This is a genomic window from Paenibacillus sp. sgz302190 (assembly GCF_059820445.1).
This window is the reverse complement of record NZ_JBZYAO010000012.1, coordinates 115,344-173,014: the sequence shown is the minus strand read 5'-3', so window position 1 is coordinate 173,014 and position 57,671 is coordinate 115,344. Positions and strand designations below refer to the sequence as shown.

The following is a 57,671-nucleotide window of genomic DNA, read 5'->3' as shown; positions in this document are numbered from 1 at the left end:
TCGGGAAGATTTCATGACCATAGCGAATGAGATGCTGGGGGCCGGCTGGGAAGAAACAACTTCGGAAGAATCAACGAACTTATTACTTGGAGGGAAACCATAATGAAAACCGTATTGTATATTACTGCTCACCCGCTCGATCAACATGCTTCGTACAGCCTGGCTGTCGGTAAGGAGTTTATCGATACTTATCGCGAAGCGCACCCCGAGGACGAAGTCATCCATCTCGACTTATTTCAAATGGACATCCCGCCCTTGGACGCCGATATCCTAAATGCAAAAGCGAAATTATTTGAATGGAGAAAGTCCGGCTCCGGCACCCCGTTCGATCAGTTGCTGTCTGATGCTGAACGAACAAAGCTCGCCCGGCTTGATGAACTCTGTGATCAATTCATCGCAGCGGATAAATACGTCTTCGTCTCGCCGATGTGGAACCTTACGATCCCGTATGTGCTGAACCATTATATCAATTGTTTTGTTATTCCCGGAAAGACATACCGTTACACCGAGACCGGCCCTGTCGGACTTATAACCGGCAAGAAGGCGATTCACATCCAGGCCAGCGGCGGAGTCTACTCGGAAGGCCCTGCCACATTCATGGAGTTTGGACATAGTTACTTGCGAACAATCTTGCAGTTCGTCGGAGTCACTGATACTCAAAGCATTTTTGTCGAGGGAATGGCAGAAATGCCGGATCGAGCCGGAGTCATCAAGGAAGAGGCTATCGTGAAAGCCCGGGAAGCTGCGAAGAGCTTCTAATACGTTGCAAGAAGCACCACAAAAATAGCTGCAATCCCGGGTTTCTGGGGATATGCAGCTTTTTTTATTCTAAGCCGCTGTCAGCATTTAAATCCCGAGACTTTCTTTCAAGATCTCCAAGCCTTTTTTCAATTTCTCCAAAGAATTTGTAGACGAAAGCGCTATTCTCAAATAATGATCATGCGTACCGGCCCCACTTAAAAAGCGATCGGATTGAAAAACCTGAATTCCTTTGTTCATAAAGTAACTCTCCGTGTGTGTTGCACGAATATGGTTCGATAAGGGAAGCCACCTATAGAAGCTTAATGGATGGCCGGTGTGAAGAGACTGAGGGAAAAACTCTGTAAATATATCGTTAGCACACTGCGCCAGCTCCTTCTTTTTCGCGACAATTGCATTTGCTTTTCCGGATAAAATAAGTTCGGTTATGATCTCGGCATCTAACGAAGAGGTCTTGACATTAATGTTAAAAATCGCCTTCATTATCTTCTCTTTGTATGCATCGCTAAACACCATATATGCCACTCGGAGGCCGGAACAGATGGACTTGGAGGTACTACAAATATAAACGGTTTGTTCTTGGAGAAGTTGAAACATAGGCTGACCATAATCATCCATAACACCGGCTGTCAAAAAGGCATGAATATCGTCTTCAATTAAAATTAAATTATGCTTTCGAATAATGGCAGCTAATTCTTTTTTACGGTTTTCCGGAATCATTACAGTCGTGGGATTAGAACAAGAAGGCATCAAAAATACGCCGTGGACATTCAGTTGAAGGCATTGATTTTCAAGCTCGTCAGGGAGCATTCCGTGCTCGTCACCGGGAACCGGAACTAGCTTAATACGAAACATTTTCGAAATCTCAATAAAGTTTGAATAGGTATAAATATCGACTGCGATCCGTTTTCCCGGTTCAAATAGAGCTAACAACGTAATTGCCAGCGCATTCTGTGCTCCAGAAACGATGGCCATATTTTCTGTGTCCGCATGGATGCCAAAAGCTTTCATCCAATTTTGAGCCGCTACTTTTTGATGTGGAATTCCTGTAGGATCATTGTAATTAAAGAGCAGCTCCAAATAACGTTTCTCCATCACTTTTTTTGCAGCTTCAGCGACAGTCGTATTCGTTTGCTCAAATGATTCGACAAAGCCAAGATCAATACATTCATTTGAAATTTTACCTTTTGAAATTGTGATGGAGCGTGCCGCGTTGGGCGAAACAAATGTACCGCTCCCTGTAACAGCATAAATTAAGCCTTTAAGTTCGCATAATTTGTAAGCGCGTGTAATGGTCGTAAAATTTACATCTAAAAAATCGGCCAACTCCCTTTGCGGCGGTAATTTTGTACCGGGAGCTAAAAATCCGTTTGTAATGTCATGTTCCAGTAATAAGGCCAGCGAAAGATAGATCGGACGGTTCAATGCGCCTTTGTCGGGTTTCCACGACATTGGGTAATCAGTAAAGGAGTTTATCGGCATACTGTACCTCGCAAAATTGTAATCCATACAATTATACTATTGATTGTGAGCCTGCTTATTTTTGCCGGTTCGATGGAATTTGTTGCTGTCAATCTGCTGCTTGGGGCCTTTCATCCGTTAGGTGCACTGTTCCTCACTTTAGCGGTAAACGCGCGCCATCTTTTTTATGGGATATCCATGCTTGAAAAGTACAGGGGGACCGGGCTGAAAAAGCTCTATCTGATTTTTGGTTTATGCGATGAAACGTTCTCCATCAATTACACAGCAAATATAGCGCAAGAAGTGAATAAAGGATGGTATATGTTCTTCGTCACCGTGCTTAATCATAGCTATTGGGTCCTTGGGGCTACAATTGGCGGGCTGTTTGGTTCGCTAGTGCAAGTAAATATGGAAGGGCTTGAGTTTGTTATGACGGCTCTATTTGTTGTCATCTTTATCGAACAATGGATGAAAGAGACAGCGCATCGCAGCGCGTTATTGGGTCTGGGATTATCGCTTCTATGCCTTTTTATTTTTAATAGCGGCAGCTTCGTCATTCCTTCCATGATCATCATTCTCTTCGTACTTACTTTGATGAGGAAGCAACTGGAGAAGAAACCAGGTGAACGTACATGTCAATGACTTTATTAGAGCAAATGATTACGATTGGAATGGTTGTTTTGGGAACGATGATGACGAGATTTATTCCGTTTATTATTTTTCCTTCAGGCAAGCCTACTCCAAGCTATGTGCAGTATCTCGGCAAAGTATTGCCCTCGGCAGCTTTGGGGCTGCTGGTTGTCTATAGCATTAAAGATGTCAAATTTTTATCCGGCAATTATGGAGCGCCCGAATTGATTTCAATTGCTGTCGTTGTTTTTCTCCATATTTGGAAAAAGAATATGTTTTTATCCATTGCAAGCGGCACTCTATTCTATATGATTTTGGTTCAATTTTTATTTTAGCTGGCTGCTATAGTTAAAAGAGACAAGGAGCAGTTTGCCGCGGCAAGCTGCTTTTTATTTTGTATGCGAAAAATCAGACGGAATTGTGCAAAAGGGGCTGGAATAGGCCGTCTCATGCCAATTGAATTCATAAAATGTACACATTTTGTTCATGATTTGGAATAATATGTTTGAAATAAGTGATTTTATTTTTTTGAAACGTGTCTACATATAGGAGGGGGGAATTTATGAAGGAGAGTGTTTTATGAAAGACGAGGAAGAAATATTTAAAACAATCCAACCTTTTTTCGTCGAGAGATCCATATTCCCGAACCTGTCGAAAAGAGAAAAAGAAATTTTGCTTTACTGGATTTCCGACTATAACTACAAACAAATTAGCAAAATGCTTTATATCAGCGAAAGTACGGTACGCACTCATATTCAAAATATCAATAACAAGCTAAATGCAAACTCCAAGGCTTCAATTACGATCAGTATACTGCTGGAAATAATAAATAATTTCCTTTAGCGATAGTGCCGCAGCTCGATAATACTGCATGTGTAGTATACCGAATTGGCTTTGAAACAGTTATTCTTTAGATAGTCCTTTTCAAATAGACGAAGTTAGGATCGGATACAGAGAGGAATTGATTCCCTGGTTGCCCAGGCGCTTAATTCCTATTTTTCTTATGCACTTTTAAGAGTATTTTCGTCCATCTCTTGATTGATAACAGTATATTTTATGTTAAAAAACATTACATTGAATTCATTCGGGAGCATGAATTCAAAAGCATTCATGTCAGGATTTCTTGAAAAAATCCAGGGGAATTGCTCTGAAAAACGAATATTAAAAGCCGGATGTCATTGAAATATCCGCTTATTTAACGAGTTTTGTTGTAAACACCAACGAGATCGTTATTTTTTTGTTGAAAAATACAGCCCTATGGGTTACATTATTTATATGTTAGATTAATTTACGTAATTTCGAGATCGGAAGTGTTTTTGCTAAATATAAAGAAAAACATAACATCATAAGTGATGTTATAGTCGGAACAGGAGCGTGAATTTCAATGAAGAAGAAAATTGTCTTGGTAGGAAACGGGATGGCTGGAGTCAGCTGTATCGAGCAATTGCTGAAGCTGGCGCCCAGTCAATATCAAATCACTGTTTTTGGGAAAGAGCCGTATCCGAACTATAACCGCATCCTGCTCTCTTCTGTGCTGGCCGGCGACGCAGGTATGAAAGATATCGTCATCAACGACTGGTTCTGGTACGAAGAAAATAACATTACGCTGCATACAGGCCATACCGTTAGTCATATCGATGCGAACCGCAAGCTCGTCAGCACGGACGGCGGAATCACGGTTCCCTACGATGAACTGATTCTTGCGACCGGATCGCTGCCTTTCATGCTTCCGCTCCCCGGCGCGGATAAAGAAGGCGTTATTGCTTTCCGGGATATTAAAGATTGCGAAGCGATGATTGCAGCCGCCAAGCAATACAAGAAAGCGGTCGTCATCGGTGGCGGTTTGCTCGGTCTGGAGGCGGCTCGCGGTTTGCTGAACCTGGGCATGGAAGTGTCGGTCGTTCATATTAATGAATACCTGATGAATCTCCAGCTTGACCGGACCGCTTCACTCTTGCTGCAGCAGGAGCTGGAACGCCAGGGTATGAAGTTTCTGCTTAAGAAAAACAGCGAATCGATCCTTGGGAAAAAGCGCGCGACAGGCCTTCGTTTTACCGACGGGTCGGAAATCGAAACCGATCTGATCGTGATGGCAGTAGGCATTCGTCCGAATACTGCGCTGGCGAAAAACAGCGGCATCGAGATTAACCGGGGCATCGTCGTCAACGATTTCATGGAGACGAACGTCTCTCATATTTACTCCGTCGGCGAATGCGCTGAACATCGCGGGGTCGCTTACGGGCTGGTCGCTCCGCTTTACGAGCAGGGCGCTGTGCTGGCCAAGCGGCTTGCAGGCGTTGAGACAGCCGGCTATCAAGGCTCCGTCGTATCGACGAAGCTGAAGGTGTCGGGCGTGGACGTATTTTCGGCCGGAGAATATGCCGACAAACCGGGTACGCGCGCCGTTCGCGTTCAGGACGATTTCGAAGGGATATATAAGAAAGCCGTCATTCGGGACGGCAAAGTGATCGGCGCCGTCCTGTTCGGCGACATCAGCGACAGCTCCCGCCTGTTTGCCATGATCCGCAACGGCGAGGATGTAACCGGCAAGGAAAAGACGGTGCTTCTTGGCGAAGGAGGCGGCAAGGCGAAATCCGGCGCGGATTTGATTGCGGGGATGAATGACGAGGAGATCGTATGCGGCTGCAACGGCGTATCCAAAGGCGCCATCGTGAAGGCGATCCGGGAGAAGGGCTGTTCCAGCGTCAATGAGATCAAAGCGTGCACCAAAGCGTCCGCTTCCTGCGGCGGCTGCAAACCGCTTGTGGCCGATGTGCTCACCTATGTGCTCGGAGCGGACGGCGTAAAGACGGTAAAGGAAGGCATTTGCGGCTGTACGCCGCTGGGGCGCGACGAGGTCGTGGAGGCGATTCGCAGCATGAGATTGACAACCTCGAAAGAAGTCATGAACGTGCTGGAATGGTCGAACGCGGAGGGGTGCTCCAAATGCCGTCCGGCGCTTAACTATTACCTCGGCATGGTATGGCCGGAAGATCATGAGGATGAAAGAGAGTCCCGGTTCGTGAATGAACGCAATCATGCGAATATTCAGAAGGACGGCACGTACTCGGTTGTGCCGAGAATGTATGGCGGCGTAACGACGCCGAAGGATTTGAAGAAAATCGCGGAAATCGCGGAAAAATACGAAGTGCCGCTCGTTAAAATGACAGGCGGACAGCGAATCGACTTGCTTGGCGTGAAGAAGGAAGACTTGCCCGCCATGTGGGCCGAGCTGGATATGCCTTCAGGCTACGCTTACGGCAAATCGCTTCGCACTGTGAAAACGTGCGTAGGCTCGACATTTTGCCGGTTCGGCACGCAGGATGCCATCGGCATGGGCATACAGCTTGAGAAAAAATACGAGCGGCTGTACACGCCGGCCAAAGTGAAAATGGCTGTCTCGGGTTGCCCGCGCAACTGTGCGGAAGCGACGATCAAGGACTTCGGCGTTGTCGCGATCGACGGCGGTTGGGAACTGCATGTCGGCGGAAACGGCGGGACGAAGCTTCGCGGAACCGACCTGCTGTGCAAAGTCAAGACCGAAGAGGAAGTGCTGGAATGGTCGGGTGCTTACCTGCAGTACTACCGTGAAACCGGGAAGTACAACGAACGGACTTCCGAGTGGGTGGAACGCGTAGGCCTGGATACGATCAAGGCGGCGTTGGAAACGAAAGAAGACCGCGCCAAGCTTGTGGAGCGAATCGAGAAGACGCTGAAATTGATGAAAGATCCATGGAAAGAAATCATTGAGGAGCAATCGCTGCACAAGACGTTCGTACCGCTGGAGGAGCAATCGGCAGAGTCGATTTTGAAATAGAGGAGATGATGGGGATGAAGCGGATCCATATTGGAAATATATCGGAAATCGTTGAAAAAAGGTCGAGAATTGTCCGCATCGGGACGTTGGAAATCGCCGTGTTCAAGCTTTCGGACGGCACTGTCAAGGCTATTGAAAACCGTTGTCCGCACAAAGCGGGCAAGCTGTCCGAAGGCATAGTGTGCGATCACCACGTATTTTGTCCGCTCCATGACTGGAAAATCGATCTGCACGACGGGCTCGTTCAAGCACCCGACGAAGGCTGCGTAACGACCTTCCGGGTGGAGATCGACGCTGCCGGCGGCGAGTTGTATCTTCACATTGCGGAAGAAAGTATCCTGGCCTCCTAGCCTGGAAAAAGGTGCCGAATCATGCGACGAAACGAATCTGCCCTTGCCTTGGGACTTTCGACGATGGCGATGATGGCCTCGTTCGTCATCTGGAGCGTATTTTCTCCGATTGCCGGACAAATTCAAGAAATGTTTCATCTTAGTACGATTCAAAAAAGCGTATTGATCGCTGCACCGGTGCTGCTCGGGTCGATTCTGCGAATTCCGATGGGGGTTTATACGGATCGCTTTGGAGGCAAACGGGTATTTGCGGCAACGATGCTGTTTCTTGTTATTCCGCTGCTGGCAGCCGGATGGGCGCACTCCTACCTGCTGCTGCTGATCTGCGCGCTGTTTGTCGGGATGGCCGGAACGACGTTCGCCATTTCGCTGACTTATGTTTCGAGGTGGTTTCCCGCCGAGAGGCAAGGTCTAGTGCTCGGATTGGCCGGGCTCGGCAACCTGGGCGGAGCGGCGGCAAGTTATGCGCTGCCTTTTGTGTTTAACAGCTTCGGCTTGCCCTGGGTATTTTGGAGCCTGGCGATCATGATTATAATCGTAACCGCGGTCTTTTGGAGCGGGACGAAGGACTTGCCGGCTCCGGCCCGCGCGAAGACGTTCAAACAATCGATGGCGGTGCTTAAGGAACCATCGACATGGTATTTATCCGTATTTTATTTTCTGACATTCGGCGGTTTTGTAGCTTTCGGGGCGTACTTACCCACGCTGCTTCAAGATTTGTTTCAATTGTCGGCAACAAGCGCCGGTATGAAAACAGCGGGATTCGTCGTCATTGCCACGCTGATCCGCCCGTTGGGCGGATATGCGGCGGACCGCGTCGGGTCGCGTAAAGTTCTGGCGGTTGTGTTTGCGGGAATTATGCTAACATCGCTTGCTATGGCGGCGACCTTGCAGCAATTTGCCGGGTTCAGCGCCAGCTGCCTGATTGCAGCCGCTTTGCTTGGTATAGGGAATGGTGCCGTGTTTAAAATGGTGCCGGAGGCAGCGCCTTTCAATACGGGGGCGGTAACCGGAATCGTCGGCGCAGCGGGAGGTATAGGCGGATTTTTCCCGCCGATCGCCCTCGGTTTCATTAAAGATTGGTCCGGCTCCTACACGCTGGGGTTTGTGCTGCTTATGCTCTTTGCCTTAGGTTGCCTTTGGATGAACCGTGCGACGATTCGCATGAATACGGCCAAACCGGGTGCGGCGGCTTGAGCGGGGCGAAAAGCGGCGATGGGAATGAGTCGTCTTCAGTCTGGGATGTGGAGGTCAAGCAGACATGGGGAAACAAAAGCTTGTTGTAATAGGCAATGGCATGGCCGGCGTGCGCTGCGTGGAAGAAATTCTGGGGCTCGCTCCGGAGCGGTTCGAGATCGTCATCTTCGGCGGCGAGCCGCATCCGAATTATAACCGGATTATGCTGTCCAAGGTGCTTCAAGGCGACACGACCGTGAAGGACATTACCATCAATGACTGGCAGTGGTACCTGGATAACGGCATAACGCTTTATGCGGGCGACCCCGTTGTTAGCATCGATAAAGCGAAACGCGTCGTGATCAGCCGGGAAGGGCGTATGGTTCCGTACGATCAATTGATTCTGGCTACGGGCTCTTCGCCGTTCATGCTTCCGCTGCCTGGAGCCGACAAACCGGGTGTTACCGCTTTTCGGGATATTAACGATTGCAACACGATGATGGAAACCGCCAAGTCGTATAAAAAGGCTGTCGTCATCGGCGGCGGTTTGCTCGGCCTGGAAGCGGCCCGCGGATTGTTGAACCTGGGCATGGACGTTCACGTCGTGCACCTTAACGGTTTTTTGATGGAACGGCAGCTGGACGCTGCGGCGGCGAACATGTTAAAAAAAGATCTGGAAAAGCAGGGGATGCGGTTTCTGCTTGAAAAACAGACGGAGAGAATTATCGGAAAAAAACGGGTGGAAGGTCTCCAATTCAAGGACGGAAGCAAAGTAGAAGCGGATCTGGTCGTTATCGCGGTCGGCGTGCGCCCGAACATCAGGCTGGCGGCAGACAGCGGAATAGAGACGAACCGTGCGATCGTCGTCAACGATTATATGGAAACGAATGTGCCGGGTATTTATGCGGTCGGAGAATGCGCGGAGCATCGCGGGACGGTCTACGGTCTCGTAGCGCCGTTATACGAGCAGGGCAAAGTTCTGGCCAGAACAATCTGCGGCACCGGCGGCGAAGGCTACCACGGTTCGATCCTGTATTCGCAGTTGAAAGTATCCGGCGTAGAGGTATTTTCCGCGGGAGATATCCGTGATTCGGACATCGATACTTCCCTGAAAGTGTATGACGGCATTCGGCATACATACAAAAAGGTTTCAGTCCGCAACAACAAAATTGTCGGCGCTGTATTGTACGGCGACGCCAGCGAGGGCAACAAGCTGCTTGGCTATATCAAGCGGCAGGCGGATGTGTCCGTGCTGGATGAAGAAGAGGCGAAGGGAAGCGGCGCGGATGAGGCATATGCAGCTTCGCTGGCGCTGAACGCGACCGTGTGCTCCTGCAACGGCGTATCGAAGGGCGCGATTCTGGAGGCGGTCCGCGAGCAAGGCTGCGAAAGTGTCGAAGACGTTCGCGCTTGTACACGGGCATCGAGCACATGCGGCGGCTGCAAGCCGCTTGTGTCCGCGATGCTCGGGCTTGCGCTGCAGAGCAAGGCAGCGCCGAAGGAAACGGTGTGCGGCTGCACCGGCTGCACCCATGACGAACTGCGCGAGGCTGTGCGCGCAGGCGGGTTTGCGACAGCGCGGGAAGCGATGTCCGCGCTGGGCTGGAGCAAGCCGGACGGCTGCGCAGTTTGCCGGCCGGCCTTGCGGTATTATGTCGGCCAGGCGCTGGCGGCCGACATCGAAGCCGGAGCGGCTGCGGCGGCTCCGGGGGCNGCGATGTCCGCGCTGGGCTGGAGCAAGCCGGACGGCTGCGCAGTTTGCCGGCCGGCCTTGCGGTATTATGTCGGCCAGGCGCTGGCGGCCGACATCGAAGCCGGAGCGGCTGCGGCGGCTCCGGGGGCGGGCTTGCTCGCCGACGGCACGTACGGCGTGACGCCGCGCATGTACGGCGGCGTCACGACCGCCGCACAGCTAAGGCGGATTGCGGATGTGATCGACAAGTACAACATCCCGTTAGTGAAGCTGAGCGGCGGCGCGCATCTGGACCTGCTGGGCATCGACGCCGGGTATATCGGTTCGGTCGGCATGGAGCTCGGTCAGCCGCTTGAGGCAGCTCTTGTCTACGGCAAAACGATCGCCTCTGTGGCCACATGCGCCGGTATCGGCTACGATCCCGGCGCGCTGCAGGACTCCGTCCGGCTGGGGGCCCGTCTCGAACGCCGGTTGGAGCATCTGCAAATGCCGGCGCAAGCAGCTGTGGCCGTCTCGGCAAGCCCATTGCACCGGGCGGGGACGCTTGGCAAAGATCTGGGTATTGTCGGCGTGCCGGGAGGCTGGGAGATCTACGTTGGCGGCAGTTCCGGCGCGAAGTTCCGTAAGGGAGAGCTGCTGACGGTGGAATCTTCGGAGGATACGGTGCTGGAAATATCGGCCGCATTTTTGCAGTGGTACCGCGAAGAGGCGAAGTACGGCGAAACGACAGGACAATGGGTGGAACGCCTCGGCATAACGAAGCTGCGGGAAGGTTTGTTTCACCTGCTATTCCGGGCGGAATTGATAGCGAGAATGAACGCAGAGCGGCAACGGACGGAGCAACGGCAAGTAAATCCGCAGCCGACGGCTGCTTTGATAAGGTGAGCTGAGAGCATATGAGTCAGTTGGCAGAGCAAGAACAAGCCGGGAACGGTTTTCTCCATGTGATGGATACACAATGCCCTTTTTGCAGCGTTCAATGCAAGATGCAGGTGATCGAGGAAAGGGGCCGGGCGGAGGGGCGTCCGACCTATACAGTCGTTCCGAAGCCGAATCTAGCTTCGGAAGGACGGCTCTGCATCAAAGGCATGAACGCGTACCAGCACGTGCTGACCGGCGAACGCATCCTGCATCCGCTGATGAAGAAGGATGGCCGGTTCGTCCGCGTATCGTGGGAAGAAGCTTATGAACGGATAGCGGCAACGTTCGAGGAGCTTCGCGGACAATACGGGAACCATGCTGTCGGCCTTTACGGCGGTGGCTCGTTAACGAATGAAACCGCCTATTTGCTGGGCAAGTTCGCACGCGTGGCTCTGCAGACGAAGTACATCGACTATAACGGCAGATTTTGCATGTCGTCGGCTGCTTCCGCGGGCGTTAAGGTGTTCGGGATTGATCGCGGCTTAACGAACCAACTGTCGGATATCGAGCTTGCCGATTGCATCATCCTGGCCGGGACGAATATCGCGGAGTGCCAGCCGACGCTCATGCCCTATTTTACAAGGGCTAAAGAGAAGAAAGCCTATATCATTGCGATCGATCCAAGGGAAACCGGCACGACCCGTATCGCCGATCTGCATTTGCGGGTGAAGCCGGGGATGGATGCGGCGTTGGCTAACGGTATGCTGAAGGTTGTAATGGAAGAGGGGTTGGTCGATACGGCATTCGTCCGGCAGCGCACGAAAGGATTTGCCGAGCTGCAAGCGCATCTGGATTCGCTCGATATGGCGGAGATTGCCGGGTTAACCGGAGTTCCGGCCGAACTGATCCGCAAAGCGGCGCTGGCTTACGGCAAGGCGGCGACAGGCATGGTTTTCACGGCAAGAGGGGTGGAACAGCAGACGGACGGGCATATGGCGGTTCGCAACTTTCTTAATCTCGTTCTGATGACCGGCAAAATCGGCAAGCCGGGCTGCGGCTACGGCGCCGTCACCGGCCAAGGGAACGGGCAGGGCGGCAGGGAGCACGGGCAAAAGGCCGACCAGCTTCCGGGCTACCGGCTGATCGAAAACCCCGAAGATCGCGCCTATGTCGCGGGCGTATGGGGGATTGACCCGGACGAACTTCCAGGCAAGGGTGTCTCCGCTTACGAAATGATGGAGAAGGTGTACGAGCAGGAGATTCGCGCTTTGTTCGTGATGGGCTCCAATCCGATCGTATCCAGCCCAAATGCCAATTTCGTAGAAGAAGGACTGAAGAAACTCGATTTCCTTGTCGTTGCCGACTTCCTCATGTCCGAGACGGCACAGTTGGCCGATCTGGTCTTGCCGGTATCCGTGTATTTGGAAAATGCGGGAACGTTGACCAACCTCGAAGGACGCGTACTGCTCAGGGAAGCCGGCCGTGAGACGCCGGGCGAAGTCAAGCATGACTGGCAGGTCCTTTGCGATTTGGCGGAAAGGTTCGGGCGAGGCCGGTATTTCGGCTTTGCCGGGGTTGAGGATATTTTTAACGAGCTTCGTTTGGCCAGCCGTGGCGGTACGGCGGACTACTACGGCATCACGTACGAACGCTTGCGGAAGGAAGAGGGTGTGTACTGGCCTTGTCCGGAGCCGGGACATCCGGGGGCAAGACGGTTGTTTGAAGCGTCGTTCCCGCTGCCGGACGGCAGGGCGCTGCTTACTCCTGTGGACAATCATTTGCCGAAGGAGCAGGTCAACGAAGAGTTCCCGCTGTATTTGACGACCGGCCGCGTCGTTGCTCACTATTTGACAGGCGTGCAAACGAGAAAAAGCCATTCCCTGGCTGCGCAGGATGTGGAATCTTTCGTGGCAATTCATCCGAAAACCGCGAAGAAACACCGGATCGAAGACGCATCGCTTGTGAAGCTGGAGTCCAAACGCGGAGCTATCTATGTGCGAAGCCGGTACAGCAGCGATATCCGCGAAGACACGGTATTCGTGCCGATGCATTGGAGCGGTACGCAGAACGTCAACAAAATTACGCATGATGAGCTCGATCCGACCTGCAAAATGCCGGGATTTAAGGTATGTGCGGTAAAGGTGAGCCCGTTGGTTGCGGAATACGGGTAATCATATTGAAACCTGCGGCCTCTCTCAAGGATTGGTAATCAGTCAAGTTATCTTGACGATTTCCGATCCTTTTTTGCATGGCCGGCAAGTATCGGTTTACAGGAAGGCCATGATAGTTTATTTTTGGGCATATACGCGAAAGAATCTCATTTGCTACGATAATTATGATAAGTGAAGCAGAATGAGAGAGAGGGGAAGTATATGAAGAGACACAAGTTGGCTTCGATGATGACGAGTCTTATCCTGGCAAGCGCGGTTGCAGCGGGCTGCGGCTCAAATACGGGAAGTCAGCTATCACCGACTCCGCAAGGACAAGAAACTGCCCCAAGAACGGCGAACGGCAAGTTTGAACCGCCTGTTACGATCACAACGGCCCGTGTCGTTGGGTCGGACTACGTATTTATCAATGGCGAGACAATCGCGAATAATGTTCATAACAAGTGGGCTAAAGAGAAATTAGGCATTGAGATCAAGGACCTGTGGGATACGCCGGATAATGCGGCTTACCATACGAAAATCAGGCTTTCGCTGACTTCGCAAAATCAGCTTCCCGACGTGTTCATCGTGCAGGATCCGAATCTGATTGCCGATCTTATGCAATCCGGAAAAGTGATGGATATCCAGCAGGCTTTTGATCAATATGCATCGGAGCGGGTTAAGAAGCTTTATTCGGATAACAAAACTGCGCTAAATCAGGTGAAAGAAAAAGGCAAGCTGCTCGGATTGCCGATTTTCTCCGCAGGCGACGGAACGAATCCCGTGATGTGGGTCCGGCAGGATTGGCTGGATCGCCTGAATTTGAAAGCGCCTACGACGATCGAAGAGTTTGAAAAGGTGATGGACGCTTTTACGAACCAAGACCCTGACGGTAACGGCAAGAAGGATACCTTCGGGTTCAGTTTTTCGTCCAAGAACGCATTCGCGAACTGGATGTCGGATGCCAGCTTCGTTTTCGGCGCCTACACAGGGAAATTCCTTCCTGGAGCCTGGCAGAAAGCGAGCGACGGGACGCTCAAATACGGCTCGGTTCAACCGGGCATCAAAGACGCTTTGGGGAAACTGCGTTCGTGGTATGAAAAAGGATATCTCGATCCGGAATTAGCTGCTCTTGATGAAATGAAAGCGACCGAAAGCTTTATTCAAGGTAAATCGGGGATCATCGCAGCGCCGTTTTGGGCGAATGGCTGGCCGCTCGGCGATGTCGCCAAGAGCAATCCGGGCGCGGTTGTCAGAGCCTATCCTCTGCCTGTCGGACCGAACGGCCTGACGGCCCGCTTCACCGGTGCGATCAACGAAAATAAAGTCATGATGTTCAACAAAGACTTTAAGCACATGGACGCCTTTTTCCTGTATATGGACAAAATTTATGACAGCCAATTTGGAACCGGCGACTTTAAAAACGGTTTCTTTGAGGGATACGACTATGCGATCGTAAACGGGGAACCTGTGTATGATCCGAAAAAGTTTCCAAAGCCGCTCGAAAAAGCCGCAACTTCAAGCAAGTATAACTTGTTCTGGAACGTGCCGAGGATTCCTTTCATGGAATCGAAGGATTGGGACTATATTTTCCAGGGGAACAAGCCGGAGACCGCAGCACAAAAGGGAATTGCCGTGGCGGACAAGGAGCAGATTCGCGCCGGATCGCTCAACTACCAGATGAGAAACAGCAATGCGCCGGGAGAATTCCTGGGAGCTCCGACGGAAACGCAGCGAAGCAAAGGCGAGAACTTGAAAACGATGGAGCTGGAGACTTTCGCCAAAATCATTTACGGCAAAGAGCCGCTGGATAAATTCGATACGTTCGTCGCGGATTGGAAAAGTAAAGGCGGGACTCAAATCGAAAAAGAAGTCAACGATTGGTACAAAAGCGTGAATCAATGAGAACGAGGGGCCTCGGGTATGAGGCTCTCTTCTTTTTTAGCGAATATGTTACTGATTCCGATATCCTTGCGGGGTGTGATGGTAGTACTCTTTAAACAAGCGGATGAAGTACTGCGTTTTCAGGTATCCGACTTCCTGGGCGATATCCGACACTTTTTTATTCGTTTGGGTCAGCAATCGGGCTGCTTTCTCCATTCTGACACGGGTAATATAGGCGGAAATGCTTTCGCCGGTTTCCTTTTTGTACAAACGAGACAAATATACCGGATGCAGATAAACGTGCTCGCCTATTTTGGTCAGGCTGACATCCTCATGCAGATACGTTTGAATAAATTCCTGAATTTGACGGATGATATGGCTTCGGCCGGTTATGGAATCGTTGAGCGTTCGTCTGAACTGTTCGATTAACGGGAGCGCCCAATCCCTGATCTGTTCGACAGAGTGAAAATAATAGGGGTTGGAAATCAAGGAGAGGCTGCCGATCATGTCGGTCAAAGGGTCCCCTTGCTTATTTGCCATGTAAGTGAAGCAGGCGTACAAGTAGTTAACGGCCTCGACGATGTGATATTGTGTCCGAAAAGGCGGTTCGTTCAGTTCTTGCAGAATGCTGTGGAACTTCTCCATCACTTCATCCCACCGGTTCGTTTCCATCCCTAGCAGGAGAGTCGGTGCTTCATAAAGCTTCGTTAACGGTTTATACTCCGGTTTGCCGCTTAACGCGCCATTATGTAAAATAACGCCTTCCTGAAATCCGATCCGCCACCCAAAATCGTTCACAGCTTGCAAATACGAACTGTTTATGTGAGTCCTGAGGGGAAACGGCTCCGTGAACAGCACGGAAATATGTCTCTTTAAAAAAGTCCGGACAGCTTGATGCAGCTCGGCGATCCGCTCCTCCCGCATGTCCCGTTCGCCCAAGGCAGCCGCGGAAAGGACAATGGAAATAAACTGATACGAGTCTTTGCACCACCAGAGGGAGGAGCCCGCTTGAATGTCCCGGAACAAAATTTCCTCCGCTATGTTCAGCAGCGCGTAAGAAAAAAGCTCGATATCCTCCCGCGATTCGTTAGGATACGTTTGCAGACGAATGAGGAGCAGCGTACAGTCATCGTTTGGATGCAAGGGCAAATCCAAGGCTTTCATTTGCTGTCTCAGCTCTTCTTCTGCATATTGTTTGCCAAGCAGCAGGTCAAGCAGTAGATGCTCCTTCATCCGGGTGTTCCCCAGTCTGATGACCGCTTCGGCTTTGTTCACCTCCTGTGTCCGCTTGTTTTCCGCCTGGATTTGCGCCATCACTTTGCGAACGGCTGCGGCAACCTCGTCGCCTGTGACCGGTTTTAGCAAATAGTCGGCGGCACCGTTTTGCAGCGCTCTTTTGGCATAATCAAACTCCGAATATCCGGACAGCAGAATGACTTTCGTATCGGGGTGCCGGTTGTGAATCGTTTCCAGCAAATCCAGGCCGCTTTTTTCGGGCATCCGGATATCGGTAACGAGCAGCGGGATCTGATATTTCATGACAATGTCGAGCGCTTCATCCGTCGAGCTTGCCCGGTATACATCCGCAATCCCGCACTGTGCCCATTCCACACTTTCCTGCAAGTAATCAAGCACATATTCCTCATCATCCACCAACAATACGTTCATAAGGGATAACCTCCTGTCTCATCGAGGGGATCTTAATGGTAACGCTGAAGCCTCCCCATGAATTGTTAGCAAAATGCAAGCCCGATTTCGGACCGAACTTGTTCGTAAGCCGATGATGAATGTTCCATAAACCGCAGCCGATCTCTTCCGAATTGCGCTGATGATATACCTGTACCGCCAGCTCGCGAATGGCTTGTTCCGACATGCCTGCACCGTCGTCTTCGACGGTAATGGTGTAGTCGTCATGACTCCAGGAGCCGCGAATGCGAATGATTCCGGATTCTCTTTTGCTCTCCAGTCCATGTACGACGGCATTCTCGACCAACGGTTGAAGCAGAAGGGTCGGAACGGACAACTCCAGCATCGACGGCAAAATGTCGATTTCGTAAGTCAGCCGCTTGTTTCTGAGCGATTGGACTTGCAGATAGCTATCGACAAGGCTTATTTCGTCTGCCAGCGTAGAATCCGTTCCGGCTTTGCGGGTAATGAAGCGATAAAACTGGGCCAGGTTTTTGGCCATGGAAGTGACGGCTTCCGGAGATTTATGCGCCATACTCACAATATAAAACATGCAGTTGTAAAGAAAATGAGGATTGATTTGCGACTGCAAATGCTTGTATTCCGCTTCGCGCGTTCGAACCCGCTCCTCATACACATTTTCGATCAGAGCTTGAATCCGCGATGCCATTTCGTTAAATTTGGCAAATAAATAATCAAATTCGTTGTTTGTTTTGACGGCCGCTCTGCTGTTATAATCGCCTGAACCAAGGCTCTCGATTTTGCGGACCATGTAGCCGAACGGAATCCGAAAGTGCCGGTAAAGCAAATAGGACATGACTACGCCGGAAACAAAGAGAAGGAGCAGGCTAGTATTCACGAGCTGCTTTACCTTCTTGAGAGGATTCAAAAATTCGTTCAACTGAATGCAGCTGACAAGCATACCGTCCAAAGAAGGAATACGGATCGTTTGCACCATGTATTCCGTACCGTCTATCTTGAGAATGGAGAACTGCGGCCTTGCGGCGGAAGCATCGTCATGGAGCGCATCTACCTGATTCAACAGCGATAAGAACTTCCCGTTAATCGTCTGATTGGCAATTGTCGTGGAATCGGACAAATAGATGAAAGACGTTCCGTTACCCGACGCATCAAGACCCTTAAGAACCGACTTCAAATAGTCGCCTGGAATGGAAGTTTCAACAATGGAGGTTACATGGCTCAAATCCGAATTTGAAGTATACGGATTCGTGAAGAGCAAATGGAACGAAGCCGTTCCTTGCTCATCTTTGCGGATGAACCACTTGTTTTTCGGCGCGGAGACCAGTTGGGCGTCATCGTAGGCAAACTTCCCTTGGGTGGAAAGCGCTTCCTTAATATGCGGCCAGTAAACGCTTATATCGTGATTGAGCGAACCCGCCTGGCTTTGGAGAATCAGCTTTTCCTCGACATACTTCCGCATCAGCAAATGGTCGACATACTCGGGGAAATCCCACGAGCTCGAATATGCCTTGATGCTGGAATCGTTCACGAGCAGCTGCGTCTGCGTTTCGAGCTGTCTTATGGACTGCTCGAGCTGAAGCATCGTGAACTCCAGCTGTTTGGCGGCTGAATTTTCAAGCGTTTCCCGGACCAAGTCCTCGCCGGCTTTGTTGGAATAATAGAAAAGCAAGGTAGCCGGAAGGAGCAGGACGACCAGCATGATCAGCATGTTGCGGAATATTTTATATTTTACCATGTGTTCACCGCCTGGAGAATAATCGTGGGCAAGAGGTTATGGCAAGGGACATAGAAGTTAAGAACGTGCCATAGGTAGCGAAAGATCGCGTTGATATAATAGTAGCAGAAGCAGTCGAAAGTGCAATGACTTGGTTGCGGGAAGGGGAAAACATATGAAAAGCACTCAGGATGCTATTGTTCTAGGCAAAATATCCTCAAGTACAACGAAGAGCAAATGGATCCGCGGATTGAAAAAAACATGGCCGCTTCACCTGTTGATATTTCCGGCGTTAGTGATTGCCGTCATCTTTCACTACATTCCAATCGGCGGGCTTGTGATGGCATTTCAGAACTATAAGCCTTGGCTCGGTTTTTTTAAATCCGAATGGGTCGGCTTTAAGCATTTTCATTCTTTGTTTATGTTTGAAGAATCTGCTCAAGTCATATGGAATACGTTAATTATTTCCGTATTGAAAATTGGTTTCGGAACGCTCGTGCCGATCGTATTTGCTTTACTGCTGAATGAGGTGCGAAAAAGCGGGCTCAAACGGAGTATTCAAACTTTGGTCTATTTGCCCCATTTTTTGTCGTGGGTCATTCTCGGAGGGATTTTGCTCGACCTGCTGTCGGTCAAAGGCGGGCTTGTGAACCGGATGCTGTCGGCCGTATTCGGCACGAAGCCTGTTTTCTTTCTGGGTGACGGGGATTGGTTCCGCTTTGTCGTGGTTGTAAGCGATATTTGGAAAGAATTCGGGTTCGGCATGATCATTTACTTGGCTGCTATAACGGCAGTGAATCCCTCTTTGTATGAAGCTGCTGAAGTGGACGGTGCGACGAGGCTGCAGCAGACCTTGCATGTGACACTGCCTGCCATGATGCCGATTATTGTCGTTGTCGCTACGCTGCAGCTCGGGAACGTGTTGAATGCGGGGTTTGATCAAATTTTCAACTTGTACAACCCGCTCGTGTATAACAAAGGGGACGTGATCGACACCTTCGTTTACAGGTCGGCTATGCTCAAGGGGGATTTCAGTTTCGCGACGGCAGTCGGGTTGTTCAAATCGGCAACCAGTCTCGTTCTGATTGTCATCTCGTACAGGCTGGCCTATAAATTTGCCAATTATCGGATTTTTTAGTTGAAAAAGGGGGTGTCGCGACAGATGTACCATAAAACGACAGCTTATCGATGGTTTAATGCCGTGAACCAACTGTTTCTCATCGGTATATCGCTGCTGTGCATACTGCCGCTTATACATGTACTGGCTGTTTCTTTTAGCGGCAAAGCTGCGGCAACCGCCAATATGATCAACCTATGGCCGGTCGACTTTACGCTGGAGTCCTATATGAAGACGTTGAACAACCCGAATTTTGTCCAATCGCTGCTTTATTCGGTGTACCGGGCCGTCCTGGGTACCGGGATCGGCATGGCCGTTACTGTATTGGCAGGCTACGCATTATCGAAAACGTATACGGAATTTAAAAGCCGGAATGCTTATATGTGGTTTTTCGTATTTACGATGCTGTTTTCCGGCGGGCTGGTTCCCAGCTACATTCTTATAACGAATCTTGGCTTGATCAATACGATATGGGCGCTTGTCTTGCCTTCGGCGCTAAGCGTTTATAATATGATTCTGCTGATGAATTTTTTTCGGACGATACCTGCCGAACTGGAGGAAGCCGCGCTCATGGACGGGGCGGGGATCATCCGAATTTTGTTCAAGATCCATTTGCCGATCTCGACACCGGTGCTTGCGACGATTACGCTGTTCACGCTGGTGTTTCATTGGAACTCCTGGTTCGACGGGTTAATTTATATGATGGACACGGATAAATATCCGCTGGCGACCTTCCTTCAAACGATCGTCGTGCAGCAGGATTTCAGCAAGATAAGCATTGATCCCAAGGATTTGGAAAATTTATCCCAGCGCACCGTGAAATCGGCGCAAATCTTTATCGGGGCGCTGCCCATTCTGCTTATTTATCCGTTTTTGCAAAAGTTTTTTATAAAAGGCATCGTGGTCGGAGCTGTGAAAGAGTGACGTTAGCATAATAAAACAAGCGGCAGTCCGGGATTTGTATCTTACGTCCCTCTCTGCCGCTATTTTTTGCAACCGGGAAATATTCCGGCTATGGGGTATCGTTTCAAGCCCGCGGTTTAACCTTCTTGCGATCAAGCAGGGGGCCGGGGGCTCTGACTGAGCAGATTAAGCTCCTTGGCTTGTGCGATTGCTTTTGTGCGCCGATTAACCTTTAATTTGGCGAAAATATTTTTGACATGAACTTTCACTGTACCTATGGCAATAATCAGGTGATCGGCAATTTCCTTATTGGACAGCCCTGCCGATAATAACGCAAGCACCTCCAGCTCACGTTCGGTGAGCGGTTCCTCTATCATGCCGGGCGACGGCTGCACCTCTTCTTCCATGCCTGGTTCTGCATATGATGGTTCTGTCGAGCTTTGCAGCACGCACATCAATATGCCATGCGACGCCATAGCGAGAAGAACAGCCATGCGATCGTGCGCGAACACGCCGCTTGCAAGCTTGTTTTCAAGGTAAAGTACGCCCAGCAGAGCGCCATGGACAGTTACGGGGATGCACAGGGCCGATTGAGGCCGGTGCTTCGCTATATACGGGTTATGGATCAGCCAGCTTTCCTCTCCCCCGGTATAATGAACCTCCTCCTGTGTACGAAAGACATATCTGACGATCCCTTCCGGCAAGAGGGCGCTGTCATTCATTTCTAAAGGAGAAGGGATAGCTTGCGCCTCCGAATCCGCATATACCTGAATAAAAAGCGCGTCATTGCTGCCCGTCAGCAGAGCGCCTTTGCTTGCGCCCGCATATTTCATGATGGTATTCATGATTTCCGCAAGCATGGCATCCATGTCCATCTGATTCGATATCGCCTGAGTTGTTTTAAGGATCGCCGCGAGATCGACGCTGTCCAAGGAATTGTGCTCATTCCGAAAGCCGGATGTTCCGGCCGCTTGCTCCGCATCGTTCCGGCGTATCGGGCTCTGTGCGCTTTCAGACGTTGGACCGGTTTCCTCTTGCCGCTGCCAATGCGCCAGCAGCTCCTCCAATTGTATTACCTTCACATGCACTTCCCATTGCTTGTACCCCTCAATAGCCAATTGCAAATAAAATATAGCTGACTTTCTTTTGTCCTGCCGCCAATAGTGGCCGGCTGCGAGCTCGCCTGCAAGGCTCGTCACGTGCACATCGCCTTGTTCCCTTGCCTCGCGGATGGCTTTGTCGTACAGTTCCTCAGCCATCGTGAATTCGCCGGAGACACGCGCATATTCAGCTTGAAGGAGATACTGCCTGGATTGGAAATTAGCCGGGCTGTATTCCGCCCATTTGCTGAAACGGCGAAGACTGCGAGTCAGGTTTTTTTTCAGATTGGGCCATTTCGGTGACTGTGTACAAGCCAATGCGGCCAGCGTTTCATAAAATAGACATTCCGGCAAATGAGGCAAATGAGTGGCATATGCCTCATAAGATCCCGCTTGCCGGGCCCAGCGGACGGCTTCCTCATAATTGCCCAACAAATAGTAAATCTGAGTCTTATACGTGCTGTATTGAAATAAGGTGGTGGCCGAAGTCTCCCCCTTGCGAATCAGGTTTAAAAATTCCTCTTCGTCAAAGCCGGCGCCGCTGAACGAGTCCGGCGCCGCCGTCCCGCCCTGCAGGGCGAGAATATATTGCTGATACAGATAACAGTTCTGTTTCACGAATTCATCGTTTGTCGTATCGAGCACCGTCATATATTCCGCTATCGTTCTTGCCAATTCGCTTAACGACGCCCTTGTGTACAATGAATTGATATGCGCGCCGATGGCATAACTGGCAAATACATAGTCCCCCGAATCCATGCCGAAACGAAGCGCCTTTGTCAAGTAAGCGTCCCCTTCGCGGGCATTTCCGGCAAATAGGCACAATACCCCGCCGAATACGGTATAAGTTATACTTTTAATGGAAGTGACGTTGTAGCGCTCGGAAAGCTCCAGTCCTACTTTGCAAATGGCGTAACCCTTATCGATTTTGCCTGATGCAATCCCCAGCAGCATCCCGTATGAGGAGTAGATCGCCGCGGAAACGGGGGTGTTGCCATATTGAAGCGAAAGTTGAATGGCTCTGCACGTCAGCATAAAAAAGACCTTTTTATTCGTGAAAAAGGTGGAAGGAATAATCGCGGCAATCAGGTTCATTGCGGCAATCCGATCTTTATCCGACATTTCCTCCAATTGAGCGAGTCTGTCATACCGATTGCGCAGCAGCGCCTCAATGCGTTTCCCTTCAATCAGCAGCGTGAAGCTTCCCGGGTTGGGCGAAATGATAATCTGATACTCTCTCAGGCTTTCGAGACCGAGGGCAGTGCCTTCCAAATATTTGCCTTGGTTGATGTATTGCATGATTCTGATCATTTGTACTCTGCTTCGCTCAACCCGGTTGCGCGCACGGCCGAGCAAGAAATCGATGTCCTGATCGGACTTCCGGTAGTGGCCGCATAAATATTCGCATTCCGCTTTTTGCGCATGCAATTCGAAGCAAAGTTCGAACTTATTGCCCCAATCCTCCTCCGACAGCATCTCCACTCCTTTGCCGAAATAACCTAATGCGACATCGTAGGCGGAAGAGGCTTTGGCGCGGTTTCCCGCATCCAGGTTCAGCTTGATGAGCTGCAGCATGTCCTGCTCGTCCGTTATTTGTTTGGAGCCCCGATTAAGATGGTTGACAACGTCAAACGAGTTCTCTCCATGTCCGCTGTCTTCCCCATTCAGGCATCTGCCTATTCGGATATGGACGGCCTGTTTCGATTCGTCATCGATCCGACTGTAAATCAGCCTCTGGATGTTGTCGTGAGCAAAGCGGAATTCATCGGTTTCGAACGGCACAATCATTCCTTCGGCTTCAATTGCGGACCATTCTGCAAGCATGTCTTCCATCGCCCGGTTCGCAACGCAAGCTATCAAATGCGGGTGAAACGTGCTTCCTACGCAGGCCGCAATCCGAAGAAGCTCCTGAGCGTCGCTCGAAAGGCGAAGCAGCTTGTGCTCCATCAAATCATGGATGGCATAGCTTGGCTCCTGCTCGATAATTTGCCCCAAATTCCACTGCCAGCACCGCTTCCCGTGGTTGTACAGCAGAGTGCCGTCGTCCTGCAGCCGGAGTAAGATTTGATTGAAATGAAACGGATTGCCGCCTGATCTATGATACAGCAGTTCCGTCAAGGACATCGTAGTGTCCGCGGGGCTGTTAAGCGTCTCCATAACGATGCGGTTCATTTGCGAAAGGTTCAGCGGCGGCAGATGAATATGGCGGACAACCGCTTGCTCTGCGACGCTTCCATCCGTTTCGTACCCCGGCAGCTTGCTTCGGTCCGTTTCCGTATGGCGATAAGCGCAGACAAACATCAAATACTGGCATTCCGGGTCGCATAGCAGCGCATGAATGAGCTGGAGGGACGATGAGTCCGCCCATTGCAAATCATCGATAAACAGGACGAGAGGATGTTCCTTAGATGCCAATGCTTGTACAAATTTGCGAAAAACATAAATGAACCGTTTTTTCGATTCATTGGCCGGAAGCTCTTCCGCAGCCGGCACAGCGCCCAATATCAGCTCGACTTCAGGAATAATCGCTGTAATGACGTTGGCGCTGGCGCCCAAAGCTGCTTGCAGCTTTTGTTTCCACAGCTCGGACTGATCCTTTCGTTCTCCCAGCAAATGACGCATTAACCCGCGAAATGCCTGAATAATCGGATGATAAGGGCTTTCTTTCGATATTTGTTCGAATTTTCCGGTAATATAGAAAAAATCTCGCGAATGCTCTTGTTTTCGAAACATTTCATTCATCAAGCTTGTTTTACCGATGCCGGCTTCGCCCGAAATATAAACCATTCCCGTTGACCCCAAGCAAGCGGAATAAAAGGCTTGCGTAAGCATGGCAAGCTCATGCTCTCTGCCGTGAAACCCCGCCTCCATGAAGAACGTATCATGAGGGCGTCCTATTTTGTCCAAATCCGCTATGAGAAACCCGGCATTTTGGTAGCGCTTATTCGGATTTTTTTCCAGCAGCTTCATGATGATAGATTCCAGACCTTCGGGCAAATCCGTTCTATGATTCGTCAGCGGCGGAGGGCTTTGCGCCAAATGCATATACACCCATTCGAGCGGATCCCCGGCAAGAAAAGGCAGGCGGCCAGCCAGCATTTCGTAGTAAATGACGCCAATCGAATACAGATCGCTGCGCTCGTCTGCGGAACGCATCATCCTGCCCGTGTTTTCGGGTGAGCAGTAGGGCAGACTTGTTTCGGAAATGCCGCTGCCGGCCGGACGGACATAGCGGTCATCCGAACGCTGCACCGCATAGCCTGAATCGCTCGAATATGCCTCTTGACCATTTGCAAGAACAGTTATCCGTTCAGGCCGCAAATCGAGATGAATGATCTGCTGCTGGTGAAGATTCCCGACAGAGGCCGCAATTGCCCTGGCAAGCGGGAGAAACACATCCGGCTTCATGTCTGTTTGTTCATTCATAAAATCCCTAAGAGTCATGCCTGTTTGACTCTCGATATGATTGTTCGCATTCATTCTGGTACACCTCGGACGTCAACTTACTAGCGGTTACCTTCTATTGTAATGGAAGAAGGGCTCATATTACAGATAAAAATAGGAATCCGGCAAGCAATTCAGCGCTTATTTTCATGTAAATACTCCTTTATAGGTATAGAGAATTTGAAGGTTTTGCTTTATCTTATTATTATCTTATTAACTGCATTAACAAATCCAGAGAGGTTTTGGTGGTTAAATGTTTAACGCCTTTATTGCTTTTATCAGCATTATGCTTCTTGGAGTGGTCATCTTCATTAAGCTATGGTGGGACGGCTCGTCTACGAGCCTTGCATTCACAAAATGGTTTTTTATCATTTTTTTCATAGCGGCGCTGATTGTCGGGGCGTGTACTTTCGCAGGAATGATTCAATTTTAGGGTTCTGCAGTAGAATGGAGGATATGGATGAAAGGCTTGAAGCAAGGAAAACGATGGATTTCCATGATGCTTATCGTCTTGGTTATTTTTGGGGTGTCATCCGGCGGGTATGCCATTGCTGCGGATCCGGCTGTCCTGGATCAAGAGCAGGCAAGTGGGAGCGGGAATAGTTGGGTCAACCATGACTATCAGCGTTATCAAACATTTACTCCGGCAATTAGCGGCAATCTCAGCAAAATCGATCTCAACACAGCCGGCTCATACGGCTCGACCGGGGCCCTTCAGTTGAGCATTTATAAAGAAGGCGATCTTGCGACTCCGCTTGCAACAGCGCAAACGGCGGCTGGATCAGGCTGGGTATCGTTCGATTTCTCCGGGGCGGCGCCATATTTGAAGAGGGAAACGATGTATAGAATGATTGCCTCAACGGAAAACGGAGGATCTGCCGGGTTTGGATGGTACATGATCGGCGGCGATGTTTATACAAGAGGGTTCTCTCCGGCTCTTGGTTACGACTACTCCTTCAGAACGTACATGATCGCGGATCATTCGATATCCCCGGCAGAGAGCGGGATCTCAAGCGCGCAATCCAGCCTTGCAGCGGACGGGACAAGCCAGACGGCCATTACCGTGAAGCTGAAAGACGCGCAGGGCAATGCTTGGACGACTGGAGGCTCGACGGTCGTTGTTGCGACGACACTGGGTACGGTAGGCCCAGTGACGGATAACGGCGACGGCACCTATACGGCGACATTGACGGCTCCGACGACGACGGGCACCGCGACGGTGAGCGCGAGTGTCGGCGGAAGCGCGCTGACGTCGACGTCGAGCGTGCAGTTCGTGCCCGGAGCGGCATCGGCGGCGAAGAGCACGCTGGCAGTAGGCAGCGCGTCGATGGCTGCCGATGGGACAAGTCAGACGACGGTTACCGTGAAACTGATAGACGCGCAGGGGAATGCTTTGACGACCGGTGGAGCGACGGTCGTGGTTGCGACGACACTGGGCACGGTAGGCCCAGTGACGGATAAAGGCAACGGCAGCTACACGGCGACGCTGACGGCCCCGACGACGGTCGGCGCCGCGACGGTGAGCGCGAGCGTAGGCGGAAGTGCGCTGACGGCGACGGTGAGCGTGCAGTTCGTGCCCGGAGCGGCGTCGACGGCGAAGAGCACGGTCACCGTGGGCAGCGCGACGCTGACAGCCGACGGTGCAAGCCAGACTGCGGTCAGCGTTAGGCTGAAGGACGCGCAGGGCAATGCCTTGACGACCGGCGGAGCGGCGGTCGTAGTTGCGACGACATTGGGCACGGTAGGCCCAGTGACGGATAACGGAGACGGCAGCTACGCGGCGACGCTGACGGCCCCGACGACGGCGGGCACCGCGACGGTGAGTGCGAGCGCAGGCGGAAGTGCGCTGACGTCAACGGCGAGCGTGCAGTTCTTGCCTGGAGCGGCGTCGACGGCGAAGAGCACGGTCACCGTGGGCAGCGCGACGCTGACGGCTGACGGTGCAAGCCAGACTGCTGTCAGCGTGAAGCTGAAGGACGCGCAGGGGAATGCCTTGACGACCGGCGGAGCGGCGGTCGTAGTAGCGACAACACTGGGCACGGTAGGCCCAGTGACGGATAACGGAGACGGCAGCTACGCGGCGACATTGACGGCTCCGACGACGACGGGCACCGCGACGGTGAGCGCGAGCGTAGGCGGAAGTGCGCTGACGTCGACGGCGAGCGTGCAGTTCGTGCCTGGAGCGGTTTCGGCGGCGACAAGCACGGTCACCGTGGGCAGCGCGACGCTGACAGCCGACGGTGCAAGCCAGACTGCGGTCAGTGTGAAGCTGAAGGACGCGCAGGGGAATGCATTGACGACCGGCGGAGCGACGGTTGTAGTTGCGACAACACTGGGCACGGTAGGCCCAGTGACGGATAACGGAGACGGCAGCTACGCGGCGACGCTGACGGCCCCGACGACGGCGGGCACCGCGACGGTGAGCGCGAGTGTCGGCGGAAGTGCGCTGACGGCGACGGCGAGCGTGCAGTTCGTGCCCGGAGCGGTGTCGGCGGCGACAAGCACGGTCACCGTGGGCAGCGCGACGCTGACAGCCGACGGTGCAAGCCAGACTGCGGTCAGTGTGAAGCTGAAGGACGCGCAGGGGAATGCATTGACGACCGGCGGAGCGACGGTTGTAGTTGCGACAACACTGGGCACGGTAGGCCCAGTGACGGATAACGGAGACGGCAGCTACGCGGCGACGCTGACGGCCCCGACGACGGCGGGCACCGCGACGGTGAGCGCGAGTGTCGGCGGAAGTGCGCTGACGGCGACGGCGAGCGTGCAGTTCGTGCCCGGAGCGGTGTCGGCGGCGACAAGCACGGTCACCGTGGGCAGCGCGACGCTGACAGCCGACGGTGCAAGCCAGACTGCGGTTAGCGTTAGGTTGAAGGACGCGCAGGGGAATGCATTGACGACCGGAGGAGCAACGGTCGTGATCTCATCGACACTGGGCATGGTAGGCCCAGTGACGGATAACGGAGACGGCAGCTACGCAGCGACGCTGACGGCCCCGACGACGGCGGGCACCGCGACGGTGAGCGCGAGCGTAGGCGGGAGTGCGCTGACGTCAACGGCGAGCGTGCAGTTCGTGCCTGGAGCGGCGTCGACGGCGAAGAGCACGGTCACAGCGGGCAGCGCGTCGCTGACCGCCGACGGTGCAAGCCAGACTGCGGTTAGCGTTAGGTTGAAGGACGCGCAGGGGAATGCCTTGACGACCGGCGGAGCGACGGTCGTGATCACATCAACACTGGGCACGGTAGGCCCAGTGTCGGATAACGGAGACGGCAGCTACGCGGCGACGCTGACGGCCCCGACGACGGCGGGCACCGCGACGGTGAGCGCGAGCGTAGGCGGAAGCGCGCTGACAGCGACGGCGAGCGTGCAGTTCGTGCCCGGAGCGGTGTCGGCGGCGACAAGCACGGTCACCGTGGGCAGCGCGACGCTGGCAGCCGACGGTGCAAGCCAGACTGCGGTCAGTGTGAAGCTGAAGGACGCGCAGGGCAATGCCTTGACGACCGGTGGAGCGACGATCGTGATCGCCTCGACACTGGGCACGGTAGGCCCAGTGACGGATAACGGAGACGGCAGCTACGTGGCGACGCTGACGGCCCCGACGACGACGGGCACCGCGACGGTGAGCGCGAGCGTAGGCGGAAGTGTGCTGTCGGCGACGGCGAGCGTTCAGTTTCTCCATGGAGAGGTGAGTTCATCTCGCTCAACGGTTGCCGCAAGCGATCTTGTCGTACGGGCGGATGGCAGCAGCAAAGCCTCGATCTTCGTGAAGCTGAAGGACGATTACGACCATCCGATTGCCGGAAAACGGGTACTGCTCGAAGCGAATGGCGGACGATCGGTCATCGATGTCGTTTACGGATTGACCAATGCGGATGGTCTTGCCTTATTTGCGGTAAGCAATACAACGGCAGAGAACGTGACTTATTTTGCAAAGGAAGAAGCAAGCGGTCTATCGTTGGACCAAACCGTGAATATTAGGTTTACATACGATCAGCCTCCGAATATCGTGTTGCAAGCGGCTCCTGCCGGTCCAACCTTCGGAAGCGTGACCGTTACCGTAACGGCGTCGGTTTATGGTCAATTCAATAACGTCTCTTCGATCAAATGGGCAGCAGGAAACCGTCCTGTCTCGTATTTTGGGACGCAGGGCGTAGAAATCACGGACCATTTTACCGTACAAGAGAACGGGGTTTATTCAGTCTATGTGGCCGATGCGGCGGGCAACGCGAACGTTAGCTCGATTGAAGTCCGGAACATCGTTCCTTTGAGCGGCAATGCGAGCTTGAGCAGCTGGCAGCTTATGGGATTGGGCGGGACGGTAAAGTTCGATTTTGACCCGGGGACAGTGAACTATACGGTAGACGTAAGCCATTCGGTTTATGGCTTGAAAATGGTGCTGACAGCCTCGGACGTCTATTCTGCCGTCTACGTGAACGGATTGCAGGTTGCGGGCAGCCCGATGACCGGTGAATATTCGCTTGCAACAGGCAAAAACACGTTCGAAGTCAATGTCAAAGCGCAAGACGGTTCAGTTAAAACATATACGCTGAGCGTGATTCGTTCGGCTGCAAGCTCCGGTTCCGATTCTGGTTCGACTTCAAGCTCGTCAAGCCATTCGTCGCCCGGCAATTCGATCGCGGCTTGGATCAATGATGCAAAGGTGTCCGGGATTGCCACACTTCAAACAGATGCCAATGGAGTGAAGTCCGTTGATGTTCGATTGGATAAGGATACTTTAAAGAAGGTGCTTGACTCTTTATCCTCCTCGCCTGAACGGAATCTCTCGGTATCGATTGAAGATGAGGCGGACCAAACAGCGCTGCGGCTTCCCGATGAAGCTGTCAAGCTCCTTGCCGGGAAAGCGGATAAGATCACTTTAAAAACTCAGCATGGCCAGTATCGCTTGCCTCTGGCGGAAGTCGTAAATCAGGAGTCCGAGTGGACGAACGATGCGGAAGTTCAAATAACGATCGAGCGCGGCAAAATTGAAGCGATACCCGGACTGCAGGATGCGGCGAATAAAGGCGGTTTCCGGTTGGCGGCGGATCCGATTCATTTTAACGTATATGTGACGCATCATGGCGAGAAAAGCGAGATTTCCGGCTTCAACCGCTATGTACAAAGGGTTCTCTATTTGCCGGCGGATGCCGGAACGGCTGCAACGGCCGTGGTATGGGATCCGACATTCGGTGTACGTCCGGTGCCGACGGAATTTGCCAAAGTTGACGGACATCAGGCGGCCGTTATTCGCAGCCTCACGAACAGCGTTTATGCATTGGTATCCAAAACGTCCCAATTTACAGATATTCAAGGACATTGGGCCGCGGCTGAAATTGGCAGGATGAATAGCAGAATGATCGTACTTGGCGTAGATGAAAACCGGTTTGCTCCCGAAGCCGTTATTACGCGGGCTGAACTCGCCGCTTTGCTTGCGAGAGCGTTGGGCTTGCCGGAGGGCGGAGATCGTGCCGGTTTCCGAGACGTGAGCGAGTCGATCTGGTACAGCCGGGCCGTGAAAGCAGTTCAAGCATACGGAATTATGGACGGTTTCGGTGACGGAACGTTTGGGCCCAACCGAGAGGTTTCGCGGCAAGAAGCGATCGTAACGATCGTTCGGGCGCTGCGCATGGCCGATGCCGCTTCGGTGACGAGCAATGCCGGGGCGCAAGTGAACTTGGCCGCCTACACCGACAGCAATCAAATCGGCGGCTGGGCGAGCGATGCGATACGTACAGCCATTCATATAGGCTTGGTGAAGGGGTATGGCAATGAATTGCGTCCGCAGAAGCCGTTAACTCGTGCCGAGACGACCGTACTTCTTTACCGGATGCTGCAAAAAGCGGGATTAATCGATGGATAAGCTTGAATCAGGAGACGGGCCGAGGGGCTCGTCTCTTTACTTTGCGGTTCAATGTCACCGGCAAAAGCATTCCAAAGAAAATGGAACGATAATGATCGAAATTTATATTTGATTACGCTTTCACTTGGGAAAATCATCAAAAAAACAAAATAAAGCCCCGTATTCTTATTTTACATAAACGGTAATTAGGGGTACCATTTGATTCAACAACTTCACATCATAAATCAAATCGCTGAGTCCCTGAAAGGGGAGCGGGGGAACCACCAGAAACCGATCCGAACAGGGGGCGGTTTTGCGGGGTGAATCTAAAGCAGGCGTTTGCTTGCCGCAGTAGGGCACTCTCAAGCCCGAATCCGACAGCTAACCTCGTAAGCGTATTGAGAGAGACCTTCGATCGTGCTTTCAGCAGTTCGTTTCTTTACGTTGAAAAGAAGCCCGAGAGTAGAATTTCTCTGCTCTCAGGCTTCTTTTTGCTTTTTTTCCACACATTGAGGAGAGTGACTGTAAATGTATCCTGAACCCATGACAGCACTGCAAGAAGAACGCACAAAAAATTGTAAAATTGTCAGGATCGAATATTTTCGATTTAATTCCGAGCTAACGGACAAGCTGATGCCCGGACATGGAACTGACTATCATTGCGGTATCCTGGCGATTTCAACAGGCGGTGCAGTGTACGGTATCGGAGAATTCATCATGCCAAGCTGCGCTGTGAAAGGTGATCTCGTACAGTGGGTAAGTGTTTTCCAGAGGATCAAAGGTCTAACTCTCGAAGATGGACTGCATTACATTCAGCGGAATAAGGAGCAGTGGGGTCTTGCCAGAACGCAATTAATCGAATCGGCATTCAACGATTTGGATGAAAAGCTGAGACACTCATCTGCCGGCGGCAATGAATCGGGTTTCTTAGGGGATCATGCTTATTTATTTGACCGTTCAGAGGCATATGTCTCTTTTTAGGGCAGATGTGTGGGGAATTTTAATCATTTTTTACGTTTTTTTAATGCATGGACCCGGATTCTTTTACCTCCTTTTTACAGCGTTCCGTATTAAGATCTCAATGTGACCGTGGGGAAAGCCGAGAAAGGGCAGTACCACGTGTTAAAAATTGGGCTTATGATTAGCCGCAATGACATGGAGGAGTAAGAAATGAATGAATCGGAGTTTATATTGGTTGCAGCTCCTACGAAAGCCGGCGAGCAATTTATTCGTCATTTAAAGTTTAAAGGGCTGCCTTGTGCGGTTGTAACGAACAATAGACAGGACCAGCAGCGCTTTTCCAAGCTTGGTGTGAATCATATCATGATTGTGGATACGGTCGAACATGAGACTTGGGTCGCTCCCGAATATCCGATAGGTAAAATCTTTTTGTTTGAAAATAGTTTGCCTTTATGCTGCCGCTATCTTCAAATCACCCGCAAATGGACTTCAAAAGCGGTCTATGTCATTACCGAACGCGACTATGCCAGGCTTATTTACAAAGGGCTTGGCGCCGATCATGTCATTTATTCAAGGGCAGGCAACGTTACATTTTTACTCGATTAGCACGGTAAAATTTACAATTCGTCGCCTTACTGGATGACGAACAGCGGCAGTGTGACGGGCTCGTCCTCGGGGTCCGCCGACAATTCCCTAAAGTTATTGCTGAATAGTGAACCAGCAGATACAATTTCAGGAGAGGGGGGACATTTGATGAGAATAAAGCCGCATACGTTCAACAGTGTCAAATACAAGATTTTGTTTGTCAACCTGATTTTGATGATTTCATTCAATCTGCTTATCATTTATTTTTGGAATTACCGGACTTCGGAGGATACCCGGGAGTCGGCGGGCAACTACATCAACGACATGTTGAGAGTTTCCGGCAACAATCTGGAAGTGGCTCTCAAAGATATTTATGCGCTGGTGTCGATTACATCGACAGAAAGCGATATTGTCGCCATTTTGTCGAAAAGAGAGGAATCGACAGGACTTTCCTATTTGCAAGAAAACAGGAAAATTGACGATTATTTGGTCAATTTGTTCACATACAAGCATTATTTGAACGATATTATGATTGCCAATTTAAACGGAAGGACGTTTTCGAACGGAAATACAATTTCCTGGGAATTCCTTACCAAGCAGAGCTGGTATCCCCGATTGATCAATGACGAAGGGGCGTCTGTGTTCATTCCTCCCCATTATAATTCGGATAATCCTTATATTACGCCTTACCGGGACGATAGAGTGGCTTCGATCGCCCGTCCCATTAAATATCAAGACAGCGTGATCGGGTTCGTGATCGCCGATATCAAAAGCGATTTGCTGCGCGACATGTTCGCAAGCAACCTGAACAAGGTGAACATTTTGATCGCCGACCGCAGTTCGAACGAGATCGTCTACAATTCGCAGAAGGAGAAGATGCCCGATCCGGATATCAGCGCTATGATCGGCGGCATGCAGGGAAACGAGGGCAGCTTCTACAGTCAGATCGATCATGAGGATAATTTGATCGTATACCGTTATTCGCCTACGACGAATTGGATGCTGATCGGCATCGTTCCGAAAAAGATTTTGCTCGAGGAATTCAGTAAAACGAGAAACAGCTCGCTGCTGCTTTCCATCGCATTTTGCCTGATCGCCCTGCTGGTTTCCACGGTGGCGTCCTCCTATTTGACCAGACCGATTCTGAGATTGAACCGCGCAATCAAACAAATTGACGGCAACCATCTGGATGTACAATTGGAGATCGATTCGAACGATGAGATCGGCCAGTTGTCCCGGCAATTCAACTCCATGGTGCATCGGATCAAAGATTTGATCCAGGATACGAAACAGCGCGAGCAGGATAAGCGCAAAGCGGAGATGCGCGCATTGCAGGCGCAAATCAACCCTCACTTTTTATATAATACGCTGAATACGATCAAATATTTGTCCATTTACCAAGGGGCCGATAACATTCACGATGTGGCCGAGTCTTTATCGAGATTGATGCACATCAACATGCAGGACAAGGTGTTCATCACGATTGAGGAAGAAATCGAGTACCTGAAGAGCTATTTAAATATTCAAGAGTACAAGTACAGCAATAAGTTCACCTACAGCTTTTCCATCAGCGAGAGTGTGAAGCCTTATTTGATCCCCAAATTGCTGCTGCAGCCTTTCATAGAAAATTGCCTGATCCATGGCATTGGACCTAAGAAGGACATGGGAGCCATTCTCATCAAAGGATACGCGGAAGGCAAGAAGCTTGTTTTTAAAATTCAGGATAACGGCGCAGGCATCGGGGAGAACACGATAGAAGACATCGTTGCGAACGGCAATTCCGCAGGCCATGTAGGCATCCGGAACGTCATCTCCAGAATTAAGACCAACTTTGGGGACGATTACGGCGTAAGCATCGTTAGCGAACGTAACCTCTACACCATTGTCGAGGTCACCTTACCTGTCATTACCAACGAGGAGATGGAGCGATATGTTTAACATCCTGATTGTGGACGATGAATTGCTGCCCCGGACCCATTTGAAATTTATGATCAATTGGGAACAGCACGGCTTGACGATTTGCGGCGAAGCGCCTAACGGTGCGGAGGCGGTGGCCTTTATGGAGCGGCAAAAGGCGGATATGATCATTTCGGACATTCGGATGCCGCATATGGACGGTATAGAATTATCGGGCGTCGTTCATAGAAGGTGGCCGGACACGGTGCTGATTATGCTCAGCAGCTACGACGACTTCGACCTTGTGCGGGAGACGCTGCGCAACGGCGCAATGGACTATTTGCTGAAGCATCGTCTGAATAAAGATATCTTGCTGGAGACGCTGGAGCGGGCCAAAGAACGCATTCGCCGGCGCAGTCCGCTGCAATTGGAAAGGCCGCGGGCAGACCAACTGTATGCGCTTCGTGAAAAGTTCATCATCCAACTGCTGAGCGGCTATTATCACGATAACGATGAAATCCGCGATCATATGAAGGCGCTCCAATTGAATCTTGGCACTGCGAACCTGGTGCCGATTGTGATGGAGGTCGACGATTTCCACGGCATCGTGGCCAAGCGGGGGTTAAAAGAAGAATCCATTCTGAGATTCGCCATCGTCAACATAGTGGAAGAAATATTTGGCGACCACGGGAACGGGGTCGTCTCTCATATCGCGGGCGGCAGGTTTATTATGCTGCTCTCTTTCGTTACTGTGCGAAGCCGCCATGCCGTCGACCATGCGTTGACCGAAATTTTGAACCGCACGAGCATCTGCTTGAAAAAATTCGTCAAAGTTTCCGCGAGTTTCAGTATCGGAAGCTTGTGCGCCGATTTAGGGCAAGTGGCCGGCAGCTATGAAGCGGCGGCGCAATCTTTGCAGGGGAAATTTTTTATGGGGAAAAACAGCATCGTCAAAAGCTTTCGTCCCGTAAGCGGCGAGCATGCCATGACGGGCCTGGCGATTGAGGACGAAAAAGAACTGATCGCCAGCTTAAAACGGATCGACGAAGAACAAACGATGCGCGTGTTGGACAACATTTTCACGCAAGTTAAGCGGAATCAAGCGAGTCTTGCCAGTTCCAAAATGATGTTCAACGAACTGCTGGGCATCGTCAGCCGCCAATATAAAGAAAATTCGCTTGATGTCCGGGCGATTTACAAAAATAATGAAGTGCCGCACGAGGTGCTGGCCCAATTGGAAACGTTGCAGGAAATCCGGGAATGGATTACCGGCTTATTCCGCGAACTGCTGCGGCTGCTGCATTTGAGCGCCAAAGAGCAGTACTCTTTTCATATCCAAAAGGCGGTTCGACATATGAACCAGCACTATCACGAAGCTTTATCTCTGGCCGGCGTCGCCGAATCGATCGGCATTAGCAGCAACTATTTAAGCTCGCAGTTTAAAGAGGAAGTCGGCGTCGGGTTCGTCGATTACCTGAACGATTTGCGGGTGGAGAAAGCGAAACAACTGCTGAAGGGCGGCAAAACCGAGCTGAAGGATATCCCGGAACAGTGCGGATTCAGCAATTACAACTACTTCCTGCACGTGTTCAAAAAAAAGCTGGGCATCACGCCCAAAGAGTTCGTGAATGTCAGAGATAGCGAGTAACGATGCCTGAATCGGAAAATATCGTAGCGAATCGGAAGATATCATAATTTTTTCCGCGTGCGGCTGTCGTATAGTTGTTTTTAGAAATAACGTTCTTATACATGAAGGAGGGGCAATATCATGAAAAAGATTGCAGGAAGCCTGATCGTTCTTTCACTGGCTGCATCGCTTTCCGCTTGCGGAAACAATGCGGCTCCCAGCGGCGGCAGCAGCTCGCCGGCCGGCACGGCGGGTCAGAGCAAAGCAACGGCCGAAGCTTCGAAGAAAGTGAAAGAGATTTCGCTGTTGATGTTCACCGACTGGTACAAACCGGGGATACAAGCGATTGAGAAAGATGTGAACGACCATGCCGATCAGCTCGGATTCAAGCTCAATATCGAGAAGGTGGCCGGCGGCAAACAGGGCGAGGATTTATACAAAGCGAGAGCCGCTGCCGGCGAACTGCCTATGTTGATCTCCAATTACGGAGTCAACTGGCTGAATGGAAACATGGGTGGTTTGGACCATTTTCAGGAAATCGGCGGCGATTGGACCAAAAATATCCCCGATTCGATCATGAGCGCGCCGCAGTTCACGTATCAAGGCAAAGTATACGGAATCCCTTTTGACAGCATTAACGTTTCAGGCATTTTCTATAATAAGAAAGTTTTTGAAAAGCTGAACATTGCCGTACCGCAAACGTATCAGGACTTCCTGGCCGCGTGCGAGAAAATTAAAGCTGCCGGCATTACGCCGATTTATTTGCCTGCCAAAGATACGTGGACGGTCAATATTTTCGATCACGAAGGCTGGTTGCGGGAGAATAAGCCGCTGACGGACGTTTTTGCCAAAATCAATGCGAATCAGGCGCATTATGCCGATTTTCCGCTGGTCAAGGATGCATTGGTCAAGCACAAAGAGCTGCTGGATAAAGGCTACATTCAAAAAAATTATTTGGCCGATACGTATGACGGCTCGCAAAAAGCGCTAGTCGATGGAACCGCTGCGATGACGATTAATGCGACCTGGATTATGGATGAAATCAAGAAGAAATTCCCCGACCAGGCCAAAGATATCGGCGCTTTCCGGGTACCTTTCGACGAAGATAAGAAAACGAGTTTGTTCGTTCCTTTTAATTTATCGGTGACCGATCAATTCAAGGATAAAGAGCTGCTGAAAAAGTTCATCGATTACTTCACCTCAGTGCCGACGCAGCAAAAGTTTTTTGACGCGCAAGGCGGGATTACGTATCAGAAGGGTGTTACGGCCAGCATTTTGCCCGCGCAGGAGGATCTTAAGAAAATCATCGACGCCGGCAACGGGGACAGCTTCTGGGGGAATTTGAACTTGTATGATTTTGGCGATCAGAATGCCGACATTTTGGACTATTTCCTCGGCGGCAAAACGCCGGATCAAATTTTGAAAAATATGGACGACGCTACAGCCAAAAGCGCGAAAGCGAAAAACGACCCGAATTGGAAAAAATAAAGAAATAAGGACGGGGAGCCGGTTCTTTCTTGAGACCGGCTCCTTGCAAATAAAGAAGGTGGAGAAATGAGCAGCAGCCTGAAAAAAAGCTACCCGCTCACGATGTTGATTCCGGGATGCCTTATCTTTTTCGTGTTTTTCGTCATTCCCACGCTGCAAGGGGTATATTATTCCTTCACGGACTGGGACGGATTCCACGCGCGCTGGATCGGGTTGGACAATTTTGCATCGTTTTTTTCCAATCCCAGCCTCAAGCATATTGTCGGCAATACGGTCATTTTCACAGCGGTAACAACGGTGAGTAAAGTGGCGCTGGGCCTTTTGTTGGCCGTTTTTCTGAACCGGGAGCTGAAAAGCAGAGGGTTTTTGCGGACTGTTTTTTATTCCCCGGCCATTCTCAGCAACGTTGCCGTCGGCTTGATTTTCGTCGCTATTCTGCATCCCGAAACGGGGATTCTCAACAAATTTTTGAATGAAATCGGGCTAGGGGCGCTCGCGCACGATTGGCTGCACGATCCCAAGATTGCGCTGTACGCTGCTTCGGCGGTGGAGATATGGAAATGGACGGGATTCAATATGGTCATCATTTTGTCCGGCTTGCAGACGATTTCGAAGGATTATTACGAAGCTGCAGAGATCGCAGGGGCTACATCCGGTCAAAAGTTCGTTCACATTACGCTGCCGTTAGTTATGCCGGCCTTCAATAACATTCTCATTTTGAATCTGATAGGCGGTTTGAAAGTGTTCGATATGATTTCAGCGACTACGGGCGGAGGACCGGGAACGACAACCGAAGTCATCAATACGTGGATTTACAAATCCTACGGCGCCTCAAGGCTCGGCGAGTCCAGCGCCGGAAGTGTTGTGCTGGCAGTGTTGGTAGCGCTTGTATCCGTGTCCACGTATTACGTGCTCAGGAAGAGGGAGGTGGAGCTTTAGATGGAGCGGAAACTCGGCAGAAACGTATCCGAATTTGCAGCTTTGATCATCGGGCTGCTGGTTCTAATCCCCTTTTATATGCTGCTCGTCAATTCATTGAAAGATCAGACGCAAGCCTCGCTTATGGGGCTGTCGCTGCCATCGGCGATTCATTTTGATAATTTCGCCACCGTCATTCGGGAAGCCAAGATCGGCAATGCTTTTAAAAACAGCCTGATTATTACTATCGTTTCCGTCACGCTGCTGGTCGTGTTCTCGGCCATGGCCGGGTATGTGATTCAGCGCAAGAAATCGAAAACAACGGAACTGATCAACCTGATTATCGTATTCGGCCTGGTCATTCCGCAGTTTATCGTGCCTACCTACATTCTTGCGAAAAAGCTGCATCTGACGGGCGGATTGGAAGCGATGATCCTGGTTTGCGTCGCTCTTAATTTCCCGGTAGGTGTTTTCTTATACAGCGGTTTTTTCAAAACGATTCCAAGAGAAATCGACGAATCCGCTTTATTGGACGGGTGCGGACCCTACACCTTGTTTTTCCGCATTATTTATCCGCTGCTGACGCCCGTTACCGTGACGAATATCGTCATTCAATTCCTGGCGGTATGGAACGATTTCAGCACTTCCGTCTACTTTCTTAACTCGCAGTCCAAATACAATCTGGTTATGACCACTTTTCTGTTTTTCGGAGCGCATTCGGCGAACTGGAACTTGGTATTTGCCGATCTGGTGCTCGTATCTTTGCCGGTTTTGGTCGTATACGTGTTTTTGCAAAAGTATGTGATTTCCGGTTTAACGAGCGGTGCCGTGAAAAGCTAGACGGTTACAAGCTGGAGATGCAAATGTTATTTCAAGACCGAAAGGGCAGACGAACGAAACATTCGTCCGGCCCTTTTTTTGCTGCGCTAAAATTTACAAGCTCTCAACACCCAGTTGAAACACGACAAACATTTCCGTCTTATAGTTGAATCAGAAAAGAAACAACAGGATCAAACAACAAATAACATGACTATAGGGAGGAAGAAACATGCATAAGATTTGGACAAGAACCGCTTCGCTTCTTGCAATCGTCACTTTGGCGGGCAGTTTGGCCGCTTGCGGGGCGAAAGAGGCGGCAAAAACGGGGGCGGCGCCCGCAGAAAGCAAAGCTCCGGCTGCAAGCCAGGCGCCTGCGAGCAGCAGCCCGAAAGCAAATGAAACGGTATCGCTGGACGACCTGCAAAACAAAGCGAAACAAGAAGGTGCCATCGTCAGTGTAGGCATGCCGGATGATTGGGCGGATTGGAAAGATACGTGGAACGATATCACGAGCAAATACAGCCTGAAACATACCGATACCGACATGTCGAGCGCCGAGGAAATCGCCAAGTTCGAAGCCGAGAAGGACAAGCCTACGGCCGATATCGGCGATGTAGGGATGGCTTTTACATCCGTTGCCGTTGAGAAAAATGTGACGCAGCCTTACAAACCGACAACTTGGGACAAAATCCCCGATTGGGCGAAAGATAAAGACGGACATTGGGTGGTTGGCTACCAAGGTACGATCGCCATCATCACGAATACCAAACTGGTGAAAAACCCTCCGAAAAGCTTTGACGATATTGCCAAAGGAACTTACAAAGTAGCTATCGGCGACGTTGCCAAAGCGTCCCAGGCGCAAAATGCGATTCTGGCGGCAGCGATCGCTTTCGGCGGAGACGAGAAAAACATTCAACCGGGCATCGATTTCTTTGAAAAGCTGTCCAAGCAAAAGCGGATTTCTTTATCCGACGTCAAAGTGGCTAATTTTGAAAAAGGTGAAATCGAAGTCGCTTTGGTGTGGGATTTCAACGCGCTGGGCTACCGTCAACAGTTGAACCCTGCCGATTATGATGTGGCTATTCCCAAAGAAGGCAGCGTCATCGGCGCCTACGCGACGATCATCAACAAATACGCTCCGCATCCGAATGCCGCTAAATTGACAAGAGAATACATTTTGAGCGATGCAGGACAAATCAACCTGGCCAAAGGCTTCGCCAGACCGATCCGCGACGATGTCAAGCTCCCTGCGGACGTAGCCGGCAAGCTGATTCCTACCGAGCAGTACAAGAACGCCAAGCCGATCAAGGATTTCAAAACTTGGGACGCTACTTCGAAAACCCTCCCGCAATTATGGCAGGAAAAAGTTTTGGTTAACCTCAATTAGTACGAAATAGCGGACAGTTACCTTCTTCTCGGGGAAGGTAACTGTTTTACTAAGCGAATGCATGCGCTGCAAGTTTTCCAATGAAAACTCTGAGGGGTAAACGATGAAAAACAGAGTGCCTTCGAAGCTTTTATTACTTACCGTGCTTCTGCCTTTTGTGATCCTGATCGTCGGATTTGAGCTGCTGCCTGCGGCTGTGCTGGTGATCAACAGCTTTTTGTCGGACAACGGCGATCAATTTACACTGCAGCAGTATATCACTTCGCTGACAAATCCTTTCTACTTAAAAGCGATTCGCAACAGCCTGCTGATTTCGCTGTATTCCAGTTTGGCAGGCATCATAGCGTCCCTGCTCCTTGCCTATGCGATTACCCGGACGTCGGAGCGGACGCGAAATTTCGTGCTGATGATTTCCAACATGACCTCGAACTTTGCAGGTTTGCCGCTGGCCTTTGCTTATATTATTTTGCTCGGCAACAACGGCGTTCTCACGATTTTGTTCAAAACGTGGGGCTGGTCCTTGTTTGCCGGCTTCGATCTGTATACGTGGACAGGGCTCGCCTTTGTCTATGTGTATTTTCAGGTGCCGCTCGGCGCGCTGCTGCTGTATCCGACCTTCTACGGCATGCGTGAGCAGTGGTGGGAAGCCGCTTCCTTGCTGGGCGCGGGCATGTGGCAGTTTGCCCGGCGAATTGCGCTGCCCGTGCTGCTCCCCGGCATCGCCGGGACGTTCACGATTCTTTTCGCCAATTCGATGGGGGCTTACGCAACGGCTTATGCGCTGGTCGGCGGGAATTACAATTTGCTCGCGATCCGCATCGGCTCTCTTGTGGCGGGCAATGTCGTGACGCGTCCGCAGCTTGGCTGCGCGCTGGCCGTGCTGCTCGGCGGCACGATGGTGCTGGCGATGTGGATCAACGAGCGCTTGATGCGCAGGGTGAGGAGGGATTTACAGTGAAGCGCAATCGGGCCATTCCCCGCGTCATTATTTTGCTTGCCATGGTTTATTTGCTGATTCCTTTGCTGGCTACCCTGCTTTATTCAATCGCCGGCAACTGGCAGACGACTATTTTGCCGGAATCATGGACGCTGCGCTGGTTCGGAGAGCTGTTTCGCGATGCCCGCTTTGCCGACGCGCTCGGACGAACGCTGTACGTTTGCCTGATCAGCGTGGCGGTTAGCGTGCTCGTCATGCTGCCGACCATTTTCGTAGTGACGATGTACTTTCCCAAATGGGAACGCTGGCTGAATCTGACTGCGCTGATTCCGTACGCGATTCCGGGCGTTGTAGCCGCAGTCGGCTTGATCAAGCTGTACTCGTCCGGGCCTTTGGCGATTTCCGGTACGGTCGGCATTTTGATTGCCGCCTATTTCGTGGCGATTCTGCCCTATATGTACCAGGGCATCCGCAACAGCATCCGGACGGTCAACGCTCCCGAGCTGATGGAGGCTGCAGAGCTGCTGGGCGCAAGCAAAATGACCGCCTTCCGCCGCATCATTGTCCCGAACATTTTGCCGGGTATTCTCGTTTCGACGCTGCTCTCCATCTCCGTGCTGTTCGGGGAGTTCGTGCTGACCAATTTGCTGGTCGGCGGTCATTTTGAAACGATCCAAATTTACTTATACCGGCGGCTCAGCGAAAGCGGCCATTTGGCGAGCGCCATTGTGATTGCTTATTTCGTGTTTATTTTGCTGCTGTCGGGATTGCTGCTCGGCCTCAGCAAGCGGCTGCTCGGCAGAGGAAATCCCGTGGAATGGGAAACAGCCAAGAAAGGAGCCTAGCATGAGCTATTTGCATATTGAGAACGTATCGAAGAGATTCGGAGCCTCTTCTGTGCTTCGGGAGCTGAATCTGCGCGTGGAAAAAGGGGAACTGGTGACGCTATTGGGGCCGAGCGGATGCGGCAAAAGCACGCTGCTACGCTGCATCTCGGGGCTCGCTTCGTTTGAGGAAGGCGAGATTTATCTTGAAGACAAGCCGATCACCAACCGCCTGCCCAAGGACCGCGGGGTCGGTATGGTGTTCCAGTCCTACGGCTTGTTCCCCAATCTGCATGTCGGCGATAATGTCGCTTTCGGGCTGCAAATGCAGCGGCTCGGCAAGGCCGACATCGCGGGCCGGGTGCAGGAGATGCTGCGTCTCGTAGGTCTTGAGGATAAAATGAAATCGTATCCTCACGAATTGTCCGGAGGCCAGCAGCAGCGGGTCGCGCTGGCCCGGTCGCTGGCCGTGCGGCCGAAGCTGATGCTCATGGACGAGCCGCTCAGCGCGCTCGATGCCAAAATCCGCAAATCTCTGCGCATCGAGCTGCGCCGCATTCAAAAAAGTCTGGGCATGACGACGATTTTCGTCACGCACGATCAGGAAGAAGCGCTGATCATTTCGGACCGGGTCTGCGTGATGCATCAAGGGCAGATCGTGCAGATGGGAACGCCGGAGGAAATCTACACGAATCCGCGCAATGAGTTTGTCGCCCGTTTTATCGGCAGCTACAACGTGTTGAGCGCGCAGGAGCTGGAGCGCTTGACGGGCAGCGCGGACAGGCGGGGCGGCTGCTTCGCCATCCGCCCGGAAGCGATCCGCCTGGCGCGCCAAGATGCCGAGCCGGGCTGGCCCGCAGGCGAAGGTTTCGAGGCCGCCGGCCGCATCGAGGAAGTCATTGTGCTCGGCAATGTACTGCGCTTTCATGTACAAGTTAGGGATCTGGCGTTGAACGTCGATCTTTTGAATGGCGGCGAGCGGCCGGAGCTGGAAGCCGGCGGTGAAGTCAAGCTTTGGATTCCCCGCGAAGCCTGCAAAGTACTCGATGATGGTGGTGCATAATATTGTCCGTATTAGCTGAAGAGAGAAAACAGGTCATTATGGAACGGCTGCAAAAGGACGGCAAAGTGATGGTGATTCCGCTCTCCGATCATTTGGAGGTGTCGCCGGAAACCATTCGCCGCGACCTGCTCGTGCTGGAGAAAGAAGGCAAGCTGAAGCGGGTGTACGGCGGCGCCATTAAGCCGACTTTTTTGAACGATGAAGCGCCTTACACGCTCCGCCAAAGCATTCATCCGGAAGAGAAAAAAGCGATTGGCGGGCGTGCGGCCGAGCTGATCCAGGACGGCAGCACGATCGTCATCGACGTTGGGACCACGACGCTGGAGATGGCCCAGGCCATCCAGGGCAAGAAGCGGCTGACGATTTTGACGAATTCGATTCCGGTCGCATCGGCTTTGCTGGAATCGATCAGCCGGGGCGTATTCGGCGGACGGGTGATCATGCTGGGCGGCGAAGCGAATCCGGAGCAATGGTCGATCTTCGGCACGCTGTGCGAGCAAATGATGGCGCAATTCCATGTGGATCAAGCTTTTCTTTCGGTCGGAGGCATTTCGCTCCAGGACGGAATTACCGATTACGATTTCAACGAGGCGGCGGTTTCGCGCGCTTTTGCCGCGGCGGCGCAGGAAGTCATCGTGCTGGCCGATCATTCCAAGCTGGGCATAACGACATTTGCCCATGTCATACCGCTTGAGCAGGCCGATATTATTATTTCGAGCACCGGGGTTCCGGACGAGTGGGAGCGGGAGATCGACCGCTGCGGAGTGCTTTGGATCGATGCCTGTTCGACGAATACTGAGGAGAGAGGTGAAATAAAATGAGCAAAGTGATCATGATCGTATTGGACGGATTGCGCTATGATACGGCCCGCGCTTCCATGGGCTACTTGAACCATCTGGTCGAGGCGTCCAAAGCGGCTTGCCATAAAGTAAAGTCCGAGCTGCCCAGCTTATCGCGGCCGCTGTATGAAGTGCTGCTGACGGGAACTCCCAGCTCTGTGAACGGAATTACCGCCAACCATATCGTGCGTCTGTCCAACAGACGCAGCATTTTTCACCTGGCGGCCGAGCAGGGCCTGACTACAGCAGCGGCGGCTTACTATTGGGTCAGCGAGCTTTACAACCGGTCGCCGTTCGACCGGATTGAAGACCGTCAGCAGCATGATCTCAGTAAGCCGATTCAGCATGGCACGTTTTATTTTGAAGATGCTTACCCGGATTCGCATTTGTTTGCCGATGCCGAAATTTTACGACGCAATCATGACCCTCACTTTTTGTACATCCATCCGATGGGCATCGACGATACCGGGCACAAGCACGGCGGGGAGTCCAAAGCGTACCGCGACAAAGCGATTGAAGTCGACAGTATACTGGCTTCATTGCTGCCATTTTGGATCGAAATGGATTATGAAATCATTGTCACTTCGGACCATGGCATGAATGCGGACGGCAGCCATGGCGGCACGGGCGCAGCGGAGAGGGAAGTTCCTTTTTATCTCATCGGCTCTTCCTTCGCACCGGGCTATTACGAGGAAGTCGTTCCACAGCTGGCTGTAGCTCCGATGGTATGCAGGCTGCTCTCCCTTCCGCTTGGGGAAGGCATGACGGAATCGGAAATCCCGGCTTTTAAACATACGATTATGCTGTAAGATTTGCATGAAATTTCTCAGGAGGTACGTCTGTGAAGGTAGATTTTCATTTTCATCTGGAGGAAGGGCCTTATTCTCTGCAATGGCTGCAGCGTACGGGACGGGCGCTCGTCAACACCGCAAGCGGCGATACAATCGGGGATGCGCATACGCGGGATTGGATGGAGCGCGTTTTTCAAATGCTGCAAACGAGAATGGAGCAGGGCTGCTTTCACGAGGACTGGATTCAGCGTTATTTGCAAAAGGGCCGCGAACGGGGCATTCAGCGCTTCGGCGTGGTCGATCATTTGTACCGCTTTGTTGAATGCAAAAGCTATTACGAGCAGTTCATGCTTTTGGATGACACGCCGCTCGGCCGGATGCAGCGAAAATGGCTGGATCAGGTCAGCGTTTATTCGATCGAGACCTATATGAAGGCGATGCGCAAAGCGGCCGAGCGCGAGGAGGATTTGTCGATCGGCGTGGAGGCCGACTTTTTCATCGGGGGAGAGGACCAGCTCCGGGCGCTGCTGGCTCCTTTAGACCTCGACTACATCATCGGCTCCGTGCACATGCTGGACGGCTGGGGCTTCGACAACCCGGAGGTGCAGGACCGGTTTCAAACCGCCGATTTGGAAAGCTTGTATAAGCGGCACTTTGACACCGTCAAGCTGGCGATTGCCAGCGGAATGTTCGATTTTATCGCCCACTTGGACAATTTAAAAGTGTTCGGCTACCGGCCGGACGAAGCGGGGCTGCTCCCGGCATACAGAGAAATCGCCTCGTCGTTAAGCGCCGCCGGCATCGGTTCCGAGATCAACACAGGCTTGCTGTACCGTTACCCCGTCAAGGAAATGTGTCCCAGCCCGTCGTTTTTGCAAGCGCTGTACGAGCAGCAGGTGCCGATTACACTGTCGTCGGACGCTCATTTTCCCGATGATATCGGCATGCATTTGGACGATGCACTGAAGCTGGCGATAGATACGGGGTACCGGGAGATCGCCGTGTATAGGAAGCGCCGGCGCGTGATGCTGCCGATCTCTTGATCGGAGGGGAAGGGCCATCCCGCGATGGGGGGATTCCTTTGTTTGGCGCGGGCGTTCAGGAAGCGGGCCGGGAAACCTCAATGATGCCGCGAACATCACCCCACAGAATGAAAATAAGCAGCAGGTCTACGGGCTTTTTCCGCGAAAGTAGTTCGTTGCGGCGAAAAATCTGCGATTGTCAGGCTGCCCGAGAAAGTCGTGAGACAGCTGCCTTTTCTGGGTGCGCGCCTCTCCCGGTGTAGGTCGTGGAAACCGCGCGGCTGGGCAGGAGGCAGCTTGGAAGGGGAGAAAACCTGCGAAAGTGCAGGTTTTTTCTATGAAATCGGCTTGTTTTGGCGAAAAGCCTGCAAAAGTGCAGGAATTTTCGCTGAAAGTAGATCTGGACCCATCTGTTCGGCGAAAAGCCTGCACTTTTGCAGGAATTGTTCGTGGCCAGCGGTAGCGTCAAGAAGTTTGTGTAAGTCAGTAGGGTAGCTCGTCGAAATAATGAATGAACTGTTGTTTTTCGAATATTCAGAACAGGTGGCTGGCGGCGGGTGTGGCCCAAGCGAAGGCGCGGGAGCCGGAACTTTTTACCATGCAACCAGAGCTTAAGAGGGATATCGCTGCTCAAACATCTTTTGTAGCTCTTCTTTCACTTGGGGATTTCCGAATCCGGTAACGACCCTGTTCCTCCACCTTTCGACGTAGTCCAGTGTTTCCAGGTACATGATCTTTTCGGCTGTTTCCATGTTCGTTAAGCTGTTCATCGGCTTTAAACGCTTGCGAAACTCCTTATTCATCCGCTCGATGGCGTTGGTGGTGTAGATTTGCTTCCAGATCATCTGTGGATACGTGTAGAAGGCAAGCAGTGTGGGCAGATTGTCTTCCCAGGATTGAATTTCTTTGGGGTACTTTTTGCTCCACTTGGCCTTCACCGTGTCAAAGGCAGCCATGGCAAGGTCACGGTCTAATGCGTTGTAGATGGTTTTGAGATCGCTTATGAATTCGTTCTTGTCTTGTACGCGAATCTTAGGGAAGGTGGTACGCATCTTGTGGACGACGCAGTGCTGCACGTCTGCTTTCGGATAAGCCTCACGAAACGCCTCTTCCAGCCCCTGTAAGCCGTCGAAGACGCCTAACAAGACATCGGTTGCGCCGCGTCGCTGCAGGTCTTTAAGCACGTCACGCCAGCCATTAGAGCTCTCTTGACCACCGATGTAGAAGCCGAGAATGTCCCGGTAGCCATCCTCGCTGATCCCCATGGCAAAATAGACGGCTTCCCCAGCGACTGTACCACGTTTGAGCTTCACATAGAGTCCATCCAGATAAATAACAGCGTAACGCTTGCGCAGTGGACGTTGATGCCATTGCTCAATGTCTTCAAGAACCGTACTAGTGATGTTGCTGACCGTGGTAGGCGAATACTGGGCTCCAAACATACCTTCGATGAAACGAGCAATGTCCCGAGTGCCCATGCCGCCCTTGTACATGTGAATCACAGCCTCTTCCAGCCATCCTTCACGGCGCTGATAGGGGTCAAACAACTGGGTTTGAAAGTCGCCGTTACGGTCACGAGGTACTTGGAGGTCGTCAATCTTTCCGATTCGCGTGCCCAGTGTGCGCGTATAGTAGCCGTTGCGGCTATTGCGGACACCTTCTTGCTCGACTTCTAAAAAGTTACGGATCTCTTCTTTCATAATGAGCTCGAGCTTTTCTTTCACGAGGACGCTAACAACATTTTCTATTAGGTCTGAGAGCATGTTTTCTGTTATAGTTGCCATATGAGTAGGGTTCCTTTCTTGGTGACTTTGACATCCCGAGAATACCCTACTTTTTTACTGTCTGGAAGACTCCAGATCTTGGTACACAAACTATTGTACGCCATCTGGCCAGCGATTTTAGGACGCAAATTCATGTATTTTTGCAGGTTTTTTTCTTTTCGCACCGCGAGCAGCTCCCAGCGCGCGGTGTTGCGCTGCATGACGGCGGTCGGTCGACCACAGTGCAGCCGGGCAGATTGGTGCTATCGGCCTCTGACCCGCGGGGTGGTGGTGGGCAACCTGCGATATGGGGGCCCGGCAAGCGAGCCGGAGCTCCTGTTTCGTCTTTCGCCGCTTCAGCACGAAAATATTGACGAAACGGATTAATTTTGGTAAATTTATACCAAATAATAGATAAAATTATTACTTATTTTAAGTGAATTTTTTCGTTGAGGGAGATGTGCAGTATGTTGGAGCAGCAAGCTTACACGAACGCCTTAAGTTGGGTAGCGGAAGCGGCACAAATCATTAAAGAACTTATGAAAAACGGCTTGACCGTTCAAACAAAATTAAGCCATTCGGATTTGGTGACCGTTGTCGACAGGGAAGTGGAACGATTTTTTGTGGAAAAAATCAAAACGCATTACCCGGACCATATGATTATGGGGGAAGAGAACATCGGCAATACGTCCTCGGAGGGGGAGTACATCTGGATTATAGATCCTATTGACGGCACAACCAATATGGTTAACCGGCAGCAGGATTTCGCCATTTCGGTTGCTTTTTGCAGCGCTTCCGCCGGGGTCTTCGGAATTGTATACGATGTGGCCGGGGATCGTCTGTTTCGTTCGTTTAAAGGCGAGGGCGCATATTTGAATGATACGATGCTACAGCCGCTTTCGCAGGAAACACGGCTCGAAAATGAACTTCTTGCCATCACGCTTCCCTGGAGCCAAGCGGATAAAATCGATCAGTGGGGGCCTTATTTGAAGCTCGTGGCTAAATCGAGAGGGATCCGGGTTTTCGGTGCGACCACGATTGAGCTTTGCGATATTGCCATGGGGAAACTTGGGGCATATTTGCAGTACAAGGTAAACGCCTGGGACTATGCCGCTTCCAGAGTGATCCTGGAGGAACTCGGGTGCAAGTTTTCGGATTTGGAAGGCAATGAGATTGCCTGGACGCATCATGGCGGAGTGATGGCTTCGACCCCGGCAATCCATGCGCAAATGGTTTCCGTTTTAAAATAACGCAAGCGATAACCCGCCTTGATCCTTGATGATCCAGGGCGGGTTTTTTAGTATAAAACAGCCATTCCCAAAAGAAGAAATATGTGATAAAATAAATACGAACAATTGTTCTGTTAGTTGTTTGTTAAGACTCCCGTTCGACTGAAAACCGTACATAAAATAAGTGGAAGGAAGGGTAGAATGGCAATTGTCAGGAACTCAGAAATCGACGAAGTGATCGCCTATATTCACCGGCATATTTATGAACCGCTTCCGCTTTCCCGTCTGGCCGGTCATGTATCCTATAGCCCTTACCATTTCACGCGTATTTTTAAAGAAAGAATGGGTCTTTCGCCTCTCTATTACGTGTCCGCACTCCGGCTGCAGAAGGCCAAAGACTTATTGCTGCATACGAATTTGAGCATTCGCGATATCGGCTTGGAGATCGGTCAGCAGAGCCTGGGGACTTTCACCACCCGGTTTACCGAACGGGTAGGCGTGACGCCTTCGCACTTTCGGAACTCAAGGCTGCAGGCCGACAACCATTTCCGTTCCTTGCAGCAGCTTGGTAGTTGGCTTGCGCCGCTTCCTGTTACCAACCCATACGGCAGGATTGAAGGGACCGTCCGGGCGGAGATCCCTTTTGAGGGCGTCGTTTTGATCGGCTTGTTCGCCAAGCCGATTCCCGAGGGGCTGCCCATACACGGAACGCTGCTGTCTTCTTTGGGAGACTTTTGCTTTAATAATGTGAAGCCAGGCATTTATTATTTGATGGCTACGTCGGTTTGCTGGAAGATGAAGGCTATGGATTTTTTGCTCCCGCACACGACGCTGCGCACCCGTTCCAGGGAACCTGTCATAGTCAGACCCTATTCCACGGTTCCGCATCAACAAGTTACTCTCTATTTGCCTCGCTTGGACGACCCGCCGATTCTGATCTCCCTGCCCCTGTTGATGAATAATTTCCTCAGTCGCACTGCCCAAAGCAGCAATCGATAAGCCTGGGCGGAAATGCGGAACAATAAATTCCGCGGGAAGCTGCCAGATCATTCCGGTGTTGTTCGCAGATGTCCGGAACCGAATCAGCTTATTCGGAGTACGGCTTTTCCGGAGAACTTCCGCTCGATCAGACTGCGGGCGACGGCTCCAATATCGGTCCACGGCGCCTCCACTTCGATCCGGGGGGTTAACCGTCCGGATGGTTCATGATTCCCCTTCCCGGCACAATTGAACGATACAAAAACGGCTCGTATTCGCACTCGTTGCGGAGAAGGCTGTTTTTTTGTCTGAAAACGGGCTCCCGCAGCGCATAAACATCGAGTTGAAAAACCGCTATCTTGCTAACTCACCTGAGTTATAATATAGTTGATATATCAAGTCATGGGAGGCTATATCATGGAAGGCCCGTTATACGAACAAATATATAACTATGTGTTTAATCAAATTCACAATAAAATATTGCGGCCAGGGGATCGCGTCCCTTCGGAAAAGGAGCTGTCCGAGCAGTTTAAAGTCAGCAGAATAACTTCGAAGAAAGCGCTGGAAATGCTGGCGAACGCCGGAGTCGTAGAGAGAGTGCGCGGCAAGGGCTCTTTCGTGAGCCACCGGCAGCCGGCCCAGCCGCCTCAACTTGCGGGTCATGCTAAAGACGCGGTCTCCCCGCAGGACAAGCCCCTGGAAGAAAAATTAATTGGGGTTATTCTTCCCGATATTGGAGAATCCTACGGATTGAAGTTATTTCGGGCTATCGAAGAGCGTTGTTCGGAGTTAGGTTTCGGCTTGATTGTAAGACTGACCAATGACGAGCGGGAAGAGGAGCAAAAAGCCATTCGTTTCCTGACCAAGCTGGGCGTGGACGGGCTGATTGTATTTCCGGTCCATGGCGAGCACTACAACGAAGAATTGGTGCGTCTCGTGCTGGACGGCTTCCCGATCGTATTGATCGACCGCTATCTGAAAGGGATTGCCGCCTGTTCGGTCTGTACGGACAATAAGAAAGCGTCGTTTGAATTGACGAGCTTTTTGCTGGAGCAGGGCCACGAGCATGTTGCTTTTATTTCTACGCCTCCGGAAAATACGACGACGATCGAGGAGCGGATTCAAGGCTTCCAGAACGCGCTGGCGGCGCATGGGCAGACGTTTAAAGCCGAGCTGCTGCTGACCGATTTTTCCAGTACGCTGCCAAGGTCCTTGACCCGGGAAAATATGGCCGCCGATCAAAAGCTGATCCGCCATTTCGCGGAGCGGCATGCGGAAGTTACCGGATTCGTGGCCTGTGAATATAATCTGGCCGTCATTTTGGACCAGGAGCTTCGCTCCGTTCACGCCTCCGCTTCCAACGACAAGCCGTTCGAAATTGTCTGCTTCGACTCCCCGGATTCCGTTATGGCCAAACCGCCGTTCATCCATGTGAAACAAAATGAGGAAGAGATGGGGATCCAGGCCGTGGACCTGCTGGTCGATCAATGGAGTGGTATCCAGCCGCCGCTGCTGAACATGGTTGAATATATTTTTGCAACATGAATTCTCTAATATATTGACATAATGATATGTTGTTGATATATTAAATCCATAAAAGATATATTAACATCATATGTTTTGTGAAGGGAATTCTGAAGTATGTACGAGACATTACAGCGTTATATCGACTCCGTCGCGGCTAATTTGACAGAAGTTTATCCGGTTCTCGCTCCTATGTTCAAGCAGTGTTATCCGAATACTTTGCAAACGACTACAAAGCTGCTTGACGACGGGACTACGTTTGTTTTTACGGGTGATATTCCCGCCATGTGGCTGAGGGATTCATCGGCTCAAGTAAGGCCATACATGCCGCTGGTCAAGCATGACGCCGATCTGCAAAGAGCGGTTAAAGGTCTGATTCAGCGGCAGGCCCAATGTCTGATCATCGATCCGTATGCCAATGCTTTCAACGAGGAAGCTAACGGGAACGGCCATCAGACGGATGATACGCAGATGGGCCCGTGGATCTGGGAAAGGAAATTCGAGCTTGATTCCTTGTGCTATCCGGTGCAATTGTGCCAGGATTACTGGGCAGCCACGGAAGATTCGACTGTCTTTACAAAAGAAGTTCATGAAATGCTGCGCAAAATTGTCGATACGATGAAAGTCGAACAGCATCATGACGAGCAATCTCCGTATTCGTTCGAAAGGGAAGATATTATTCTTCCGTCCGACACGCTTCCTTTTCAAGGCAAGGGGACAAGGTCCAATTATACGGGCATGGTCTGGTCGGGATTTCGTCCCAGCGACGACGCTTGCAAGTTCGGGTATTTGATCCCGGCGAATATGTTCGCGGTTGTTATACTTGGACATATCAAGCAATTTGCGGAGCAATTTTATAACGATGAGGCGCTGGCGCTTGACGCTGCGAAGCTGAAATCGGAGATCGAATTCGGAATTGAAACTTACGGCGTGTATCACCACCCGAGCTATGGCCGGATTTACGCATATGAAACCGACGGTTTTGGGAATTATAACCTTATGGACGATGCGAACGTGCCGAGCTTGCTTTCCATTCCATATCTGGGCTATCGCCCTATTGACGATGATCTCTACCGGAGAACGCGTTCATTTCTTCTCAGCAAAGATAATCCGTACTATTTCGAAGGCAGCTACGCCAAAGGGATCGGCAGTCCGCATACGCCGGGCAACAATGTATGGCACATCGGCCTGATCGTGCAGGGGCTCACGACAAACTCGCTGAGCGAACGCAATGCAATCATCGACATGCTGGTTGCAACGACGGCGGGCACGGGCTATATGCACGAGAGCTTTGATCCCGACCAGCCGGAAACATTTACGCGGCCATGGTTTGCCTGGGCAAACAGCTTGTTCGGCGAATTCGTCGTCAAATGGCTGGAACAGCGCAATAGTAAGGTTAGCCAGTTATAACTGGCTAATTTGACTATAATGTAAGCGGTTTATTGCGAAGTTTACATGCTGCGGGAGGTGATGTGCGGAAGATCTGCATGGTATATCCCAACGAATCAGGGACGGTCTGCAAACAAATTACAAAGAGGAGTTGTACGTGAATGAACACATCGAAAATGTGGAAAATTGGAGCTGCAGGACTTCTGCTTGCTTTGTCTTTATCCGCTTGCTCCAGCGCAAAATCGGATAATACGGCACAGCCGGCCGGTACGGCAGCGGCACAGAAAGGCGCAGAAAGCAAAAAGCTGACCATCGTATATCCAAAATGGAACGAAGGCCACCCGCTTACCGTATGGTTCCCGGAACTGAAAACCCAGTTTGAAAAAAGCCATCCGGGCGTGACCGTAACGCTGCAAGAGGTTCAGGGCAAAGACTACGGCACCAAGCTGCCGCTCATGCTTTCGACCGATAAGAACTCGCCGGATGTCATTGTAGAGGACACCTTCATGGTCAACTCCGACAGCACGGCAGGCTACCTGACGTCTCTGGACGATCAAGTCAAAGCGTGGAAAGATTGGCCGAACTTCAACAAATCGATTATCCCGGCGGTAACGGGCAAAGAGGGCAAAATTTACGGCGTTCCTTACAACACGGATACCCGCGGGCTGTATTATAACGTAAACATTTTCAAAAATGCCGGACTTCCGGTTCCATGGGAGCCGAAAACATGGGATGACATTTTGACCGCCGCCAAAACTATCAAGGAAAAAGCGCCTGACGTTACGCCTTTCTGGGCGTTCTCCAGCAAAGCGGCCGGCGAAGGCACATCGATGCAAACGTTTGAGATGCTGCTGTACGGAACGAACGATACGCTTTACGATCAAAGCTCCGGCAAATGGGTTGTGAAAAGCAAAGGCTTCCAGGATTCCTTGTCTTTCATCGATCAAATTTACAGCAACAAGCTCGGCCCGGATCTGTCCAAAATTTTGAATGCGCAGGCGGATTCGATCAACCAGAACGAGACGATGCCGAACCAAAAAGTGGGAATCGTGCTGCAGGGCAACTGGGTTCCTGCGACATGGCTGCCGACAGGCTCCAAGCCTTGGCCGGAAGGCATCAAAACGTATGAGTTCACGGCGATGCCGACGCAGAACGGTCAAGCTCCAGGGCACGTATCGATGTCCGGCGGTTGGGCGCTCTCGATTCCGAAGAACTCGACCAGCAAGGATTTGGCTTGGGAGTTCATTCAAATGGCGACCAACTTCGACAATATGAAAAAACTGACCATGACCGAAGGCAGCGTAGCGACGCGTACCGACGTTGCTCAAGACCCTGAATACGCCAATACGCCAGGGCTGCTGCTCAAAAAAGCTTCCGAATTCATCTCCTTTACGCACGTAAGACCGGCATACCCTGAGTATCCGCAAGTTTCCAGTGAAATTCAGGATGCGGTAGAGAAAGTCGTCGGCAAATCGCTGACACCAGAGAAAGCGATGGAGCAATACGCGAACAAAGTGAAGAAAATCGTGGGCGACAGCAAGATCGAAGAGAAATAAAGCGATGGGGAGGGAATCGCCGTAATCAACTGCGGCGGTTCCCGCATCCATGGATTGGAGAGTAAGACCATGTCATACAGTGCTCAGCATACGGGTAAAAAAGGCGTTTCAAGCAGCAAATGGATCTCGGGCGTCAACATAAAGGGCTTGTTGTTTTTGCTGCCCGCGTGGATTTTGCTCATATTCTTTTTCTTCACTCCTTCTGCAATGACGTTTTATTTATCTTTTACGGACAAGACGTTGACAGGAGCTTCCACACATGGGCAGTTCATCGGTTTTGACAATTTCGTCACCATGTTCCAAGACGACACATTTCGCACCAGCGTTAAAAACACGATCGTTTTTCTTGTTTTCTCATCTCTGATCGGCCAGCAGGTGCTTGGCTTTATTATCGCTTTGCTGATGAATGAAAGACCGCAGTTTTTGCGGAGCCTGATCGGCGCTATCGTCGTGGCGGGCTGGGTCATTCCCGAAATCATTTGCGCATTCGTATGGTTTGCATTTTTTAATGATCAAGGCACGGCCAACATCGTCCTCAATTATTTCCATCTGGAGTCGGTGACCTGGCTGTATACATTTCCTATGACTTGCGTAGTTATCGCGAACATCTGGCACGGCACTGCCTTCTCGATGCTGATGTACCAAGCGGCGCTGGGCGATGTTTCGAAAGACATGCTGGAAGCGGCATCTATGGACGGCGCAACGGCGTGGCAAAGAATTTGGAAAATAATTCTACCGCATATCAAAAGCTCGGTAGTTACCAATATGGTGTTGAACACGCTCTCGACTTTGGGCGTATTCACGTTGATTTATGCGATGACCGGCGGCGGACCCGGCTCCGCGAGCGAAACGATGCCGCTCTATATGTATCATCAAGCGTTCCAAAATTACCAATTAGGCTACGGCACAGCGATATCCATGGTGCTCTTGTTGATCGGCATCGTTGCCAGCTTTATTTACATTCGCGTGCTGAAAGTAAAACTTTGAGCGAGAGGAGAGACGAGAGATGACCAAACGCTCCAAATTAAGCGGCTGGCTGCCGAATATCATTCTTATTCTGATCGGAGCCATATTTGCGGTCCCGCTTCTGTGGCTGCTGCTCGCGGCTTTCGACGCCGAGGCCACGCTGGCGGTTCATGTGCCCAAGCATTTTACCTTGAGTAATTTCAGCTCGATATTGGGGGATTCCGGGAACCAACGGTCGTTTTTGAACGGTATTTATTTGTCGCTGGGGCAGGCGATATTGGTGCTGGTTGTATCGGCATTGGCTGCATATCCGTTATCGCGCTATGAAATGAGCGGCAAACGCACTTTTCTTTACGTTATCCTGTTTTGTACGGGGCTGCCGATTACGGCCGTTATGGTGCCGGTGTATCAGCTGTTCGTATACTTTAATTTTCAGGATTCGCTATTTTGGACGTTAGTATTCCAGGCTACTTCCGTGCTTCCATTTTCGATCTGGATGATGAAAAATTTCATGGACTCGATTCCGGTCGACCTAGAGGAGTCCGCATGGGTGGACGGGGCATCCAGCTTGCAAGCGCTGGGCCGGATTATTATGCCTTTGATGCTGCCCGGCTTGTTCACTGTGCTGATCTCGGCCTTTTCAAGCAGTTGGGGCAACTTTCTCGTCCCGTTCATACTGATTCAAAGCCCGGAGAAACTGCCGGCGTCCGTCACCATTTTCCAATTTTTCGGCCAGTACGGCATGGTGCAATACGGCAAGCTGGCTGCGTTCTCGACACTGTACACGTTCCCGGCAATCGTGCTGTACGTCATCGGGCAAAAGTACATGTCCACCGGCTTTACAATGAGCGGCGCGAACAAAGGGTAATCGGCATTGCATGCGCGGCAAGGCCGTCCTGCAAGGGGACGGTGATCGTAACGCGAAGACGCCTTCAAAACCACGGTACAAGTGGGGATGAGGGCGTCTTTTTTAATGTGAATTTACGCTAGAGTGGGGTGGAGGTTATGTTCGATTTCTTCGAATAAGGAACGTTACCAAAATGAATAACGACGTAACCAATACGCCTATCCAACCTATTGCGGGCGCGTAGGTTATATAATTTTGCCCCAATAAAGCGAACAATATAAAGACTACATTCAGGGTCATGGCAATCACAACGATCCGCTCTGTTTTCATAACCATCCCCCGATCCGCGTATGTTCTAAATCCCCCGACTACAGCAATTGCCCAGGAGTCTGGCGGGCGGAGTTGCATTTGCGCATACCGGGGATACTGCCGCTTACGCTGCATCGACACTTTCTAGGTCGCTCGTCGGACAGACTCACAGCCGAAAAACCTGCGAAAGTATGGGTTGCCCAGAAACCTCGGCGTAAGAGGGTGATAGCCACAATCTGCCTGGCTGCGCCAAGAAAACCTGCAAAAATACATGAATTTGCGTCCTTGATCGCTGGTTAAGAACAATTCCTGCAAAAGTGCAGGCTTTTCAGCGGGGGCATGGGCTCAGGTTCACTTTCAGCGAAAATTCCTGCACTTTTGCAGGCTTTTCGCCCAAATAAGCCAATTTCGCAGAAAAAACCTGCACTTTCGCAGGTTTTCTCCCTGCCAAGCCGCCTCCTGTCCGGTTGTGCAGTTCCGCGAACTATGCTGGGAGAGGTGCGCGCCCAGAAAAAGCAGTTGTCCCCAAAATTAGGGCCCAACTGGTTCTACTAACCCTAATAAAGTGTCGAGACTTTCTCGGGCAGCCTGGAAAAGTGCAGGTTGTAGCAGTTTTTTCCAAATTAATGGTAATTGTTTATTTGGAAATCGTCAAGTTTTTGTTGGCGGCTTGCCCCGACGTATGGGTCCGCCGCTTTCCTGCCCAAGGCCTCTAATCCGCCAAGGATTGCAAGGCAATCAGCGCCGCCCCGTATGCCGCGCTGCGGGCGGGTTTGACAACCGTTATCCGCGGGTAAGCCGCGCGGACAAGCTCTGTAAGCTTCTCATATATATAATCAATATGAGTGAATATGCTGCCGTTGGCGACCATCGTAACGTCGCGATCCTCAAAATGAAGTGCCCGAACAAGTGTACCCACCATCAAGTAAAGCTCGTCTACCGCATCGTCCAAAATCGCCGTGGCTCTAAGGTCTCCCGCAAGGTGGGCTGCCAAGACGACTTTGGCTAAAGCGGCAATTTGCGGCTTTTCCGCCGTTTTGTACACATACTGCAGAAATTGCTCCGGACGGTCGATGCCGATCTCCTTCATAATCATCGGGAGCAGGAGGGTCGGAGCTTCGCGGCCGTCATGGCTGCGGACGGCTGCTTTAACGGCATTAATGCCGATGTAATAGCCGCTGCCCTCATCTCCGAGCAAGTGCCCCCACCCGCCGGTGCGGGTGCGATGGCCGGCCAGATCGCAGGCGAATCCTAACGAGCCCGTCCCGGATACGAGCACGATCCCTTCTTGCTTGCCGCTCCCGGCTACAAGAACGGTTTCGGCATCATGGGTAATCGTGAGCTGGCCCATTACGCCCAATTTGCGGAATATATCGCTGAGCACCTGCTTT

40 protein-coding genes, 2 pseudogenes and 1 riboswitch (2 of these 43 cut by a window edge) are annotated in these 57,671 nt (G+C 51.4%); of the genes and pseudogenes, 35 read left to right on the top strand and 7 right to left on the bottom strand.

Annotated features, from left to right (window positions below; all coding sequences use genetic code 11):
• On the top strand, window positions 1-103 hold the 3' portion of the coding sequence (locus AC6RNO_RS15760; RefSeq protein WP_497106018.1) for an EVE domain-containing protein. 389 nt of this gene lie to the left of the window's left edge; only the last 103 of its 492 coding nucleotides appear in the window; the start codon falls outside the window, past its left edge; it ends in the stop codon at window positions 101-103.
• A complete protein-coding gene (locus AC6RNO_RS15755) occupies window positions 103-759 on the top strand; it encodes an FMN-dependent NADH-azoreductase (RefSeq protein WP_474684824.1) in 657 nt (218 codons plus the stop codon). Before AC6RNO_RS15760 ends, AC6RNO_RS15755 begins: the two co-directional genes overlap by 1 nt.
• Before the next feature lie 87 nt (window positions 760-846).
• Here the strand turns inward: AC6RNO_RS15755 and AC6RNO_RS15750 are convergent, their stop codons facing one another.
• Complete coding sequence (locus AC6RNO_RS15750) at window positions 847-2,241, bottom strand: aminotransferase-like domain-containing protein (RefSeq protein WP_474684823.1); 1,395 nt, start codon at window positions 2,239-2,241, stop codon at window positions 847-849.
• Between the two features lie 39 nt (window positions 2,242-2,280).
• Here AC6RNO_RS15750 and AC6RNO_RS15745 point away from each other — a divergent pair.
• From AC6RNO_RS15745 to AC6RNO_RS15705, 9 genes and pseudogenes are all read left to right on the top strand, one after another.
• Window positions 2,281-2,862: pseudogene (locus tag AC6RNO_RS15745) on the top strand (AzlC family ABC transporter permease); the annotation flags it as partial.
• Entirely contained in the window at window positions 2,853-3,185 is a 333-nt protein-coding gene (locus AC6RNO_RS15740; RefSeq protein ID WP_474684822.1) for a branched-chain amino acid transporter permease, read from the top strand. The pseudogene AC6RNO_RS15745 and the gene AC6RNO_RS15740, both read left to right, overlap by 10 nt.
• Before the next feature lie 244 nt (window positions 3,186-3,429).
• Window positions 3,430-3,693, top strand: coding sequence for a helix-turn-helix transcriptional regulator (locus tag AC6RNO_RS15735; protein ID WP_474684821.1), 264 nt, complete (start codon window positions 3,430-3,432; stop codon window positions 3,691-3,693).
• 541 nt (window positions 3,694-4,234) lie between these two features.
• Window positions 4,235-6,667, top strand: coding sequence for a nitrite reductase large subunit NirB (nirB, locus tag AC6RNO_RS15730; RefSeq protein WP_497105998.1), 2,433 nt, complete (start codon window positions 4,235-4,237; stop codon window positions 6,665-6,667).
• Window positions 6,668-6,681: 14 nt separating this feature from the next.
• The gene (gene nirD, locus AC6RNO_RS15725; RefSeq protein WP_474684819.1) at window positions 6,682-7,017 is read left to right on the top strand and encodes a nitrite reductase small subunit NirD; all 336 of its coding nucleotides are present in this window, start codon (window positions 6,682-6,684) and stop codon (window positions 7,015-7,017) included.
• 21 nt (window positions 7,018-7,038) lie between these two features.
• Window positions 7,039-8,214, top strand: coding sequence for an MFS transporter (locus AC6RNO_RS15720; RefSeq protein ID WP_497105997.1), 1,176 nt, complete (start codon window positions 7,039-7,041; stop codon window positions 8,212-8,214).
• Between the two features lie 64 nt (window positions 8,215-8,278).
• On the top strand, window positions 8,279-10,771 hold the full coding sequence (gene nirB, locus AC6RNO_RS15715) for a nitrite reductase large subunit NirB (RefSeq protein ID WP_497105996.1): 2,493 nt from the start codon (window positions 8,279-8,281) through the stop codon (window positions 10,769-10,771).
• Window positions 10,772-10,782: 11 nt separating this feature from the next.
• A complete protein-coding gene (gene nasC, locus AC6RNO_RS15710; RefSeq protein WP_497105995.1) occupies window positions 10,783-12,918 on the top strand; it encodes an assimilatory nitrate reductase catalytic subunit NasC in 2,136 nt (711 codons plus the stop codon).
• A 201-nt stretch (window positions 12,919-13,119) separates the two neighbouring features.
• Window positions 13,120-14,799: an extracellular solute-binding protein gene (locus AC6RNO_RS15705; RefSeq protein WP_497105994.1), complete on the top strand. Its 1,680-nt coding sequence runs from the start codon at window positions 13,120-13,122 to the stop codon at window positions 14,797-14,799.
• A 48-nt stretch (window positions 14,800-14,847) separates the two neighbouring features.
• Here the strand turns inward: AC6RNO_RS15705 and AC6RNO_RS15700 are convergent, their stop codons facing one another.
• The gene (locus AC6RNO_RS15700; RefSeq protein WP_497105993.1) at window positions 14,848-16,446 is read right to left on the bottom strand and encodes a response regulator; all 1,599 of its coding nucleotides are present in this window, start codon (window positions 16,444-16,446) and stop codon (window positions 14,848-14,850) included.
• Window positions 16,424-18,181, bottom strand: a complete 1,758-nt coding sequence (locus tag AC6RNO_RS15695; RefSeq protein WP_474684813.1) for a cache domain-containing sensor histidine kinase — start codon at window positions 18,179-18,181, stop codon at window positions 16,424-16,426. The genes AC6RNO_RS15700 and AC6RNO_RS15695 overlap by 23 nt, the downstream gene beginning before the upstream one ends.
• 154 nt (window positions 18,182-18,335) lie before the next feature.
• On the opposite strand from AC6RNO_RS15695, the gene AC6RNO_RS15690 reads away from it, so the two are divergent.
• Window positions 18,336-19,298 carry an ABC transporter permease subunit gene (locus AC6RNO_RS15690; protein ID WP_497105992.1) on the top strand — a complete coding sequence of 321 codons (963 nt, stop codon included), beginning with the start codon at window positions 18,336-18,338 and terminating at the stop codon, window positions 19,296-19,298.
• Between the two features lie 24 nt (window positions 19,299-19,322).
• Window positions 19,323-20,201, top strand: coding sequence for a carbohydrate ABC transporter permease (locus AC6RNO_RS15685; RefSeq protein ID WP_497105991.1), 879 nt, complete (start codon window positions 19,323-19,325; stop codon window positions 20,199-20,201).
• Between the two features lie 131 nt (window positions 20,202-20,332).
• On the opposite strand, the gene AC6RNO_RS15680 is transcribed toward AC6RNO_RS15685, so the two are convergent.
• Window positions 20,333-24,760 carry an AAA family ATPase gene (locus AC6RNO_RS15680; RefSeq protein ID WP_497105990.1) on the bottom strand — a complete coding sequence of 1,476 codons (4,428 nt, stop codon included), beginning with the start codon at window positions 24,758-24,760 and terminating at the stop codon, window positions 20,333-20,335.
• A 424-nt stretch (window positions 24,761-25,184) separates the two neighbouring features.
• Here AC6RNO_RS15680 and AC6RNO_RS15675 point away from each other — a divergent pair, with 424 nt between their 5' ends.
• From AC6RNO_RS15675 to AC6RNO_RS15605, 15 genes are all read left to right on the top strand, one after another.
• Entirely contained in the window at window positions 25,185-30,584 is a 5,400-nt protein-coding gene (locus tag AC6RNO_RS15675; protein WP_497105989.1) for an invasin domain 3-containing protein, read from the top strand.
• A 220-nt stretch (window positions 30,585-30,804) separates the two neighbouring features.
• Window positions 30,805-30,975: riboswitch (cyclic di-AMP (ydaO/yuaA leader) on the top strand.
• A gap of 116 nt (window positions 30,976-31,091) precedes the next feature.
• Window positions 31,092-31,544 (top strand): hypothetical protein, encoded by a 453-nt coding sequence (locus AC6RNO_RS15670; protein WP_488436007.1) that lies wholly within the window; start codon window positions 31,092-31,094, stop codon window positions 31,542-31,544.
• Window positions 31,545-31,733: 189 nt separating this feature from the next.
• Window positions 31,734-32,129 carry a hypothetical protein gene (locus AC6RNO_RS15665; protein WP_497105988.1) on the top strand — a complete coding sequence of 132 codons (396 nt, stop codon included), beginning with the start codon at window positions 31,734-31,736 and terminating at the stop codon, window positions 32,127-32,129.
• A gap of 147 nt (window positions 32,130-32,276) precedes the next feature.
• A complete protein-coding gene (locus AC6RNO_RS15660; RefSeq protein ID WP_497105987.1) occupies window positions 32,277-34,046 on the top strand; it encodes a histidine kinase in 1,770 nt (589 codons plus the stop codon).
• Entirely contained in the window at window positions 34,039-35,652 is a 1,614-nt protein-coding gene (locus tag AC6RNO_RS15655; protein WP_497105986.1) for a response regulator, read from the top strand. Before AC6RNO_RS15660 ends, AC6RNO_RS15655 begins: the two co-directional genes overlap by 8 nt.
• A gap of 120 nt (window positions 35,653-35,772) precedes the next feature.
• Window positions 35,773-37,119, top strand: coding sequence for an extracellular solute-binding protein (locus AC6RNO_RS15650; protein WP_497105985.1), 1,347 nt, complete (start codon window positions 35,773-35,775; stop codon window positions 37,117-37,119).
• 66 nt (window positions 37,120-37,185) lie between these two features.
• Window positions 37,186-38,058 carry a carbohydrate ABC transporter permease gene (locus AC6RNO_RS15645; RefSeq protein ID WP_474684805.1) on the top strand — a complete coding sequence of 291 codons (873 nt, stop codon included), beginning with the start codon at window positions 37,186-37,188 and terminating at the stop codon, window positions 38,056-38,058.
• Window positions 38,059-38,877, top strand: coding sequence for an ABC transporter permease subunit (locus tag AC6RNO_RS15640; RefSeq protein WP_497105984.1), 819 nt, complete (start codon window positions 38,059-38,061; stop codon window positions 38,875-38,877).
• A gap of 208 nt (window positions 38,878-39,085) precedes the next feature.
• Window positions 39,086-40,243 (top strand): ABC transporter substrate-binding protein, encoded by a 1,158-nt coding sequence (locus AC6RNO_RS15635; protein WP_488436012.1) that lies wholly within the window; start codon window positions 39,086-39,088, stop codon window positions 40,241-40,243.
• A 103-nt stretch (window positions 40,244-40,346) separates the two neighbouring features.
• Window positions 40,347-41,201 (top strand): ABC transporter permease, encoded by an 855-nt coding sequence (locus AC6RNO_RS15630; RefSeq protein WP_474684802.1) that lies wholly within the window; start codon window positions 40,347-40,349, stop codon window positions 41,199-41,201.
• Entirely contained in the window at window positions 41,198-42,025 is an 828-nt protein-coding gene (locus AC6RNO_RS15625) for an ABC transporter permease (RefSeq protein WP_474684801.1), read from the top strand. Before AC6RNO_RS15630 ends, AC6RNO_RS15625 begins: the two co-directional genes overlap by 4 nt.
• 1 nt (window position 42,026) lies before the next feature.
• Window positions 42,027-43,067, top strand: coding sequence for an ATP-binding cassette domain-containing protein (locus tag AC6RNO_RS15620; protein ID WP_497105983.1), 1,041 nt, complete (start codon window positions 42,027-42,029; stop codon window positions 43,065-43,067).
• Between the two features lie 2 nt (window positions 43,068-43,069).
• Complete coding sequence (locus AC6RNO_RS15615; RefSeq protein WP_497105982.1) at window positions 43,070-43,888, top strand: DeoR family transcriptional regulator; 819 nt, start codon at window positions 43,070-43,072, stop codon at window positions 43,886-43,888.
• A complete protein-coding gene (locus tag AC6RNO_RS15610; RefSeq protein ID WP_497105981.1) occupies window positions 43,885-44,715 on the top strand; it encodes an alkaline phosphatase family protein in 831 nt (276 codons plus the stop codon). The genes AC6RNO_RS15615 and AC6RNO_RS15610 overlap by 4 nt, the downstream gene beginning before the upstream one ends.
• A gap of 32 nt (window positions 44,716-44,747) precedes the next feature.
• Window positions 44,748-45,740 (top strand): PHP domain-containing protein, encoded by a 993-nt coding sequence (locus AC6RNO_RS15605; protein ID WP_497105980.1) that lies wholly within the window; start codon window positions 44,748-44,750, stop codon window positions 45,738-45,740.
• Window positions 45,741-46,330: 590 nt separating this feature from the next.
• Here AC6RNO_RS15605 and AC6RNO_RS15600 read toward each other — a convergent pair.
• Window positions 46,331-47,503 carry an IS256 family transposase gene (locus tag AC6RNO_RS15600; RefSeq protein ID WP_497105979.1) on the bottom strand — a complete coding sequence of 391 codons (1,173 nt, stop codon included), beginning with the start codon at window positions 47,501-47,503 and terminating at the stop codon, window positions 46,331-46,333.
• A 446-nt stretch (window positions 47,504-47,949) separates the two neighbouring features.
• Here AC6RNO_RS15600 and AC6RNO_RS15595 point away from each other — a divergent pair, with 446 nt between their 5' ends.
• Window positions 47,950-48,732, top strand: coding sequence for an inositol monophosphatase family protein (locus AC6RNO_RS15595; RefSeq protein ID WP_497105978.1), 783 nt, complete (start codon window positions 47,950-47,952; stop codon window positions 48,730-48,732).
• A 180-nt stretch (window positions 48,733-48,912) separates the two neighbouring features.
• Window positions 48,913-49,710 (top strand): helix-turn-helix domain-containing protein, encoded by a 798-nt coding sequence (locus AC6RNO_RS15590; RefSeq protein ID WP_497105977.1) that lies wholly within the window; start codon window positions 48,913-48,915, stop codon window positions 49,708-49,710.
• A gap of 83 nt (window positions 49,711-49,793) precedes the next feature.
• Here AC6RNO_RS15590 and AC6RNO_RS15585 read toward each other — a convergent pair.
• A pseudogene (locus AC6RNO_RS15585) lies at window positions 49,794-49,907 on the bottom strand (zinc-binding dehydrogenase); the annotation flags it as partial.
• A gap of 199 nt (window positions 49,908-50,106) precedes the next feature.
• Here AC6RNO_RS15585 and AC6RNO_RS15580 point away from each other — a divergent pair.
• The 5 genes from AC6RNO_RS15580 to AC6RNO_RS15560 all read left to right on the top strand — a co-directional run bounded on the left by AC6RNO_RS15580 (window position 50,107) and on the right by AC6RNO_RS15560 (window position 55,992).
• A complete protein-coding gene (locus AC6RNO_RS15580) occupies window positions 50,107-51,234 on the top strand; it encodes a GntR family transcriptional regulator (RefSeq protein WP_497105976.1) in 1,128 nt (375 codons plus the stop codon).
• Window positions 51,235-51,330: 96 nt separating this feature from the next.
• Complete coding sequence (locus AC6RNO_RS15575; protein ID WP_497105975.1) at window positions 51,331-52,623, top strand: glycoside hydrolase family 125 protein; 1,293 nt, start codon at window positions 51,331-51,333, stop codon at window positions 52,621-52,623.
• 140 nt (window positions 52,624-52,763) lie between these two features.
• Window positions 52,764-54,158, top strand: coding sequence for an extracellular solute-binding protein (locus tag AC6RNO_RS15570; protein ID WP_497105974.1), 1,395 nt, complete (start codon window positions 52,764-52,766; stop codon window positions 54,156-54,158).
• A gap of 69 nt (window positions 54,159-54,227) precedes the next feature.
• Window positions 54,228-55,145: a carbohydrate ABC transporter permease gene (locus AC6RNO_RS15565; RefSeq protein ID WP_474684791.1), complete on the top strand. Its 918-nt coding sequence runs from the start codon at window positions 54,228-54,230 to the stop codon at window positions 55,143-55,145.
• Window positions 55,146-55,164: 19 nt separating this feature from the next.
• A complete protein-coding gene (locus AC6RNO_RS15560; RefSeq protein ID WP_474684790.1) occupies window positions 55,165-55,992 on the top strand; it encodes a carbohydrate ABC transporter permease in 828 nt (275 codons plus the stop codon).
• A 1,000-nt stretch (window positions 55,993-56,992) separates the two neighbouring features.
• Here the strand turns inward: AC6RNO_RS15560 and AC6RNO_RS15555 are convergent.
• Window positions 56,993-57,671, bottom strand: the 3' portion of a protein-coding gene (locus AC6RNO_RS15555; protein ID WP_497105973.1) for a BadF/BadG/BcrA/BcrD ATPase family protein. Its footprint extends 242 nt past the window's final position; only the last 679 of its 921 coding nucleotides appear in the window; the start codon falls outside the window, past its right edge; it ends in the stop codon at window positions 56,993-56,995.

What these genes read in the sequence shown, in the direction of transcription:
- AC6RNO_RS15755 (WP_474684824.1), top strand. Translation starts at nt 103, where the DNA reads ATGAAAACCGTATTGTATATTACTGCTCACCCGCTCGATCAACATGCT.
- AC6RNO_RS15750 (WP_474684823.1), bottom strand. Translation starts at nt 2,241, where the DNA reads ATGCCGATAAACTCCTTTACTGATTACCCAATGTCGTGGAAACCCGAC.
- AC6RNO_RS15740 (WP_474684822.1), top strand. Translation starts at nt 2,853, where the DNA reads ATGTCAATGACTTTATTAGAGCAAATGATTACGATTGGAATGGTTGTT.
- AC6RNO_RS15735 (WP_474684821.1), top strand. Translation starts at nt 3,430, where the DNA reads ATGAAAGACGAGGAAGAAATATTTAAAACAATCCAACCTTTTTTCGTC.
- nirB (WP_497105998.1), top strand. Translation starts at nt 4,235, where the DNA reads ATGAAGAAGAAAATTGTCTTGGTAGGAAACGGGATGGCTGGAGTCAGC.
- nirD (WP_474684819.1), top strand. Translation starts at nt 6,682, where the DNA reads ATGAAGCGGATCCATATTGGAAATATATCGGAAATCGTTGAAAAAAGG.
- AC6RNO_RS15720 (WP_497105997.1), top strand. Translation starts at nt 7,039, where the DNA reads ATGCGACGAAACGAATCTGCCCTTGCCTTGGGACTTTCGACGATGGCG.
- nasC (WP_497105995.1), top strand. Translation starts at nt 10,783, where the DNA reads ATGAGTCAGTTGGCAGAGCAAGAACAAGCCGGGAACGGTTTTCTCCAT.
- AC6RNO_RS15705 (WP_497105994.1), top strand. Translation starts at nt 13,120, where the DNA reads ATGAAGAGACACAAGTTGGCTTCGATGATGACGAGTCTTATCCTGGCA.
- AC6RNO_RS15700 (WP_497105993.1), bottom strand. Translation starts at nt 16,446, where the DNA reads ATGAACGTATTGTTGGTGGATGATGAGGAATATGTGCTTGATTACTTG.
- AC6RNO_RS15695 (WP_474684813.1), bottom strand. Translation starts at nt 18,181, where the DNA reads ATGGTAAAATATAAAATATTCCGCAACATGCTGATCATGCTGGTCGTC.
- AC6RNO_RS15690 (WP_497105992.1), top strand. Translation starts at nt 18,336, where the DNA reads ATGAAAAGCACTCAGGATGCTATTGTTCTAGGCAAAATATCCTCAAGT.
- AC6RNO_RS15685 (WP_497105991.1), top strand. Translation starts at nt 19,323, where the DNA reads ATGTACCATAAAACGACAGCTTATCGATGGTTTAATGCCGTGAACCAA.
- AC6RNO_RS15680 (WP_497105990.1), bottom strand. Translation starts at nt 24,760, where the DNA reads ATGAATGCGAACAATCATATCGAGAGTCAAACAGGCATGACTCTTAGG.
- AC6RNO_RS15675 (WP_497105989.1), top strand. Translation starts at nt 25,185, where the DNA reads ATGAAAGGCTTGAAGCAAGGAAAACGATGGATTTCCATGATGCTTATC.
- AC6RNO_RS15670 (WP_488436007.1), top strand. Translation starts at nt 31,092, where the DNA reads ATGTATCCTGAACCCATGACAGCACTGCAAGAAGAACGCACAAAAAAT.
- AC6RNO_RS15665 (WP_497105988.1), top strand. Translation starts at nt 31,734, where the DNA reads ATGAATGAATCGGAGTTTATATTGGTTGCAGCTCCTACGAAAGCCGGC.
- AC6RNO_RS15660 (WP_497105987.1), top strand. Translation starts at nt 32,277, where the DNA reads ATGAGAATAAAGCCGCATACGTTCAACAGTGTCAAATACAAGATTTTG.
- AC6RNO_RS15655 (WP_497105986.1), top strand. Translation starts at nt 34,039, where the DNA reads ATGTTTAACATCCTGATTGTGGACGATGAATTGCTGCCCCGGACCCAT.
- AC6RNO_RS15650 (WP_497105985.1), top strand. Translation starts at nt 35,773, where the DNA reads ATGAAAAAGATTGCAGGAAGCCTGATCGTTCTTTCACTGGCTGCATCG.
- AC6RNO_RS15645 (WP_474684805.1), top strand. Translation starts at nt 37,186, where the DNA reads ATGAGCAGCAGCCTGAAAAAAAGCTACCCGCTCACGATGTTGATTCCG.
- AC6RNO_RS15640 (WP_497105984.1), top strand. Translation starts at nt 38,059, where the DNA reads ATGGAGCGGAAACTCGGCAGAAACGTATCCGAATTTGCAGCTTTGATC.
- AC6RNO_RS15635 (WP_488436012.1), top strand. Translation starts at nt 39,086, where the DNA reads ATGCATAAGATTTGGACAAGAACCGCTTCGCTTCTTGCAATCGTCACT.
- AC6RNO_RS15630 (WP_474684802.1), top strand. Translation starts at nt 40,347, where the DNA reads ATGAAAAACAGAGTGCCTTCGAAGCTTTTATTACTTACCGTGCTTCTG.
- AC6RNO_RS15620 (WP_497105983.1), top strand. Translation starts at nt 42,027, where the DNA reads ATGAGCTATTTGCATATTGAGAACGTATCGAAGAGATTCGGAGCCTCT.
- AC6RNO_RS15610 (WP_497105981.1), top strand. Translation starts at nt 43,885, where the DNA reads ATGAGCAAAGTGATCATGATCGTATTGGACGGATTGCGCTATGATACG.
- AC6RNO_RS15600 (WP_497105979.1), bottom strand. Translation starts at nt 47,503, where the DNA reads ATGGCAACTATAACAGAAAACATGCTCTCAGACCTAATAGAAAATGTT.
- AC6RNO_RS15595 (WP_497105978.1), top strand. Translation starts at nt 47,950, where the DNA reads ATGTTGGAGCAGCAAGCTTACACGAACGCCTTAAGTTGGGTAGCGGAA.
- AC6RNO_RS15590 (WP_497105977.1), top strand. Translation starts at nt 48,913, where the DNA reads ATGGCAATTGTCAGGAACTCAGAAATCGACGAAGTGATCGCCTATATT.
- AC6RNO_RS15580 (WP_497105976.1), top strand. Translation starts at nt 50,107, where the DNA reads ATGGAAGGCCCGTTATACGAACAAATATATAACTATGTGTTTAATCAA.
- AC6RNO_RS15575 (WP_497105975.1), top strand. Translation starts at nt 51,331, where the DNA reads ATGTACGAGACATTACAGCGTTATATCGACTCCGTCGCGGCTAATTTG.
- AC6RNO_RS15570 (WP_497105974.1), top strand. Translation starts at nt 52,764, where the DNA reads ATGAACACATCGAAAATGTGGAAAATTGGAGCTGCAGGACTTCTGCTT.
- AC6RNO_RS15565 (WP_474684791.1), top strand. Translation starts at nt 54,228, where the DNA reads ATGTCATACAGTGCTCAGCATACGGGTAAAAAAGGCGTTTCAAGCAGC.
- AC6RNO_RS15560 (WP_474684790.1), top strand. Translation starts at nt 55,165, where the DNA reads ATGACCAAACGCTCCAAATTAAGCGGCTGGCTGCCGAATATCATTCTT.